This is a genomic window from Mycobacterium sp. (genome assembly GCF_032159565.1).
Lineage (GTDB): Bacteria > Actinomycetota > Actinomycetes > Mycobacteriales > Mycobacteriaceae > Mycobacterium.
The window spans coordinates 1-57345 of the sequence record NZ_JAVHWR010000004.1 but is presented as its reverse complement, the minus strand read 5'-3'; the positions used below and the strand labels follow the sequence as shown (position 1 = coordinate 57345).

The following is a 57345-nucleotide window of genomic DNA, read 5'->3' as shown; positions in this document are numbered from 1 at the left end:
ACTGCCGCGCGGCCGCATCCCACGGCGTGCCACCATTGCGCAGCGACGACGCCGGCACTCCGCCCAGCACCACCGCGCCGACGTCCCTGCTGACGCGCAGCAGTGCCGACAATCCCGGCAGGTGATCCGCCGTCGGTGTCGGCACAGAGTGATCGCGGCTCACCAGCAGACCCGAAAGCGACTCCGCCGGTTCGGGTTCCTCGAACGCCGACGATCCCTCTTCCGATCTCAGCCCGCGATGCGCCTCCAGCGCAGACTGCGCCCGCTCCAGCGCTGTCCGGCCCGACACCCGCGCGCCGCGCAGCTCGACGCCGAGCGGCATCGCTGTCACATAGCCCAGCCTCTTGAGCTCGAAATCGATCAGGCCCAGGGTCTCGTCCACTCCGGCGCCTACCGGTGTGCATCCCGCGAGCATCGGCGCTATCACCGCCCACGCCTCCCGCACAGTCGGCGCCAGCAGCACGTCGGAGACGCTGATACCGAACGCCTTCCGCGCATCCGCGAGATCCCGCTGCGGGTTGATCAGCGTCGTCACCGCCGTGTCGTCGTCGAACGCGACGGCCAGTTCGACCGGTCGCGGTCGCGACATCCGGCCCTCGTCGCCCACCGTCAACATTCCGATCGCGCAGTATCGGCGCGCGCCGGAGTCGACGACTGATGTTCGCAGGAACCGTGCGATGCGACGATCGGTCTTCAAATCCTTCGGCAGCACTGGACGTTTCAGGACGAGACCGGCCAACGAGGTGCAGCGGCTCAGCGCCACATAGAGCTGTCCCGTCGAGAACATACCGCCGGTCAGGTCGACCACCAGACGCTCCAGCGTCTGCCCCTGGCTTTTGTGGATCGTGATCGCCCACGCGAGCTTGAACGGCAGCTGCGTGTACGAGCCGATCACTTCCCGGCCCAATGAGCCGCCCCCGACCACGGGTCGCGTCGCCTCCCAGGAGTACGGCGTCACGTCCGCGCAGGACCCGTCGGCGAACTCGACTTCGACGACGGCACCGTAGCGGTCGTAGTCGACGCCCATCACCCGGCCGATGGTGCCGTTGACCCATCGGTCGCTCTGGTCGTTGTTGAGCAGCATCACCTGAGCGCCGACCTTGAACCGCAGCGTCTCCTCGACGGGTGGGTCGAACAGCGACAGGTCTCCGTAGACCCGTGCGTGGTGGACCAATTCGTCGCCCGGCAGTCGTTCGAGCTGCTGACGATTGCGGGCCGTCACCAGGCGGTTGGTCGGCGCCAACGTCAGCCAGAACTCGTCGTCGGGCGGAACGAAATCGGCATCGGCGCGGGCATTGAGCTGCTCCTGGGCGTGCCCTAGCAGGACACCTTCGCGAATCTCGTTCAGAATGGCCGTCATCCGGTCGTCGCCGAGCTGACGGAACACCGTCGTCAACGAGACGGTGGGGAAGTCGTCGCGGCGGAAACTGTGCGCCGAGAAGAAGTACGGCGTCTCGTACGTCGTCGAAAAGAAGTGCGCTTCGTCCTCGGTGACGACCGGCGGCAGTTGATAGAGGTCGCCGACCAACACCAGCTGGACGCCACCGAACGGCGTACCCGGGTCCGGACCGAAACGCGACAGTGCCGACGCCACCATGTCGAACACGTCGGCGCGCATCATCGACGCCTCGTCGATGATCAGGGTCTGCAGCGACGCGAGTGTCTTGGCGAAGCGGCCGGGCCGGTACTCGCCGCTGCGGACACCGTCCAGCGTCGTCGTCGTGCGGAAACCGAACAGCCGGTGGATGGTGTACCCGTCGACGTTCAAGGCCGCGATGCCCGTCGGCGCAACGACGACCACCTTGCGGTCGGTCTCGGCCATGAAATGGCGGATCAGCGTCGACTTGCCCGTGCCGGCCTTGCCGGTCAGGAAGACATGCCTGCCGCCGGCCAGCAATTCGAGCGCTTGGCGAAACTCGTCGGTGAGGACGAGCCCGTCGGTCAGCCCCGCCATGAGCACAGATTACTGGCCGCCGCCGGCGAACTCCGTGTCATCGCCGCAGCCGTCGCGCCAGACCCGACGCGCGTACCGCACGCCGCTCGACCGCCGCCCGCAACGCCTGCTCCGACGCGATGACGCGGACACGCTCCTTCGCGCGCGTCACCGCCGTGTAGAACAACTCCCGCACGAGCAGTCGCGAATCCTCCTGCGGCAACAGCACGGTGATCTCGTCGGCCTGACTGCCCTGACTTTTGTGGATCGTCATGGCGTGCATCGTGTCCACATCCGACAGCCGGCTCGTCGCGAACTCCAGCGGTTCGGCTCCCGCGATCGCCGCCCGCAACACACCGTCGCGCACCAGCGTGACACCCGTGTCGCCGTTGTACAGCTTCAGGCCGTAGTCGTTCGCCGTCACCAGCACCGGCCGCCCCGCATACCAGTCCGACCAGATCGGCTCACCGGTCTCCTCCGCCAGCCACCGCTCGACTTGACGGTTCCAGAACCGCACCCCGTACGGCCCCCGTCGATGCGCACACAACAGGCGGTGCTCATCCAGTGTCGCCAGCGCCGCCTCTGCATTCCCGAGGATCGCCGCTTCGCGCAGCTGGAGAGCCTGCGGCACAAGCACCCTGCGCAGATGCTCCGACGGCTGATCGGTGTCGATCCACTCGATGTGCTCACCACCCGCACGCAGCACCTCGATCGCGCCGTCGGTGTCACCTGCCCGGATCGACGACGCCAAAGCGCCGATCGACTCGCCGAAGCGGTGCGGCGTCTTCAGCGCCGCGAGCTTCGACGCGTCCAGCCCGTCGACCAGATCCGCCAGCACAGCGCCCGCTTCCACCGACGCCAACTGATCCGGATCGCCGACCAGGATCAGCCGCGCATCCGGTCGCACCGCCTCCAGCAGCCGCGCCATCATCGTCAACGAGACCATCGACGTCTCGTCCACGACGATCACGTCGTGCGGCAGTCGGTTACTGCGGTTGTGCCGGAATCTCGCCGACGTGTCCGGTCGGCTGCCCAGCAGACGGTGCAGCGTCGTCGCGTGCATTCCCGACAGCGCCTGCTGGTCTGTCTTGTCCAGCTTGCCGACCTCGAGTCGCACCGCCTCCTGCAATCGAGCCGCCGCCTTTCCCGTCGGCGCTGCAAGCGCGATCCGCAACCGCGTTCCGCCGGCGAGCAGCGCGAGCAGCCGCGCCACCGTCGTGGTCTTACCCGTGCCCGGGCCGCCCGTCAACACCGTCAAGCCCTGTGACAACGCAATTTTCGCGGCCAATCGCTGCTCTTCGAACCCGGCCGGAAACAATCGGTCGATGTCTGGCGACACCTTCTCGGGCTTCAGCCCGATCATCGTGTGCACGTCGTCGGCGACCTGCTGCTCTTCCAGCCAGTACCGGTCGAGGTACAGCAGATCACCCTCGACTCGCACTGCCGGCGGCGTGCCGGCGAGCGTGCTCGCCTCGATCGCGGTCAGCCACGCGTCGATCTCCGGCCACGGCAGCCCCTCGACGCCGACCTGCTGCTCGACCGACCGCAGGTCCACACACACCGAACCATTGCGCAGCGCCCTTACCGCCAATGCCACCGCCAGCGCGACCGTCTCGTCCGGCTCCTTCGCCAAGGCGGTGAGCCGCTGTGCCACATGGACATCCGACGCCTCCAGCACTTCCGCGTCGGTGAACGTCCGCAGAAGCCCCGTCGCACCAAGAGCCTGCCGCCATTCCATCGTTGTCATGCGGCCCTGCCCTCGTCGAGCAGGTCCGACACGGCGGTGATCAGCGACGCCGGCGGCTGCCAGCTGAACACCCCTGCCGGGTGCCCTTCGACCACCGGTGTGTCGGGGCCGCACATGCCGCGCAGGAACAGATACATCACGCCGCCCAGGTGCTTGCCGGGTGCATACCCAGCCAGCCGCCACCGCAGAAACCTATGCAGCACAACGCTGTACAACAGCGCCTGCAGCGGGTAATCAGAATGCAGCATTGCCTCGGCCAGCCGCGGCCTGCCGTAGTCGGCGGCCGTCAGCGGCTCCGCCGGGTCGCCGAGCCAGTTCGTCTTGTAGTCGACGACCACGTACCGGTCGCCGATACGCAGCACCGCGTCCACCGATCCCGACAGATACCCTTTCAACGGCTGACCGCCGAGCGCCGCTCCGGTCAATCGGTCGGCATAGGACGCCAGCGGGTCGTCCTTCGGCAGATGCGCACGCACCAACTCGCCGACGTGCGACAGCCGGATCTCCGGCACCACGACGCGTAAATCGCCTCCTGCCAAGGGGAATTCGAAGTCCATCTCGCGCATCCGGTCATGCAGCCCGATCTGCCGCAGCGTCAAGCCGTCCGCCAGTGGGCCAAGGGGAGTGTCGTGCATCGGCACCATCGCGGCCGCCAACTCGGGCGCCGGAACGTCGACCGGCCACCACGCCGCATGTTCCCGGATCCGCACCTCCAACTCGGCGGCGAGATCAGCCGCGAAGGGGTCGGCGGTCTCCAGCACAGCGTGTACCAGCGTGCCGAACTTCGCGCCCATCGGAAGATCCGCCATCGGCGACGGCACATCAGCACCGACCGCAGTCGTCGTCAGCGGAATCTCGGCGACCTCGTCGTCGAGCTCGATCACCTCCGGCTCGCTGCTGACCGGCGTCGCCTCCGCCGCCCGGATCAGCCCCGAGTACGACGTCCGTCGCCACGCGGCGTCGATCTGACGGTGGAAATGCCGCGCAGCCAGGTCGCCGCGCGGCTCGTCGGCCACCATCGCGGGCACAGGCCGCGCCACGGACTCCTCGATGACCAGACCGCCTGCCGCCTCCCACTCCTTGAACAGCAGCATTGCGTCGTCGTCGGAGATCTTGTCCGGCGAGCAGCGATCCGGCACCGCAGCCTCGCCCGGTCGGCGCCCGCGCAGCAGCCGCGACAGCCCGCCGTTGGGTTCGTCCCACGACGGCGCCCACCATGCGACGACCTGCGACTGCGCCCGCGTCATCGCCACGTACATCAGCCGGCTGTCGTCGCTCGCGTCCTCTTTCCGGCCCAGCGCCGAGACGACGTTGAAGTCGGGGCTGTCGATGCCGCCGACGTGCAGGCACCGCTGATCGCCGTCATGGAACAACACCAGCTCGGGGCGCGGGGCATAGCGGTTGAACGCGAACGGCAGGTACACCACCGGGAACTGCAGGCCCTTGGCCACCCACACCGTCATGATCTGCACGGCGGCCGCATCGTGATCGAGCCGACGCGCACGTTCCGTTGCGCCACTTCGCTCTTCGCGCTGCTCCCGCAGCCAGTCGCGCAGCGACGGCAGGCTGAAGTGCTCGCGATGGGCCGTCTCCTGCAGCAGCTGCGTCATGTGCGCAAGGTCGGTCATCTGTCGTTCGCCGCCATGCCACGACAGCACGCGGTCGCTCATGCCGCGCAGCTGTGCGGCCTCGAAAATGGCGGACACACCGCGTTCGCGCGCATGCCCCGCCCACTCCCGCAGCGTCTCCGCGATGTGGTCGGTCAGCTTGTCGCCGCCCTCGACGAGGTCCTCCGCGGTCTTGCCGAAGAACATGGTCGCCGCGGCCGCGCGCACCATGCCAGGGCGGTGGGGCTGGTCGAACGCCTCCAACAGGCAGAGCCAGTCCTCGGCGGCTTCGGAGGTGAAGATATCGGAGTCGCCCGTGTACACCGCCGGGATGCCGGCGTCGCAGAGTGCCCAGTAGCACGCACGGGCGTCCTTGTGGCTCTCGACGATCACCGCGACATCGCGCGCCGCCAACGGCCTGCCGTCGAACGTGGCACCGTTCGTCAGCAGCTCGCCGACGTCGGCGGCCAGATCTTTCGGAATGTGCTCGCGCAGATCGGGGATGCCGATGGTCCGAGTCCCTTTGCGGCCGAACGGCTCACGCTTCACGATGCGTAGCCGGAACGGGTCGTCGCACGGCGCGCCCGCCAGGCGCGAACCGTGATACTGCGCGTCGACCTCGTGGACGATGATCCGTGGGTCTCCGAGCTCTGCCCCGCCGAGCAGGGTCTGCAGCCGGTTCACCAGTGCGGCGTCGCTGCGCCAGTTCTTGCCGAGCGTCTTGCGCACACCGGCGGTTTCCGCGGCCTTCAGATAGGTGACGATGTCGCCGCCGCGGAACGCGTAGATGGCCTGTTTCGGGTCACCGATCAGGATCAGCGTGGAGCGGTCGGTGAACGCGCGGTCGATGACCTTCCACTGCACAGGGTCGGTGTCCTGGAACTCGTCGACCATCACGATCGGCCAGCGCCGGTGCATCCTGAGCTGGGCCGGCGAGTCGTCGGCTTCCAGCGCATCGGCCAACCGGGTGAGTAGGTCGTCGTAGCCGAGGATGCCGCGTCGCCGTTTGCGAATTTCCAGTTCGGCGAGAACGTCTTTCGCGAAGCCGACGCACACGGCGGCGCGGGAATCCGGTGGGGGGTTGTTCGGCCGCAGCTCCGTCGCGGGATGCTTGACCACCTCGCGCGCCAGCCGAAGCGCGTCAGTGTGGTTCAGCAGGGGATCGTCGCGCTCGAGGCCGAAGTGTCGGAGGTACAGGTCGTCGACGATTTCGGCGACCAACTCGTCGAGGCTCTCCACCAGCGTGACACCGGAGTCCGAGTCGCCGGCCACCCCGAGGGACTTGAGCACCATCTGACAGAACTGGTGCGTGGTCGCGATGGTCGCGGCGTCGAAGGACGCCAGTGCATCGCGGAGCCGCTGACGGCGGAAGGCTCGCTCGTCGTCGCTGCAGTCAAGGAGGCGGGCGATCACCTGATTGTCGCCGACAGCAGCCGGGTCGTCGAAAGCCATTACAGCGTCCACGATTTGGCGACGGACTCGGTCGCGGAGCTCCTGCGTCGCCGCCCGCCCGAAGGTGATCAGCAGCATCTGGTCCAGCGTCGCCTCATCCTCGGCGATGTATCGCGTGACCAGACCGGCCAGCGCGAACGTCTTGCCCGTTCCTGCGCTTGCCTCGAGGACCGTGGTCGACAGCGCAGCGGGCAGCGGGCCCAGCAGGTCGAAGTTGTCCATCGTCAGTCCATCGCTCGCAGCATCGGCAGCCACAGCCGGCAGGCGTACTCGTCGAGGCCCGCGTCGATGAGGACTTTCAGCCACGCGCCATGGCCCCACGTTCGGACATGCGCCGGTTCGGCATCCTCACCGGGATAGCGGTCGGACTTCCACCGGTAGCGCGCCACCCGCTCAGGGTCGCCGTGGGTGTGTATCGCTTCCGCCCAGGCATACGACGTTTTGGGTGGAAGCGGCAGGGGCTCGCGACGGCCCGCGTCGTACATCGCCACGAGGTCGGAGAGCAGCTCGACCGCGGGGACTGCGGGACGGCGCAGCGTGTCCACCTGCGGGGTGGTGCCTTTCTTGGCGCGCCCGATGCAGATCGCCGCCCAGTCGCGGCTCGGATCGTGAGCGAGCAACGCCAGCAGGGGAATCCACGCCTGCAGCAGATGGCGCCCGCCGAGTTTGGAATACGTCACCGAGACGAGCCTGTCGCCGAAGACGGGCGACACCGTGCCGGTCAGGCGCCGGCCGCCGACGTCGATGTCCACGTCCACCGCCTCGGCCTTCGTGTTGCGGTAGGCGCGGGCGGTGTCGGCGAGAAGGGTTGACTGGTCGCGGATCTCGGTGGCCTTGCGCCACCCCAGCCGGCCGGGCGGCAGGGTCCCGCGTCGCCACTCGGCGTCGCGCGCCTCGTCGGGTTCCATGCCGTGCAGCATGTCGGCGAGCATCCGGTCGCCGACCGTCCACTCCTCGAGCGCGTTGATGTCGACGGGCATCGCGTCCTCGACCCCGTCGACGTCCCACGGCAGCGTGTAGTCCAGTGCTCGGTAGAAGCCCTTCACCGGATCGCGGAAGAACGCGGCAAGATCGGCGAGCACGACGTCGTCGGGTGGAGGAGCGCGAAGCGGTCCGGAGATGAAGGCCGGCTTTCCGGCGCGATCGCCGGAGCGGGCACGTGCGGCGTTCAGCACGGTCGAATCGAAGGTGAACGGCTTGCCGGGGATCAGGTTACCGGGGATGACGTTGCGGGTGTCGAAGGGCTGCAACGGATGTTTGACGACGATCGTGTCGCGTACCTTCTTCTCGGTCGTCAGGTCGAGGGTGTCGAGCAATTCGGCCAGCGGTACCGCGGGCGGTCGCTCCTGGCCGGAGTATTCGTTGGCCCCGGTGTAGGTGATGACGAGCTTGTCGGTCGCGGCGCCGATCGCGTCGAGCAGCAGTTGCCGGTCCTCGGAACGGATGTCGCGTTCGCCGGTCATGGGGTCGCGGGCCAGCGCATCGTCGCCGTCGACCACGCCGATCCGCGGGAAGATGCCGTCATCGAGCCCGACGAGGCAGACCACCCGGTGGGGCACCGAACGCATCGGCACCATCGTGCACACCGTCAGCGTGCCGGTGCGGAAGTTGGCCCGGGTCGGGCGTCCCGCGAGGTGCCGGTCGAGGAGGGCGCGAATGTCGGCCAGACGCATCTTGGTGTTCGCGCGGCGGCCTGCGTCGCTGAGCACGTCTGCGAATTCGCGCTGTAACTGGCTGGTCTGCCAGGCGTCGTCGTCGTCGACGCGGGCCAACCGGTCTATGCCGTTCTCCAGGGCGGTCAGCCACTCCTGCAGGGGCTTTGCACCGGTGAGGGACTCGACGACTTTTTGTAGCCGGTAGACATACTCGGCGAGTTGACCAGCTAGCTCCACGCGGTTGGAGCTGACGTCGTCGAGTGGCAGCGTGGTGTCGATCCAGCCGCGAGAGTCGTCGGACATGGCCACGCCGGCAAGGACGCGGTCGATGCCGAATCGCCATGTGTTCTGCACGAAGTCGACGCCGTACGGCTTGCGGTGGTCGCGGTCGAAGCCCCAGCGGATGTTGGCCTGCCGCACCCAACGGGTGATGTCTTCGAGGTTGTCGTCGGTAAACCCGAAGCGCGCCCGCACCGGCGAGGCCTGCGCGAGGTTGAGAACCTCGCTGGAGGTGGCCCGGCCGCCGGCGAGCGCGAGCAGTTGTGAGGCGACGCCGAGCAACGGGTTGGTCTGCACGAGCGAGCGGTCCGCGAGGCGCACCCGTAGCCTGTGCGCGGGATGTACGCCCCTGATCATGTCGCCGAGGCCGAAGCCGGCGACGATCAGCGGCGCGTACGTCTCGATATCGGGGCACATGACGAGAATGTCGCGGGGTTCCAGCGTCTCGTCGTCGGCGAGTAAACCGAGCAAAACCTCTCGGAGAACATCGATTTGACGTGCCGGGCCGTGGCAGCTGTGTACCTGCACCGAACGGTCGTCGGGGTCCAGTGTCCGGCCGTCGCGTCGCACCTCGTTTGCCGTGATGTCGGACTGCAGCCAACCCAGAAGTGTGTCCGGCCGCCGGTGGCTGCCGAGGTATTCGTCGGTCTGTGAGTCGGTCGGCAGGCCGCGCTGCAGTTCGCGAAGGTCGCGGCCCAGGGTGGCCAGCAGAGGGTGGCCGACTTCGCGGTGGCTGGTGTCGTCGCGGCGGCGGATCTGCCCTTGGGTGTCGGTGAGGGACTGCCACAGGGAGTCGCTGGGGTGCGGCAGCCACAGGTGTATATCGTGGTGGGTGGACAGCGCTTCGAGCAGTTCGATCTCGGTGCCGGGAAGTCGGGTGTGGCCGAAGAGGGATAGGCGCTGAGGCAGGCCGGTCGGCGACTCATGCAGTGTGGCAACAGTTTTGGCGTGTCGGATGTGCGGCGGATCGGCATCGACGCGATTCAGCACCGCACGCCACAGGGGTGGCTGCCAGGCGAGATCGGGGTCGATGTCACCGGCATCGTCGTTCTCCCAGTCGATGAGCAATTGCGGCCGCTGCCGCGCGTAGGAGGCGAAGAGCCCGGCCAGGCGTCTCGCGACGGCGTAGCGGCGCCCCATGCGGAGTTCACGCTCCTCGCCGGCTTCGAAGTGGCCGAGGTGGGTGGCCAGTGGCTTGCACCAATTGTCGTCGCAGCTGGCGTCGATGACTTCCAGCAGCGGCCAGACGAGCGAATCGGGATGCCAGGGATCGTCGTCGGCGGTTCCGGTGATCTCGGCGATCAGCGAGCGGGGATTGCGGAAGGTGATACCGGCGCAGACGCCGTCCTGCCCGCTGCCGCGGCCGAGGATGTGCGACAGCCGCTGGCTGAGCCACCGCTCGACGCCCTTGGCCGGGACGACGACGAGCTCCTCGGCGAATGGATCGGGCAGCGGATCGGCGAGAAGGGCACCGAGTCCGTCGGCAAGCAGGTCGGTGCGTTCAGCACGATGGATGTGAAGCGCCATTGATGGCCACGATATGGGGTCGGTCCGACTGTCACAGCCAGATGCTCGACACCCGCGCCGCCGATATTGCAGCCATGGTCGTTGAAGCGGCGAAATCACGACCGTGGGCGCAATATTGCGCCTCGCTTGCCGAGCGGTCGGCCGCCGATCGGCCGATCATGGTCCCATGACCAGAGACGAGATCACCGAACAGATTGTCGCCGCCCGGCTGGCGAAGGGGCTGACCTGGCAACAGCTCGCCGACGCCGTCGACAGGCCCGTCGTCTGGACCACGTCCGCGCTGTTGGGTCAACATCCGATTCCGCCCGAGCTCGGCAAGAAACTGGCGGAGATGCTCGGCCTCGACGAGGCCGTGGTGCCGGTGCTTGCGGCCGTGCCCATGCGTGGTGGATTGCCGACTGCAGTTCCGACCGACCCAACCATCTACCGCTTCTACGAAGCCCTTCAGGTCTACGGCGGCGCGCTCAAGGAGCTGATCCACGAGCAGTTCGGCGACGGCATCATGAGCGCGATCAACTTCAGCGTCACCATGGACAAAAAGCCGCACCCCGCCGGCGAACGCGTCGTCGTCACCTTCGACGGCAAATTCCTGCCGTACGACTGGACTGTCGCCGAAAGCTAACTGGCTCAGCCCAACTGCGCGACGAGCGCATCGGTCACCTGCACCGTCGACGCGCTGCCGCCAAGGTCGCGCGTGCGGGTCTCCGGTTTCGCCAGCGTCGACTCCATCGCCGCCACCACATCGGCCGCCGCCGCCGAGTGCCCGAGGTGGTCGAGCATCAACGCCGCCGTCCACACCGCTCCGACCGGGTTGGCGATGCCCTGACCGGCGATGTCCGGCGCCGAGCCGTGCACCGGCTCGAACATCGACGGGTACTGCTTCGTCGGGTCCAGGTTCGCCGATGGTGCGATGCCGATCGAGCCCGCCACGGCCGCCGCAAGATCGGACAGTATGTCGCCGAACAGATTCGACCCGACGACGACGTCGAACCGCTCCGGCTGCAACACGAACTTCGCCGCCAGTGCATCGATGTGCTCGCTGTCGAACCGGACGTCCGGATGTTGCGACGCCCGCTCGGCGACCACCTCGTCCCAGAACGGCATGGTGTGCACGATGCCGTTGGACTTCGTCGCCGACGTCACGTACTTGCGGCGGCTCTGCGCCAGCTCGAACGCGAAGTCCGCGATCCGGCTCACCCCGACCCGCGTGAACACCGATTCCTGAACCGCCATCTCGTCGGGGAAGCCGCGGTTCACCCGGCCGCCGACTTCGCTGTATTCGCCCTCGACGTTCTCCCGGACCACGACGAAGTCGACGTCGCCCGCCGTCCGCAGCGGGCTCTGGACGCCGTCGAACACCCGGATCGGTCGCAGGTTGACGTACTGGCGAAACGCCCGCCGGATCGGGATCAGGAGGCCCCACAGCGAGACATGGTCGGGCACACCAGGCCAGCCGACGGCACCCAGGAAGACCGCGTCGAATTCCCGCAGCTGCTCGATGCCGTCGGGCGGCATCATCGCGCCCTCGCGCTCGTACCGCTGGCAGGACCAGTCGAACTCGGTGTAGGCAAGATCGATCCCGTGCCGGGCCGACACGGCGTCCAAGACCGCGCGGGCCGACGCGATCACCTCGGTGCCGATCCCGTCGCCCGGGATGACGGCGATGCGCTGCGGGCTCACCCGGCCGATCCTAGGCCGATCGCCACAGACCACCGTCACAGCTGATGCAAAGGAGTGCGAGGCATTGTGGACTCGTGCATGTCCTGTCCCGCCGCCGCGTCATCCAGCTGGCCGGCGTCGCCGGTGCTTCGACCTTGGTGGCGGCGTGCTCCGGTAAGGCCAACCCCAACAGGCAACCAGGCCGCGCCGAACACAGGGCCACTCCCACGGCCAAGCCGCCCGCGACGCCCAGTGCGGCCGATGGCGCCTGCCCGAAGACGACGCCGCCCGAGACCGCCGGACCGCATCCCGGTGACCGGTCGAACGGCCCCAACGTCCTCGGCGAGGAGGGCGTCGTCCGCAGCGACATCCGGTCGAGCTTCGGCGCCCTGTCCGGCTGGGCCGAGGGTGTTCAGACGACCATCGAGTTGACGGTGTTGGACGCGACAAGGGACTGCGCCAAGGGCGAGGGCATGGCCGTCTACGTCTGGCACTGCGACCGGGCAGGCGATTACTCGCTCTACAGCGGGGATGCCGCCGACAAGAACTACCTCCGCGGCGTTCAAGTGGCCGGGCAGGACGGCCGGGTGTCGTTCACTTCGGTCTTCCCCGCGTGCGACGCCGGGCGCTGGCCGCACATCCACTTCGAGGTGTTCGATTCGCTCGACGCGGCAGTCGCAGGCGAAAACGCCCGCCTCACTTCACAGGTCGCGTTGCCCGAAGGTGCGTGCAAGAAGGTGTTCGACTACGACAAGGGCTACTCGGCCAGCGTGCAGAACATGTCGAACGTAACGCTGGAGAAAGACAGTGTGTTCGGCGACGGCTGGGATGGCGAGCTTGCGACGGTGACCGGCGATCCGTCCAGCGCCATGTTGGTCACTCTGACGATCGGCGTCGGCGAGAAGCCAAGCCCCCCGCCGCCCTGATGGGATCACGTCGCCCGACGAATCCGTGCCACGATGAACGCATGCCGGACGACGACGTGGCCTCCGAGCGTGAGTTCAAAGAACGCAACATCGAGGAGTTCCGCCGCAACGGCGGCAAGGTGGGCGGGCAGTTGGGTTCCCGCTGCTGCTTCTGACCTCCAAGGGCGCCAACAGCGGCGCAGAGCGCCTCAACCTGGTCGGCTACTTCGACATCGACGACAAGATCTATATCGTCGGTTCCGCGGCTGGCCGCGACAGCAGCCCCGCCTGGGTCTTCAACATCAGAGCCCACCCCGACGTCCAGGTCGAGGTCGGCGACGACCCACCCAAGCGTGTCGCCGCCCGCGAACTACCGCGACGACCGCGACGACCGCGACCGGATCTTCGAGATCGTCAAAGAGCGCGCACCCGGGTTCGCCGACTACGAGAAGCGCACCGACCGCGTTATCCCCGTATTCGAACTCGATACCGACGCTTAACCCATTACCGGGGTCGGCGCGTTTCCGGACCCCTTATAGTGGGGATCCGGTCGGAATCAACCCGATCGATTATCCGGCTTACGCCGACCCACATTGGAGTACTTTTGCCCTGGTCTCGTCGCGTCCGAATCGGCTCCGTCGCCACCGTCGTGGCGGCGGTGGTGCTGCTTGCCGGAGATGTCGCCGACACCACCGCGCAGTGCTCCACCCAGTGCCAGGTCGCCAGCGCCGCGCAGGCCATCGCCAAGCCTGAACCGGCGCCTCCACAACCCGCTGCAATCGGTGTCTTCCCGCAGGCACAGGCCGACGACGTCAATCCCGCCGCACCGGTCTCCGTCGCCGCCTTCTCCGGAAGCATCGTCAACGTCGAGATGGTCAACGACAACGGCACCACGGTCCCGGGCGCGCTGACACCCGACAAGAAGGGCTGGCACCCGACTGAACAACTCGGCTACGGCCGGACCTACACCATGACCGTCGTCGCCCGCGGACCCGGCGGCATGCCGTCACGTCAGACGTCCAGCTTCACCACCTTGACGCCGGACTACGAAACCGCCGTCAACCTCAACACCATCGCCGGTGTTTCGCTCGTCGACGGCACTACCTACGGCGTCGGCACCGTCGTGGTCGCGCACTTCGACGAAGCCATCACCGACAAGGTCGCCGCCGAGAAGCGCCTGCACGTCACCACCAACCCGCCCGTCGCGGGAGCATGGAACTGGGTCGACGATAAAGAGGCCCACTGGCGGCCCGAGAAGTACTACGCACCAGGGACTTCGGTTGACGTCACCGCGGACATCTACGGCGCCGAGCTCGGCGACGGCATGTACGGCCAAGACGACCAGCACGTCGCCTTCAAGATCGGCAACGCGCACGTCTCCATCGCCGACGACACCACCAAGCAGGTCAGCGTGTTCGACAACGGCAAGCTGGTCCGCACCATGCCGACATCGATGGGCATGGGCGGCACCGAGACCATCGGCGGCACCACGCTGTCGTTCTGGACCCCGCCGGGCACCTACACCGTGCTGGACAAGGCCAACCCGGTGATCATGGACTCCTCGACCTTCGGGCTGCCGACGGGCTCGCGGCTCGGCTACCGCGAGACCATCCCGTACGCCACCCGCATCAGCATGGACGGCATCTATCTTCACCAGCTGAACGCCACCGTATGGGCGCAGGGCAACACGAACACGTCGCACGGCTGTCTGAACCTCAACGGCGAGAACGCCGCATGGTTTTTCGACTTCTCCGTCCCCGGCGACGTCGTCGAGGTCCACCACACCGGCGGGCCCTCGCTGACCATCAAGCAGGGCGGTGACTGGACCGTGCCGTGGAAGGAATGGCGTCAGGGCAGCGCGCTCAACGCGTGACGGCCATGCCTGGCTCCTCGACGGTGCGCTCTGCACGCGGCGGGGACGACGGACCGTCCAGCGGATCCCCCGTCGTCGGCTCGGGTGCGCCCGCGCGTACCGCCTCGAGCTGCGCGGCGAACGCGACACCGAGGAACAGCGCGACCGACGACAGGTTCGCCCACAACAGCAACGCGAAGATCCCCGTCAACGGCCCGTAGGTGCTGCCGAACGAGCCGCTCTTGACGACGTACAGCGCGAGCAGCCCCGTCAGCAACAGCCACAGCAGAAGCGACACCCCGGCCCCGAATGCCAACCACGAGTACCCCGGCTGCCGTCGTCGAGGCGCGCGCTGGATGACGACGGTGAACGACGCCAACACCAAAAGCACTCCGACAGGCCAACTTCCGATCGTACAAAGCGACTGGAACGTGTCGCCCCAGCCATATGCCGCCGCAAGCGCCTCGCCGAGTGCGTCACCGCCGATGATCACGAGGAATCCAAGCTGAAGCAGCAGTCCGGCCGTCATCGCCATCAGCAGTGCGCGGCCGTACTTCCGCAGCGCGGGCCTGTCGCGTTCGATGCCGTAGATGCGGTTCGCGCCCCGCTCGATCTGCCCCATCGCCGTGGTCAGCGCGACAACGGCGGCGAGCAGACCCAGCCATAACGCGAGATGGCCGCCCGTCACGCCCTGGTCATGCGTGCGCTGCGCGGCCTGCTGCACCATGTCGCTCTGATCTTTGCCGGGCAATACCCCTGCCACGGTCTGGATGATCACCTGCCCCACCTTCTGCTGATGAACCGCGCTGGCCAGCCCGACGACCGCGATGATCAACGGGATGAACGACAGACACAACTGCAGCGCCAGCGCCCGGGAGTGGGAGAAGCCGTCGGCATACCGGAACCGGATGAACGAGTTCTTCATCAGGTTCCATCGCCCGTACCGCCGCAGCGCGGTCACCGCGTCGTCGGCCGAGAGTTCGTCACCGGAGATGGTGACGGTCTCCGGCACGCGCGTCGAAGTGCCCATTCGGATCCTCCTAACCGGTCACGCGGCTGCCGCGGCCGACTGCGGCACGCGCACCACGAGCGCGCCGGGCTCGACATGGACGTCGATGCGGCGACCTTCGTCGATGACCTCGCCGTCGATCTGACGAGGCACCACCCGGTCGGCCTCGATCGAGATCGTTCGTCCCGTAAAGCGTTCCAGGTGCCGGTCGTGCCTGCGGTGGCGCGCGATCCGGTAGGCCACCCGAAGCCAGTCGCGAAGCGTGCGAGGCGCGACGACAGCCACGTCGAGCAGACCGTCGTCGGCCGCGGCGTCGGGGAGCAGCTCGATGCCGCCCTCGAGCTGCCCGACGTTTCCCACCAACACCGTGCGTGCAGACCGTCGCAACATCGGGCCGTCGTCGATGCATATCCGCACCTGCATCACCGGATCCCTCAGGTGGCGAAGGCCACTGACCACATAGGCCGGCCATCCCGCGAACCGCTTCATGCCTTCGCTGGTGTCGGCCATCATCGCCGCGTCGAAACCCATCCCGGCCATCACCGCGAACGGCTGGTCGCCGAGTCGACCCAGATCGATGCGACGGTCCATGCCGTCGACCGCGGTCGCCAGAGATTCGTCAAGCCCGAGCGGAATTCCGAGATTGCGGGCGAGCAGGTTGCCGCTGCCGACAGGAATGATCGCGACGGGCACACCGCTGTCGGCCAGCCCACTCAGGCATGCCATCACGGTGCCGTCGCCGCCGCAGATCACGATGAGTTGGACAGTCGCCGCGACAGCGGCCTCCGCCATTCCGCGGCCGGGATCCTCAGGCGTCGTCTCCAGCCACAGCGACGGCGACCAGCCTGCGGCGGTCAGGGTGCCGTCGATCTGCTCCCGCGCCCCCACCTCCGACTTAGCCGGATTGATGATGATCGCCGCGCGCATCAGCCACTCACCAGCCTCCTGTCGGCATCGACGGCCGCATGGCGGCGGCCACCGGCGTCATGACTCCGCACATAGAAGACGACGATGCTCAACCAGATCACCCCCAGCATGGCACCGGCGAACACATCGGTCGGGTAATGCATGCCCCGGTACACACGACTGGCCCCGATGGTCAGCGGGACTGCCGCACAGAGGATCACGGCCGCCACCGTCAGCCAACGCCGCCGGCTGTGCCAGACGGCGATCGCTGCGACCGAGCCGTAGAAGCAGATCGCCGCGGCCGTATGCCCCGAGGGGAACGACGACGTCGGCGGCGCCTGGTCCATATGCGGCACAGCGGGTCGCGGCCGCTCGATGAACAGCGTCGTCGCCATGAAGACGGCTGTCTCACCCGCCACCGCATAGATGACGACCAGGGATTCACGCCATCGGCCGAACATCCAGCGCAACACCACCGCCGCAAGCACCGTCGCCACGATGATCGTCGGCGTGGCCGACAGCATGGTGATGAACTTGCTTTCCGAAACACCACCCTGCTGGCGGTGCTCGACCAGCCGCCCCGGCATGCTCGCATCCCACCTGCCGAAGGCGCTAGCCGGCAATACGTGCGTGACGAGGTAACCCACTGCAACCATGAACGCGACAAGACAGACGGCCGGGACGACAAGCCACCCGACATCCCGTGCTACGCCCCCGACACTCTTCGAGCGCACGGATGAGAAGTACCCGGTCGCGCGCCGATTTACTCAACTGTCAAATTTTGACGGGTGAAGTCCCAGCTCAGCGCACCGGCTGCTCGGCGCTACCCACGTCAGCGGGCCGCTCTACCGGCTGCCCGGTCTCGCGTCGCCACGCCACATAGGCCCACGTCGTCACGGCGACCCAGCAGATGCCGAGCATGACGCCGGCCATCACATCGCTGGCGAAATGTACGCCGAGCACCACACGTGCCAGCGCGACGGCGCAGACGACCAGGACTGCTGCGGCAACGGCGGCGATGCGGCCGCGGCGGGACAGCAACCGCAGCCCGAGCAACAGGAAGAGACAGCACCCGATCGACGCGCCGAGCGCGTGACCAGAGGGAAACGATGGACCGGGCGCTGCCGAAACCGGATCAGAAAGAACGGGACGAGCCCGGCCCACGATCAATTTCAACCCGAGGCCGAGGCCTGCGCCGCCGAACACGGTGACGACCAGCCATGTCGCGTGGCGACGTTCGCCGCGTATGAGATAGATCAGCGCGATGACCGTCAGCGCGATCCGAAACACGTTCGGGTCGAAGACGCGACTGATGGTCTCGGCGGTGCGGACGAGTTCGGGATGAGATTCGTCGATCCGGCGAAATGCCTGTGCCGTGCCGACGTCAAAGCTGCGCAATGGCTTCCAGCCGGCCCGAACGAGCACCAGCAGTAGCGCGAAGCTCGCTGCGGCGACGAGCGTTCCGGCCAGTCCTGCGCCGAGCCGCACCCCGAACCGCTCGTCGGCGGCCGACATGTGCGGGTGCAGAGCCCTCAAGAGCCTATTCGGCATGACTGAGTAGTTCCCCCAACGGCGACTTGGTATGCCACCCGGGTGTGCCTGCGCTGATACTTCTGACAAGGGCCATTTCACACTGCGGAACATCGGCGTCACGGTTCGGAAACAAACCCGTTCTACGTTCGCCGAATGACCCAGGAGCTCAGCAACGAAGGCGTCGCCGAGGTTGTCGAGGCCGACCTCGACACGATGACGGCGACCAAAGAGACGCTCGAGGACTACACACTCCGCTTCGCTCCACGGAGCTACCGCAAGTGGTCAACGCGCGTCGTCGGCATCTCGGCGCTTGGCGGAATCGCCTACCTGGCGGACTTCGCCATCGGTGCCAACGTCGGGATCTCTTACGGCACAACCAACGCGCTCTGGGGCATTCTGATCTTCGCCGTAGTGATCTTCCTGACCGGCTTCCCGGTGGCGTACTACTCGGCGCGCTATAACATCGACCTCGACCTGGTGACCCGTGGCAGCGGCTTCGGCTACTACGGCTCCGTCGTCACCAACGTCATCTTCGCGACGTTCACGTTCATCTTCTTCGCGCTCGAGGGCTCGATCATGGCCCAGGGCCTCCAGCTCGGCCTCGGGATACCGCTGTGGCTGGGCTACGCGGCGTCCACGCTGATCATCTTCCCTCTGGTCATCTACGGCATGAAAGTCCTTTCGACACTCCAGGTATGGACGACTCCGCTGTGGCTGATCCTCATGGTCGCACCGTTCGTCTACCTGGTCATCAGCCATCCCGAGTCAGTCAGCCAGTTCTTCGCCTACCAGGGCGAGAACGGCAAGGGCGGTTTCGATCTCGGGTCGACTCTGTTGGCCGCCGGTGTGTGTCTGTCACTGATCGCCCAGATCGCCGAGCAGAACGACTATCTGCGCTTCATGCCGCCGCAGACCCCGGAGAACAAGCGCAGTTGGTGGACATGGTTGATCCTTGCCGGCCCCGGCTGGGTGTTCTTCGGCGCCATCAAGCAGGTCGTCGGTCTGTTCTTGGCCGTCTACCTGATCGCGAATGTGGCCGACAGCGCGGGCATCGCCAACCAGCCTGTGCACCAATTCCTTGAAATCTATGAGAACTTCCTGCCCGGCTGGCTCGCCATGACGCTGGCGGTGGTGCTCGTGGTCATCAGCCAGATCAAGATCAATGTGACCAATGCGTACTCCGGATCGCTGGCGTGGACCAACTCGTTCACCCGCGTCACCAAGCACTACCCCGGACGCATCGTCTTCCTGGGGGTCAACCTGCTGATCGCGCTGATCCTGATGGAAGCCAACATGTTCAGCTTCCTGAACACCATTCTCGGGTTCTACTCGAACTGCGGTATGGCATGGGTCGTCGTGGTGGCCAGCGATATCGTATTCAACAAATACCTGCTGAAGCTCTCACCCCAGAAGCCCGAGTTCCGTCGGGGCATGCTCTACGCGTTCAACCCCGTCGGGTTCGGCTCGATGCTCATCGCCGCGGGTCTGTCAGTCATCGCCTTCTTCGGCGGCCTCGGCGAAGCCATCCGGCCGTACTCGCCGCTGGTGGCCATCGGCCTCGGCCTGGTCCTGCCGCCGATCGTCGCGGTCGCCACGCGCGGCAAGTACTACCTGCGCCGGACCGACGACGGCATCGACCTACCGATGTACGACGACCTCGGCAACCCGTCCGGCGAGACGCTGAAATGCCATGTTTGCCACCATGATTACGAGCGTCCGGACATGATGAAGTCAGCCGTGCACGAGGGACACATCTGCTCGCTGTGCCTGAGCACCGACAAATCCGGTGAGCACGTGCTGCCTACGCAGACCTAGCGCCGGGCGAAATCCGGCGCGTGCTGGGGCAGCAAACCCACGCCGACGACGTAGGCAGGGATGGCCGTCAGCGCAGGGACACGCTCGACCAGTTGCGTCAACGCCGCGGGCGGTCGCACCTCGTGACCCTGCAGCGCCGGTAGCAGCAGACGGCTGTGCACGATGCGCTGCACGGTCTGCGTGGCCACGGTGGGCAGCATTCGACGCCGACGTACCTCGGCCAGCTTCTTGGTCGTAAGGCGATGTGTCCGAAGCGGTTCGGCCAGAATGCCCGCGGCTGCCACTGCGTCGGCGATCGCCAGGTTGATTCCGACCCCTCCTGCAGGCGACATGGCATGTGCGGCGTCTCCGATACACAGCACGCCCTTGTCATGCCAACGGCGCAGGCGATCGAGGCGCACATCGAGGACTTTCACGTCGTCCCACGACGTGATGCCCTCCGACGAAGTTTCGGGTATCAACTCGGCGAGCTCGCGGTGAAACGCACCGAGCCCCCGGGCCCGCAAGTCTGCGTCGCTTCCCTTGGGGATCAGGTAGGCGATCTGGAAGTAGTCGTGGCGCGGGATCATGATCAGCGCTCGCCCGGGCGCGGTGCGCGGAATGAGCGAATACTGCGCGTTCCCGCCACGCGGCAATCGGAACCACCACACGTCGAACGGGACAGCGTATTCGCGGACCGGCAGCCCCGCGTCCCGGCGGACGACAGACGTGCGCCCATCACAGCCGACGACGAGGTCGGCCCGCAGTTCGCCAGGGCCGTCCGGAGTTTCATAACGCACACCGGTGACGGTGTGCCCGTCGCGCAACAACCCGGTGGCTTCATGCCGCATTCGCAGTGTGAAGGTGGGTTCCGCTCGGCCGGCGTCGGCGATCAGGTCGAGCAGATCCCACTGCGGCACCATCGCCACATACGGGTGGGGTTGTGACCTGAGCCGGCCGAAGTCGACGAGGGTGACCAGACGTCCGCCGACGTCGAACTGCCCCTTCTCGACGTGGCTCTGCGGCAGGTGATCGAACTTCTCGAAGAGGCCCAGTTCGTCGAGCAGGCGCATGGTGACGGGGTGAACGGTGTCGCCGCGGAAGTCGCGCAGGAAGTCGGCGTGCTTCTCGAGCACGGTGACCTCGACACCGGCGCGCGCCAACAGCAATGCCAAAAACAGGCCGGCCGGCCCGCCCCCGACAATCGCGCATGTCGTCGTGTTGCTCACGCTGCCACCTTTACTTGACCGCCGTCGCCCGGAGACTCGCAGCGACATTGTCGCTCAGAGGCGCGCAGCGCCATGATCACGAATTGGCGGTCAAGTTGTGAGTCACGTCACGTTAGGCGATATATTGTGTCTGTCATCACAGTGAAAGGGCGGCACATGCTTGAAGCGCACAACGGTGCTGTGGTTGCGTCCCAGCTCAGCCGCTCGCGTGCCGCACGGCGCGGCGGCCATGCACACATGTGGTGGGCCATCCTGATGGCCGCCATTTTCGTGGTGGCGATCTCCGCCGTCGTGGTGACGGCAGTGATGGGCCTGACGACCGAAGCCCTCATCATCGCGATCTTCACCGGCGCCTTCATCTCGCGCTGCGCCTGCTGACGCGCCCTCGGGGCCGGCGGATCAGTCCCCGGTGCGCTCAAACCTGTCTCGGCGAACATCAACGTGACGACCTCGGGTCCGGGGTGGCCCGGGCTCATGCCCCGATCGCCGGTGCGAAGGCAGTACGTGTCGACCTGCAGAACTTTGGCTGGCAGGACGATGCCACGGAGCCGTACGCTGCGGTAATGGGCGTGCGACGTCGGCACCGGCGGCACTGGCCGCTCGCAGAGCCCTCTACCCACATCGGAGATCGGGCACAAGGGCAAGGATTCGAAACGCTTTCCGGCCCAAACGAAAGCAATGAGACAGCCCGGCCGTGATACCGTTGATGCGGATGTCCATCGACATCTGTTGAAAAGTGGAAGAAGAAAAAGGTATGACGCAGGGAACTGTGAAATGGTTCAACAGCGACAAGGGCTTCGGCTTCATCGCTCCGGACGACGGCGCAGCGGACGTGTTCGTTCACTACTCCGAAATTCAGGGGAACGGCTACAAGTCGCTTGAAGAGAACCAGCGAGTCGAATTCAGCGTCGAACAGGGCGCCAAGGGTCCTCAGGCGGTCGGCGTAACCGCCGTATAGCAAGGGGTTAACTCGTGTGGGCTGGTGGTTTTCCACCAGCCCACAATGCGTTTCAGGGCGCTTCAGGTTCCCGTCCGTTAACCGCGCCGAGGCGTATCCTCGAAGGACCGGGACCACCCAGGCTCCGCTATCTCGGGCCAGCAATGGTTGATCATCTCCCCGGCAATTCTTGACAGCAGAATCGCTGAAGCGCAACGCATCTCGTTAGACGCTGATTCTTTGGGCACATTTACTCCGGTGCGCGATACGTCGACCGTGATCTCCTGAACAGGCGCCTCCCAGATCCGAATATTCCGCCGTGTTCACGGTCAGGACGGGAAAGTCGTATGAGACAACGCGCAGGTCGCGCAGCCACCGGTGAGGACCACATGGGGCCCGAGCACACGCCTCGGCTGCGACTGAAACCCAAGGCGCCGTCGACGGGCCACGTTGATGGGGCATGGTGGCCGCGCAGCGACGACCTCACCCATGAGCTACCAGACCTGCTGGCCGTGCTGTCGGTACGGCTGGGGCCTATCGATCGCGTGCTCTACAACTTCGCCGAATGGGCGAAGGTGCCACAGCGCCTGGTAACCGGCGGGCGAACTATTCGACTCGACGGATATCGCCTCCAACCCGCCAATACGCTCCAAGTGCTCGGCCTCGGACGAGAGCAGATCTTCCTGCTTGTCGTTCCTCCACAGACCGACCCAGACGACGCACATCACACGATGATGACCGCGGCCGCACCGGGCAACGATTCGACGGTCGGCGACCTGCTGGCGACCGATGGGTCTGGAGGCTGAGCCGAGCGTCAGCTGCCCTGGCCGTCGGCTTCGACCAGCATGCTCTCGCGTGCCGGCGCCTTGGGCGGTACCGGTTGCTCCTCGTGTGAGCGCACCGTGCGCGCCTTGACCGCGATGCGCCGTCCAACCTCGGTGTAGGCCGCGAACTGCGCCTCGTTGAACCATTGGTCGGACGTCTTGTCGTTCGGGAAGCTCTCGCCGCTCTTGCCCGCGCCATACGTCAGTACCCAGTCGGGAAGGTCCTGCCACAACACGGCCTTGGCGACGATCAGTAGCCCGACGTTGTGGTTGTCCATGCCCGCAGCGGCCGGGTACTTGATGACTCCACGCACCACCGCGCCTGCGGTGACCCTGCTGTTGAGCGAGTGGAACGCGTGCCCGGCGCCGAACGGCTCCGCCGATCCGGGCGCCAGGTTGGGGACGCCGTAGTCGCCACGCTCGTCGAGTTCGATCTCCACGCCGAGCTCGAATCGGGCCAGCCGGATCGCGTCCGACAAACCGGACAGCAGCGGGGGAGTGTCACCTCCGCCGTCGATGACGTAGATCAGCCTGCACCGGCGCCGCAGCGCCTCGACGAGCCCCAGGTTCTCGTAGTGGCCGCCGTCGGTCACCTGCACCAGACGCGCCTGCTTGCGGTTGATCCCGAACAGCTCCCGGTAGAAGTAGCCCGCCCCGCGCACTGACGGCAACGCCTTTGGGTAGAGCGGTTGTGACGCATTGTCTTTCGCGTTCTTGACGAAAGCCGGGTTCGGCAACCACGTTCCCAGCCGTGCTCCCGACACCGCCAGCAGCGACTGAAAACCCTTGTTCATCCGCCCCATCGCCGACGCGAACGCCGCACCGCTGATCGCGACCGCGGCCTGGACGGTCAGGTCGCGTTTGATGCGCGACGACGAGATCGCGATCGTCTCGCTGGTGTCCAGCCATCCGAGCGCGGGGCCGCCGATGTAGTCCGCGCTCAACACAAACGAGACCGCGTTGAGCCCCGGCGCGGGCTTGGCATCACCGGAGAGCGCCGCCGCCGCGGCGAACACGAACTTCGGCCCACCGTCTCCGGCGCGACCGTAGCTGTCCAGCCACGTCCCCTCCTCGGCCTTGTAGCCCTGCGCCTCGCCACCGATCCGACGCACGGCGAAGGCTCGTGCCAACCGTCCGCGATAGAACGGGTGCAGGCTCAGCGATGTGACGTCGACGCAGCTGAGGATCGTGACGACAAACGCGATGGCGAGCAAGATCCACAGCCAGTGGGGGACCGGCCGAAGGCTGTCGCCGTTGCGGGTCAGCCAGCCGAAGACCTGTGCGGCCGCGATGCCCACCACCAGGAGCCACGCGATGACGAGCACAGTCAACGTCAGCAGCACGATCAGAAGCTGAACCACACCGGGCGGCAGCATCTTTCGAATGCGTGAGACGCGGCCTTCGCCGGACTCCTCCTTTTTCTTGGTAACCATCGAGATGATCGTCGCGCCGTACTGCAGGATCAACACAGCGGCGAAGCCGCCGAAGGCCGCGACGGGCGGGGCCTTGTTGTCCGCGCTCGGCGACAGCGGCGCGCACAGCCACATCAGCGCCGGCAGTGCCATCGTGACGGCGAACACTACGACCGCGAGCAGGGTGACGGCACTCGCGGCCAAGTTGAGTTGGTTTTTGAACACCGTGACCGACCGCCGCGTGGTGGCGTATTCGCAGAGCAGTGCGAGCCCGCCAAGCGCCAATGCGCACACCACCGGTATCGCGACGGCGGCCGCGGCCACCGTGAGGTGATGGTCCAGCGCGGGCAGATGCACGGCGTCCGGCGGTGTTCCGACCCGCGACGGCACGAACGCGGCCAAGGGCAGCCGTGCCACGAACCAGCCGAACACCCAGCCGAAGATCACCGCCACCAGCACCAGCATCAGCACCGACAGCACGAGGTTCTTGAAGACCTCGGCCAGTGCCCTGACCAATCCGATCGGTGAGTCGGCGATGTAACTGGATCTGCTGCGAAGAAAGGCGAATTCCGGTGAGCCCGGGCTGAACCGGTCGGCGAGGGTGAGCTGTCGGCCGTTCTCCACAGCGGGCCCGCCTTCATCGGCCTTCTGGATCGCCATCAGCCTGGCGCCCGAGGTGTAACCGCCGCCGGAGACCGAGATGACGTAGTCGAACCCGTCGAGCATCGGGGCGCCGCCCCACGGCGCCGGCTCGTCCCCTTCGGGCCGACGCGACAAGGTCTGCATCGCACCCATCGCCACGCAGCCCGATCGAATCCCCCCACCCGACAGGCACAAGGCGCTGGGTGTTCTCGGCACCTTCACGGCCGGACCGTCTATCACGGTGACGAGGTCGTCGGCTCCCGGTACGTAATACGCTTGGCGCCATGAGTTCTCGGCATCGTCCTGATCGGACCGGGGGGCCGGCTGCGGCACACTGAGCGCCCTGTCCCACCACTCCTTGCCGTTCTTGCGGCGCACCCGGCGAGATATGTAGGACACCATCAACCGCCAGACGGCGAATATCGCCGCGGGCACCGCGCACATCGCGACGATGAGCGCGCACCACTTCACCGTCGCGACCGCGGCGGGAACGACGATCCAGAATTCGTCGTGCAGCCGGTTGGGAAAGGCAGGCGGATTCGTCGCCATCAGAACCAGGACGTTCTCCGCGATGTCCATGACGGTCGCGACGATGACCGCTCCGAAGATCGCGAAGCTGAGGTTTCTCGCCGAATTCGAGAACGCGAGCATGATCAGGACGAAGATGAGCGAGCACGCGACGAGGATGAGGAAATACCCGGCGATGACGAACCAATCGCGCGAAATCACATCGTGAATGTCGGAGGCCAGATCGGCCTGCGGATCGGCGGCATTGGCCACGTCCCGCCCGCGCGTCAGCGGTTCCGTGTCGCGCTCGCCGAATACGTAGCGCAACAGGAATTCCGGACCGGCCGCGCGGAAGTTGGCTGCCAGCAGCCAGCTTCCGAAGCCGATTGCCAATAGCGGGATGCCCGCACTTACCAACCAGGTGACAACTACCGCAAGACGGGAGTGACGCGCGGGTTCGGCGGGCGCAGAACCGGTGTCAGACATTGTGGCCCCCAGCGACGAAATCCTCGTGTCGCCAGTCTGACAACTTCCGTTGCGATTATTGGCGCATTGCGCACAATCGCTACGGGCCGAGGATCACCGTCAGCTGTGCTCCACCACATTGGATCCGGCGGCGTCGATGTCCGGCGAACCGGAGCGAAAGGTGACCCGGTTGTCGAACCCCGACGCGCCGATCGCGTCCGCGGCATCGACGGTGACGATGTTGTTCATGCCGGAGACGCCGACCTTCACGCAGTGCCCGGTGATGTTCACGGTGTTGCGGATGCCGCTGACGATCACGTTCGCGTCGTTGCAGGTGATGGTCTTGTTCTCATCGATGCCCGAGACGGTGAGATCTTGCCCGGGCACGCCGATCAGCACGTTCGGATCGGTGTCCGGTGCCCCCGGCGCCGCCGGGATGCTCGGCATGTTCGGTATCTCGATCGACGGAAACGTCGGAATGTTGATGGATCCGTCGCTACTCGAGACGCTCGACCCACCACTGTTACTCATGGTGTAAACGACGGCGCCGGCAATGATCCCACCGATGAAGAGCACCGCGATCAGCCCGAACACCACCCAGGGAATGCCGCCGGAGGATTTCCGCGGCGGCTCACCGTACGGCGCGTTGTACGGCTGGTTCCCGTAGGGCTGCGTGCCGTATGGCGGCTGGTTGCCGTAGGCCGGAGTGTTGTAGTCGGGCGGGGTATATGGCGTCGTCGGCGGCGGCAGGTACGCCGTGCTGCCCGGCTGCCCGCCACCGAGTTCGCTCGCCTGCGCCTGATCGTTGAGCGGGCGCTCGAGTTCCCTGATCCGGGCCTCGGGGTCGTCCTCGGGATTCATGCGCAGATGGTCCCACAATCCGGACGCGGGACCGACTGCTTCGTCGAACGTGCAGAAGTTGTGCACACCTACCGAGAAGCGGCGGAAACAACTGCAGGTGACCGTTTGTGGATCCGGCAAGATGGCAACACCGACCCCATGATCGGAAATCTCCGCTCCGTGGTGCTCGACACCAAGGATCCCGCCAAGCTCGCGAAGTTCTACGGTGATGTTCTCGGCGGCACCATTCAAGACGTCGACGAGACCTGGTCGGTGGTTACCGACCCGCAGGGCAGGCGGCTGGCGTTTCAGCTGTCGCCCGAGCATGAGCCGCCACGATTTCCGGACCCCCGTGGCTCGCAGCAGTTTCACCTCGACATCGCGGTCGACGACATCGACTGCGCGCAGCGCGAGGTGCTGGCACTGGGCGCCACGCGAGTCACCGACGCCGAAGGCGAAGACCGGTTCCGGGTGTTTCGAGACCCGGCCGGGCACACGTTCTGCCTGGTGTGGGGCATCACGCCCACCGATGTCTGACCTGGTTGTGACCAAAGCCTGACCGTTTGGAGTAGCAAAGCCGCCGCGGTGGTACCCCTGAAGTGTGGTGGCACCAGGTTTCATCGCCATCGGCAGTGGTCCGGCAGGGTTGACCGCTGCCGAAACGTTCCGCCGCAAGCACCCCAAGATCCCGGTTCGCATCCTCGCCAGCGACCCCGCACTGCCCTACGCCAAGCCGCCGTTGAGCAAGGCCTACCTGTGTGGCCGCAACCCCGAGCTGGACCTGCACAGCCGTGCCTGGTTCGTGCAGAACGCCATCCAACTGCACCGCGGCATCACCGTCGACCACATCGATCTGAAGAACCGCGAAGTCGTCACCGCGGCGGGCCGGCGCTATGGCTACTGGCACCTGGTGCTGGCCTCCGGCGCGACACCGGTCCCGCTGGCGGTTCCCGGCGGCGAGGCGGCGTTGTCCCTGCGGTCGTTCGCCGACGCCGTCGTCCTTCGGATGGCCGCCAGAAATTCCGATTCGGCGGTCGTAGTCGGCGGCGGTCTGATCGGTTGCGAGGCGGCGTCCTGCCTCGCTGTCCGCGGCGTCGCGACCACGCTCGTCGCGCCCGAGCCGGTGCCCGTGCACCGCAGGTTCGGTTTCGACGCCGGTGAGCGCGTGGCGAAGATGTTGTCCAACATCGGTGTTCGATTCATCGGTGGGACGGCTGTGGCCGCAGTCGAGGACCGTGGAGTCACTCTGGACAGCGGTGCGACGGTGGAGGCCGACCTCGTCGTATCCGCCACCGGAGTACGACCCGACAGCAGGCTCGCCACCGCGGCTGGTCTCGTCACCGAAGGCGGCCGAGTCCTCGCCGATGAGCGCATGCACACCTCGGCGCCGAACGTCTACGCCGCAGGCGACGTCGCCCTTGCCTACAACGTCACCGCGGGACGGCGAGTGGCGTCTGAACACTGGCACGACGCCACAGAGCAAGGGCGTATCGCGGGCACCGTAGCCGCCGGTTATTCGGACTCCTGGAAGACAGTTCCCGAATTCTCCTGCCAGATAGGCGAATCCGTCCTCAAGTATCGGGGCTGGGGTGACGGATGTGACCTCACCAGGCTCGTCGACCGCCGCGACGGATTCACGGCTTGGTATGGATGCGGCGGTGAAATCGCCGGCGTCCTGAGCCTCAACTCAGACGATGACTACGAGACGGGCGGGCGACTGCTCCGGTCGCACGCACCCATCCCTGGTTGACCGCGTTCGCCTACGACGATCGTTCGTCGATGTGGAGAACGGCAACTCCGGCTTCAGATCGAAACGATCCGTCGACCAAAGGGGCAGACATGCGACATTCCGCCGGTGGGGCGCAGTTTATGTGCTTCTGCTGTTATTCGTCGGCTCCTGGCTCGGTCAATTCTTCTTCCAACTGAGTGAGTTCCGCAGTGATCAGGCGGCCCACGGTCAGTCGTTCGTCTGGTCTGAGTACTGGAGTGCATTCTTCGCCAGCACGCTCGAGAATTGGCAGAGCAAGTGGCTGCAGTTGGTATTCCAGGCCATCCTGCTGCTCGGCGCCAAGCATTGGCTGTTCAAAGCCGACGCCGAAGACATGGAGCGCCTGGAGGCGAAGATCGACGACATCAAGGACCACCTCGGTCTGCCCACGGCGCCACAGGGCTACAGCCAGTCGCGACGCTTGAACACCCAATAGAGCAGCAGCACAAGCACAACGATCACCGCCGTGCTCGTTATGAAGCCGCCGACCGTGTCAATGCCCGGGTACTCCACGTTCTGCCCGTAGAACCCGGTGACCGCCGTTGGCACCGCGATGATCGCCGCCCAACCCGTCAGTTTCTTCATCACCTGGTTCAGCCGGGCGTCCTGTAACGACAAATTCGTCTCGAACACCGTTGTCACCATGTCCCGCAAGGACTCCGTCCACTCCGACACCCGCAGCACGTGGTCGTACAGGTCGGCGTATAGCGGGTCGAGTTCAGGCGCTGTCTTCGCGTCCAGCCTGCGGTGCTGAATCGAGTTCACGACCTCGCGCATCGGCAGCACCACCCGGCGCAGCTCGACCAGGTCCTTGCGCAGCCGAAAAGTCTTGCGCTGCAGTCCACCCCGCGGCGTGTTGTTCTCGAACAGGTCGTCCTCGAGTCCCTCGATACCGTCGTCGAGCGCCTGCACCACCTCGAAATGGCCGTCGACGACGACGTCGAGCAGGCCATGCACGAGCGCGCCGACCCCGTACTCCTGCCCGCCGAGCTCGTCGAAGCGCCGCGACACCGTCTCGATGTCGTACCACGGTGACAACCGCACGGTGATGAGGCCCTGCGGCAGCACGAACCCGGAGATCCGGTGGGTTGCCAGTGTCGAGTCGGAGTCGTCGGCGGGTTCCTTGCTCGAGACCGCATACACCGTGAAGAAGGTGTGCGAACGGTACACGACGGCCTTTGTGCGCTCGGCTTCACCGACGGCGTCCTCGACGGCCCAGTTGTTCAACCCGAGTTCCTGTGCGAGATCCGACAGCGTCGACTCGTCCGAGTCGAAGATGTCACACCATACCAGGGTGTCGTCCTCGACGAGATAGTCGGAGATCGAGGAGAAGTCGAAGTCGTCCTGTGCCTTGCCGCCCCGCCACACCCGGCCCCGTACATCGGTCATGCCACCATCATCTCCCAGCGGGATGACGTGGTTGTTGTGGCTCCGTCCATCGCAGATGGCGATGGACGTCACCCGGTCGTTCGCCGGTCAGGGCAATCAGTCGACGAGCGCCAGTGCATGTGAGCGTCGCAGTTTTCCCGACGGCGTCTTGGGAATGATCCCCGGCTCGAGCACGACGACATTGCGCGGGCGGACATTGACCTCGGCAACCACCTCGTGCGCGACCTGGTGCTGGATGCGAAGCACCGCTTCGTGATCATCGTAAGAGTTGGATTCCACGGCCACTGCGAAGGATTCGCGTGAGCGTCCGGCGTCCAACCGCACCGCCACGGCACAGCCCGGCCGCACACCCTCGACTCGGCAGGCGGCCCGCTCGATGTCGGTGGGATAGATGTTGCGGCCCGCCATGATGATGACGTCCTTGAGGCGACCGCACACCACGACATCGCCCGCCTCGGTGAGGTAGCCGAGATCGCCCGTGTCGTACCAACCGTCGTCGTCCTGTGCCGACACGAATCCCGCCGCGGTGGTATATCCGAGCGTCACGGGTTCACCGCGCACCTCGATCACACCGACGCCGCGTGCCGGCAGCACGGCGCCGTCCACATCGACGACGCGAGCTTCGAGACCCTTCAACAGCTGGCCGAGTGAGGCGAACCGTCGGGTGCGGCCGTGCGTGGCCGGGACAGCCCGGCGTAACACCGCGAGCAGGTCGGCATCCACCTCGTCGACGGTAAGGCCTTTGCCGCACTGGGTGAACGACACCGCCACCGTCGTCTCCGCCATGCCGTAGGCGGGCAGAATGGCCTCAGGGCGCAACCCGAATGGCGCGCCCGCCTCGCACAGCTCGGCCACGTCGGCCGGGTCGACCTGTTCAGCCCCCGACAGCGCCCACCGCAATGAGGACAGGTCGAACTGCCCCGGGGACGCTTGATTGCGCAGTCGCTTGGCGAAGAGGATGTAGGCAAAGTTGGGGGCGGCGGTCATCGTGCCCTTGTATCGGTCGATCAACTTGGCCCACAACAAGGTGTCACGGAGAAAGTCCATCGGGGTGACCTTGACCAGTTCAACCCCGAAATACATTGGCACGGCCAGGAAACCGGTCATACCCATATCGTGGAAGCATGGCAGCCAGCTGACGATCACATCGGTATCCGGGTCGACTTCCGCCCCGGTGAACATCGCCTCCGCATTGGCCACGAAGTTGCGATGGCTGATCTGGACCGCCTTGGGAGAGCCCGTTGACCCGGACGTCAACTGCATCAGCGCCAGATCGTCGTCGTCGGTGTGAACGGGGTCGATCGGCATACTCGAGTGCAGTTCGTCGAAGGTGAGCACTCTCAGTCCGAGGCCGGCCAGCACAGGCGCCGCAGGCATGAAGGGGTCGGAGACGACGACGGCCTTCGCGCGGATCATGTCGATGATGCCTGTGGTCTCCGCTGCCCACCGAGTGAGGTCCGTTCGCGGAGTGGGTTGGTGCAGCATTGTCAAGCTCGCACCACGCATCCAAATACCCTGCGCGGCAGGCGCTATTTCCACCGGAGCACCGGCTAATACCGCCACCGCGTCTCCGTGACCAATGCCCGACCGGGCGAGTCCACCGGCAACGCGCCTGGCTCGCTGGTGTACCTGCGCCCACGTGTGCCGGACCGGCGCGTGGGGCTCACCCGTGACCATGCCCTTGAGGCTGCGACGGGCGTTGATGTACATGGTTTCGGTAAATGTGCTCACGACAATTCCTTTGGCTCCGGCGGTTCGACGCGCGGTGGTGCGCGTAGTGAACCGGCGTGCAGACGCTGACTGAGCCGCTGAGGTGCGACCATCGTCCATTCTTTTCGAGGTGGACGACTACTGCGGGAGGACTCCGCCCCTTCTTGTTAACCTCAGATGAATCTCTGCGCTCCGGCAGGAGCGCGGTGGGGCAGTGTTAAGGACTTCGGACGTCCTGATTGTACAGACCTACGCGTCAAAGGGCAGCGCACCTCGCCGAGACGAGTCTCAGCGCGCAAAGTCGTTCCGTCAACAGTGATCTCGTTCGGGGCACCCATTTCCGTCAATTCGCCCGGCCGAACCCGTCGAGGACTGACGTCACTCCGACCTTCCATCTGCGCTCGATCTCGGCCGACGTGCCCAGCCACCGGCCCGCCTCCTGCACCGCCAAACCCTGTGCGAGAGCGAGCAATACGTGCGCGATATCCGTCGGGTCGCCGCCCAGCAGGCCCTTGTCGACGCACCGCTGAATGCGGCCGACGAAGATCTCGCGGACGGCCGCACCTGCAGCAAGTTCGTCGGTGCCCGGCTCGAAGTCCGCGAACGGCCGCGAGAACATCACCTGCGCCAGTTTCGGATATGCGCGGCAGAACAGCCGGAACACCGGCACCAGCCGCTCGAGATCCCCGAGCGTGTCGTCTGTCTCGGGAATTCTGGCCAGCTCGGCGCCCAGCAGCCGGAAGCCTTCGAAGAACATCGCCCGCACCAGGCCGGCCTTGTCGTCGAACAGCTCGTATACCGCGGGCACCGACGTGCCGGCCCGCTCGGCCACCCGTCGTGTGGTGAACCGCGCGATGCCTTCCTCGCCGAGCGTGGTGATCGCCACGTCGAGCACCCGATTCCTGAGCTCGGGCGTGCGCTGCTTCGCCCTGGGCATCGCAGTGACCTAGCTGGCGGTGAATTCTGCAGGCAGGCCGTGGATTCCGGCGCGAATCGCCGTCAGCGCGGATTCGCGTGCCTTCAGCTTGGTCGCCAGATGCGCGCCTGCGTGCAGCGTCGCGGCGGCCCCGACCGCCACCTCCTGCGCGCGCGCCAGCACCTTGTCCGCGTCGACGATCTCGTCGAGCCAGCCGGCGGCGATCGCCTCGTCGCCGACGAATGTCGACGCCATCGACGTGCCGCGCTGAAACGCGGCAGGCGTCAGCCGCATCCGCATGATTTCGATCGCGGAGATCGGAATGGTCATTCCGATGGCCACCTCGATGGCCTGACAGCGCGACTTCGGGGCGCCGATGCGGTAATCGCCGCTCAGCAGCAGAAACGAGCCCATCGCGATGGCCGGGCCCGTCGCGGCCATGATGACCGGTTTCGGGAAGGTCAGGCATCGGATGGACAACTCGAAGCCGCCCGCCAGCATCGCCAGGGCAGCGTGCGCGTCGCCGGACTGAAAGACCGAAAGGTCGAATCCGCCGCTGAACACGCGCTGATTGCCTGCCAGCACAACGGCCTTTGCGTCGTCGTTCTCGGCGCGGTCCAGCGCCTCCTTGATGGCGGCCTGCATCGTCGGCCCGAGTACGTTGACCTTGCCGTCGTCGAGCGCGATCGTCGCGACGGACTCGTTGAGCTCGTAGTTCACCGGGTTGGTCATCGGGCCTCCCTTGACGTGGGCTTTCGTTTCAGATCGATGTTACGAAACGATGTTACGAAAGCCAAGCGCCGAATGTCGGCGCGTCAGCCGCCAAGGCCGCGGCGATGCCTGCCGTTGATCACCCGGGTCTGGGCATCGTCGTCGTCATAGGGGGGCTCATCGTCGTACGGGGGTGGCGGATCGTCGTACTCCGGCGGCAGGCCGTCATACCGTCGCTGCGGCGGCGCTACCTCATACCGTGGCTGCGGCTGCGACGGAAGTTCCTCGACCGCCACCGGAGCCGCAGGCGTCTTCGGCTGCTGGGCGTCCTGCGCGACGGCGAAGTGGCTGCGGTAGCGGTCACGCTGTTCGTTGGCGGCGGCGTTGATCTTGTTGATCTCGGCCTGGAGCACTTCGTGGCGGCTCTCGGTCGTCGCGTAGTGGTAGTAGGTCAGCAGACCGCGCAGCAGTTCGAGCTTCTGCTTCTCCTGACGCGCCAGGTCGTGGCTGGTCAACAGCTCCAGCCGCTCGACCGGGTGCAGCGTCGCCCAGTCCAGCACGGCGGGCGTGCGGTACTGATGCGGTTTCACTTTCGCCTTACCCTGCCGGGAGGACCTCGGCTGGTCGTAGAACGTGACCGCACCGGCGAACCGCGACCCGATCGATTCGCCCAGCTGCTTGCGATCCAGCGCCGAATCCCACACCGTGCGCCATTCCTGCGATGGAGCGAGATAGGGAATCTCCGCGGGCAGCTTCAGCGGAACGATGTCGACATAGTTGTCGGCATCGGCGCTCTCATAGCGAGGCACCGTCGGCGGCGATGCGAATTCCAATTGGATTCCATACGCCGGTCTCTGGCCGAAGTTCTTCACCACCAGCTCGACAAGATGCCAATCCGACGCGCACGGCTCCATGAACATCGCCACATTCGGCTGCGACAGGTCTTCGCTCTCGAGCTTGGACGACTGGAACTGCCGCCACGCATATACCAGCGCGGCAATGGTGACGCAGACGGCAAGCCAAGCCGCCATCGCCGTCCACGCGCCGGGGGATAAGCCCGCAATATCGCCGGCGCGGTCGTCGAACCATTCCGTAATTCCCACGCGTCGTCTATACCACGGTCTGCTGAGAGAACAGCATTCGAGAAGCGCACATTACAAGGATTTGCTGCAGTAGCAATTCTGGTGAGTTAATTGAGGCAGAAGTGCCTCACGGTCTCGTTCGCACAGATTGCCGACGTTACGACGCGACAGCGGCGAGTTCGTCGGGATCGGGCTGGGCTTTCGCCAGAGGCGTGGTGTCGGGAACGGGCAGTCGCTCGGCGCGTGCGGCCCAATCCAGATCGGTCCACAGAATGTGCCTCGGCAGCCGCCGCCAGTAGTCGGAGTGCGCCCGCACATACATGTCGACGCTGGCGTGCACGAGCGCGTGCTCAGGCATGTTGCGGAACCTCAGCGATGGCGCGCGCTCGGCGAGTGCATCCCGCTCGCTCGGCGCGGGAGCGCACGGCATCTCCCCGGCGCGGACGATGGCGCCCGCCTTGACGACACCGTCGAGCATCCAGTCGAGCGTGATGTCGGCCAGCGGCCAGTACGCGTTCGGGCCGCCGACCACGTCGCAGTGGGCGCCGCGGAACCAGACCTCTTCGATGGTGTCGTCGTCCCGCCCGATCCGGCATTCACCGAACGGCCCGGATCCGCCGTCGATGGCGACCGCGTGCCGGCCCGAAACGACGTTACCCAACCAGTCGTCGTCGCGAAGCGACGGCGTGCCAGGCACTTTAACGGTGTCCCACATTCCGAGGAAGTGCACAGGCACGGCGACGTCACTGCGCTCCTCGAGCGCGCACGCCAGCTGGTGAATCTGCCGCCATTCCGATGTCGTGCGGCTCTGAGCGGGCAAGGCGTATGCCGCAAGCGCGTACTGCACGAAGTGGTCCTCGCGGTCGGCCATCATCCCGACCGTGCCGAGCATTCTGGCCAGGGTCCGTGCGCAGTAGGCGCCGCGTCCGGCGCCGAGCAGGAAGATCCGGTCATCCGGTTCCCAGTTCTCGATCAGGAAGAAGTACGCCTCGACGACGGAGTCGCGGGCGGCCGCCGCGACATTGTCGCGCCAGCGGCGCGCGGCCGGGTTGAAGAGTCGCGGTGAGCTGAGCGCCGCCTCACCCGCGTCGTACCAGGTCAGCTGGCGGTCGTCGGCGCCGGCGTCGAGCAGCTGGAACAAGATTTCGGCGTTGGTCGCGTCACGAGAACCCGGACGATTGTTGGTGCTGTCGAAGCACAACACGATGTTCTTCATAGCAAACTCCCTGACCACACGTCCCACAGGCTGGAGACGTTGACAGTGAAAGTTTGCCAGGCCTGTCCGGTCGTGTCTTGCGTATTGCACTACTCGATGTCTGGGCTCTTCGATTTCCTTGGCGGATGGGCGCGATCAGCACGGATTCAGTTGTCGATGGCAGGACTTCAGCGTCATATCGCTGCAACCGCAGATTCATCTGCCCAGGTCACCATCGTGGGCCAACGCTACGGCGTTCGCCACACCATTGCGCGCGGGCCGCTCCGATCCGTTGCTGTACTCATTCAAGACTGGCCGAACGCGCCAGATTGTTCTGCTACATAGCAACCGCAGGGACGATCGTCGGCTAAGCGACGGGCAGCACGACCCCAGGGCTCGTCGGATCGGCGTGCAATTCGACCGACTCGGGCGAGGTGCCGGGCGGCACGTCGTAGGCGAGGCCGACCTGGACCTCACCGCCGGGCGGGATGTCCACAAATCCGCCGCCGACGTAGAACGTGGCCTCGTCGTCGATGGTGTACACCTGACCGGCCGCGTTCAGCTTCTGGAACGTGCCGAGGAACTGACCCGGATCGGTGCCGGTGTTCTGCACGTTGAGACGCACCACGACGAATTCGCCCTGCGCGTCCTTGGTGAGGAACTCGTTCTCGGAGTCGGTGATGGTGGTGCCGCGCTCGACACCGGTGACCGCGAATGTCAGCGGGCCGTCCGTCGCGCCTGCGGCAGGCGGGGGCGCCGGCGACTCGGCCGCGGTATTCTCCCCCGGCGTCGTCGCCTTTTCCCTTGTGACCGTTGTCGTTTCGGTAGTCGGTGACGTGACGTCCGCGGATTCGGGCTTGTGAATGACGAACGCGTACACGGCCGCGAGGACCAACACCAGCAGCAGCCCGGCGATGGCGCCGCCGAACCCCACGATCAGCTTGCGGTTGTCGACCGGCTCCCGCGGTTCGGTGCCCGCGGGGGGCTCGACCTCGGGCGGCTCGGGGGGCGTCGGCGTGGTTGCGTCGGCATAGGGCGCCGGTTCGGGCGTCGGCTCGGAAGTCCAATTGTCAAGCGGCACCTTCGTCGTCGGCTGCTCGGTCGGTGGAAGCGGCGGCGGTTCCGGGGTGAACTCCGGTACCGATACAGACTCCGGCGTCGACGCCGGCTCGTGTGCCCACGTCTGCTCTGGCGTCGCCTCCGGTTCGAGGGGTGGCGGCTCGAACGACCACTCCCGCAGTGGCACCCCGGTTGTCGGCTGCTCAGTCACCGACAACGGCTCGGGGCTGGGTTCCGGAGCGCGATGGGCACCTTCGGCGGCGGGCGGCGGCACCTGCTCGACGGGCGGCTCTTGCGCGGGGGACCGATGCTCGGTCCAGGCCGCGCCGTCCCAGTACCGGAGCTGATTGACCGCCTCGGGATCGGGATACCAGCCTGCGGGCGTGGGCGGTGTCGTCATCGAGTGGGTCCCCTCCCATTGGTCGCCCGCGGGCGTTCCGACACGGCGGCATCACCGTGGTCAGAACCCTACTGTGAGATCAGCCGCCCATCAGCATTCGCCACTGGTCCAAATTGCTGGCCCGGTAGACGTAGTTCGTGCGGCGGACGTCGGACAATGACGCGCTCGGCTCCGTCGAATACCAGTGCCCCGGATACACCGTCGGGTCGCCGGACAGTTGGGCCAGCTGCTGCAGGCTTCGGAACATCTCGTCGACATCCCCGCCGGGGAAGTCGGTGCGGCCGCAGCCCTCGAGGAACAGCGTGTCGCCCGCGACCAGCCGGCCGTCGAGCAGGAAGCACTGGCTGCCGGGAGTGTGGCCGGGAGTGTGCAGCAACTCGATCTCGATGTCGCCGACGTTGACCTTGTCGCCGTGCTCATGTGCGGTCAGATCGCTGCGAGCGATGCCGGTGACTCGGGAAACCCAGTCCGCTTCATGACTGTTCACGTGCACGGGCACACTCTGGCGCTCCAGCAGTTCGGCAAGGCCCTTGAGCTCGAAGCCCATCATCGAACCGCCGACGTGGTCGGGGTGGTGGTGGGTAACCAGTACGCCGGACAGTTTCATGCCGTCGGATTCGAGGATGTCGACCAGGTCGTTGGCCGCGTACGCCGGATCGACGACGACGGTGTCGCCGGTCTCGCGGTCGCCGATCAAATAGGCGAAGTTGCGCATCTGCGCGGCGATTGCGTCGGACTTCGCGAAGTCTTGGCCCGACAGCAGCTGCCGAAAGTACAGGCGATCGCTCACTTCTCGACTCCCGCTCGTCCCCTGCCCTGCGGACGTGGGCCCACCGGTCCTCGCTCGTGCCTCGCTGCGATCCTCACTCGCGCTCGTCTTCGGTCGCTCATGTGGTCAGCCTAGGGAGAGTTGATTCTCGCGGTGCAGGCGCACCATGCGGGTGGTGCTGCTCTCGTCGAGGTCGGCGACGTCGCTGCGGGAGCGCAGGAAGTCGCTGAACGATCGGAAGCCCAACGACTTCTCGGAGAACGACGGGTCCATCCGTTTCATCTGCGCCTTGACCGCGGAGTTGTGCAGCCAGTCGGCGTCGTCTTTCTCGTGGCCGATGCGCAGGGCCCGCTCCAGCAGGCCCGTGGCCGCGGCCTGCGGATCCGCGGCTTCCGGCTCGTCGTCGGGCGCCTTCGATTTCGTGCGCCGGGCGGCCTTCTTCGCGGGCGGAGCCATTGTGGGGATGCCCGGCAGTGCGTCGTAGGTGACGAACTCGTCGCAGGCCGACGCGAGCGATCGGCTGCTGGCGCCCGCCACGCCGATGCCAACCACATAGCGGCCCAACCGCTTACAGCGTTGTGCGAGCGCGATGTAGTCGGAGTCCCCGCCGACGATCACCACATGCGTCAGATCCGGCAGCCGGAACATGTCCTCGACCGCGTCGACGGCGAGCCGGATGTCTGCGCCGTTCTTGCCGTACGCGGCCGCCGGGAACAGCTGCACGAGATCGACGGCCCGGCCGACGAGCTGGCTTTGGTAGTCGGCGTTGATGTCGGTCGACCAGTCGGCGTACGCCCGCGTCAGCACCAGCGTCCCGAAGGAGGACGCGAAGTCGATGATGGCCCCGATGTCGACGGTGGCCGCGGTCAGCTTGTCCTTCTCCAGCCCACGCGCCTTGTCCTTCTGGAAGGAGCTGCGGCCGTGCACCTGGTCGTAGCGGGAGATAACGATGTTGTCGAAGTCGAGGTAGACCGCGACCCGAGGGGTTTCCGCGGCTAGAAGCGTCTCCGGCATGGGTCTGTCCTATCACAACCCGGACCGGCCGCTCGGCGCCGGCAAACCGGTTCGTTATTGCTTTGCGGCGCGCGGACCTGCATTAGTGTCCGGTGGGGGGCTGTGACTGATTAGCTCACCGAAAGGCCGCAAGTCGTGACCAGACCCGCTGGTTGGTATCCGGACCCCGACGGGTCGGGCGCCAAAGGGAAGGTCATCGGCGGCGTGATCGCCGCGGTCGTCGTTCTCGTCGTCGTAGGGGCCGCCGCCGTGGTGATGACGCTCAGGACCGACGTCGGCAAGGCGACGGTCACCCACAAGCCGTCCGACGCGTCGGCCGGCACGTCTGTCGCCGCGGAACCCGAGAAGGGACAAGAGGCGCCGACGCTGGAGGACCAGGCCCGAAGCGTGGGTGAGCCGGTGCGCGACGGCAACTTCGAGTTCGTCGTCGCCGGTATCGAGCGGGCGCCCGTCGTCGCCGACGCCGGGTTCCCCGACCTGCAGAAGGCCGCGCAGGGCGAGTACGTCCTCGTCAAGATGACGGTCACCAACGTCAGCACCGAACCGCAGACGTTCTTCGCGTCGTTCAACAAGCTCTCCGACGGCACCACAGAGTTTCGGTCCGACGACGAAGCCTGGATCTACCTCGGCAACACACTCGCCGACCTGAGCCCGGGGGATACGATCGACACGGCGGTGGTTTTCGATGTGCCGGTGGGCACCGACCCCGAGTCGATCGAGTTGCACGACGGCCCATTCTCGGAGGGCGTAACCGTCGGGCTCTAAGCGGTTTGGCGGCGCAAACCGCGAGAATGTACCCTCTTTAAGGCCCTCGGGGATTGACTCGTGGTGCAAGGCCCCCTTAGCTCAGTCGGTAGAGCGTTTCCATGGTAAGGAAAAGGTCAACGGTTCGATTCCGTTAGGGGGCTCGGTGGACACCGGGGCGAGCGGAGCGACGGGAGATGTTGCGCAACCTCTGGCGACGCAGGGCGATGTAGCTCAGTCGGTTAGAGCGAACGACTCATAATCGTTAGGTCGCCGGTTCGAGTCCGGCCATCGCTACAAGACAAGTACGAGAACGTGTGAAAGAGGGCAGCTGACATGGCGTCCAGTACCGACGTCCGGCCGAAGATCACTTTGGCCTGCGAGGTGTGCAAACACCGCAACTACATCACCAAGAAGAACCGGCGGAACGATCCCGACCGGCTCGAGCTCAAGAAGTTCTGTCCCAACTGTGGGAAGCATCAGCCTCACAAGGAATCGCGTTAACAACACAGCGCGCGAAGTTTGCCGACGGGTCGTTGACTTAGGTAGGTTGGCTAAGCATGTCGCTGTCTGAAGACTTGGTCGGGCTGCATTACAAGTACCCGGACCATTACGTAGTAGGGCGGGAAAAGATCCGGGAATACGCCGTGGCCGTCAAGAATGACGACCGGGCCTTCTTTGACGAGGAGGCCGCCGCCGACCTTGGCCATGACGCTCTGCTGGCGCCGCTGACCTTCATTTCGGTGTTCGGCTATCAGGCGCAACTCGCGATGTTCAAGAGCAACAACATCGCGATCGCAGATGAGAAGATCGTCCAGGTCGACCAGGAGCTACGGTTTGTCCAGCCGATCAAGGCGGGCGACAGTCTCTACTGTGATGTGTACGTCCACTCGATCAGGCAGGCGTTCGGCGCGGACATCATCGTGACCAAGATCATCGTCACCAACCAGGATGGCGAAGTCGTGCAGGAGACCTATACGACCCTCGCGGGTCGTTCGGACGGAGAAGAAAGTGGCTTTAGCGATGGCGCTGCGTGAGTTCGATTCGGTGAACGTGGGCGACCAGCTTCCCGAGAAGGTCATCCCGCTGACGCGGCAAGACCTGGTGAACTATGCGGGCGTGTCCGGAGACCTCAACCCGATCCACTGGGACGATGAGATCGCCAAGCAGGTCGGCCTGGACACCGCGATCGCACACGGCATGCTGACCATGGGTCTGGGGGGCGGATACGTCACCTCCTGGGTCGGCGACCCCGCCGCCGTGACCGAGTACAACGTCCGCTTCACCGCCGTCGTGCCCGTGCCCAATGACGGCGTCGGCGCCGAGATCGTATTCAACGGCCGGGTGAAGTCCGTTGAGCCCGAAACGAAATCAGTCACCATCGCGATTTCGGCCACCTCTGGTGGCAAGAAGATCTTCGGCCGCGCCATCGCATCCGCGAAGCTGGCGTAGCGGATGGCGATCAAGACCAACGTCCTGGGGATGGTCCACGAGTACCCCGACTACTTCGTGGTCGGCCGCGAGAAGATCCGCGAGTACGCCACCGCGATCAAGGCGGAAGACCCGGCGCACTTCGACGAGGCTGCCGCCGCCGACCTCGGCCACCAGGCGCTGGTCGCGCCGCCGACCTTCATCTCGACGCTGGCGCTGCTCATGCAACGCGATTTCTTCCGGAAGGTCGACACCGGCTTCGAAACCATGCAGATCGTGCAGGTCGACCAGAAGTTTCTGTACCACAAGCCGATGCTGGCCGGCGACAAGGTGTGGGGCCGGATGGAGGTCATCTCCGTCAACGAACGGTTCGGCGCGGACATCGTCCAGACCAGGAACCTGGCGCTCGACGAGAACGGGGACCTGTACCTGGAGGCGTACACGACGCTGATGGGCCACGAGGGCGACAACTCGATATCGCTGAAGTACGACCTCGAGACCGGTCAGGTCGTGCGGACGGCCGGTCCGCCGACGCCCGACGCGGAGCCGGCCACGGCGGGGTCGGACGTCGACGGCGAAGCAAAGCCGGATTAGTAACACAGACCTGGGCCGATGTACACTCGGACCTCGGGATTTACCCAGTCAAGCGCGCTGTCCGTCGGTTTGAAGATCGGCCGATCGGGGAGCGCGCGAATTGTGTGAGTCCCGGACGGGATTGATGGCCTGCCAGCAGTGCCGTCGCTGAAGGGGCGTAGCTCAACTGGCAGAGCAGCGGTCTCCAAAACCGCAGGTTGCAGGTTCAAGTCCTGTCGCCCCTGCTGAAGGCGAATACTCGACAAGTGTGGACACTGGAAGGTGACCTCCACACAACACAGACGAAAGGCATGCGGTGAGCGACGAGCCCGAAGGCACCGGCTCCGTGGTGACGCAGCCGACCCGACCCACCGGCAAGCGGTCGCGGCGCGGCAGTGCCGACGACGCCGACACCTCGACAGGCGCCCAGGAAGCGGTCGCGCTCGAGGATGTCGGCAAGAGCAAGAAGAAGACAAAGAAGGCCGTCAAGGGGCCGCGTCGAAACCCCATCGCGTATGTCATCAACTATCTGCGCGAGGTCATCGGCGAGCTCCGCAAGGTCATCTGGCCGAACCGCAAGCAGATGGCCACCTACACCATGGTCGTGCTGTTCTTCCTGGCGTTCATGGTGACGGTGATCGGTCTGGTCGACCTTGGCGTGGCCAAGCTCGTGATGATGGTGTTCGGCTGACCTGACTTGGATATTGAGAGGACTGACAAGTGACTAGCTTCGACGGCGATTCGGCCGCCAGCGTGTCCGACGCGCTCGCTGAAGCCGCGGACCCTGCGACGGTGATCGCAGACGAGGCCGCCGAGTCTCTTGAGGAGACCACCGCGGCAGAGGCCGTCGAGGACGCGCCGGTCGACTCCGACGACGCCCCGGCTCCGGCCGAACAGGCTGCTGAGGAGCAAGCTGAAGACGAAGACGAAGACCCGGCCGTCGCGCTGAAGAAAGAGCTGCGCCTCAAGCCAGGCGAGTGGTACGTCATCCACTCGTACGCCGGCTACGAGAACAAGGTGAAGGCCAACCTCGAGACCCGCGTGCAGAACCTGGATGTCGGCGACTACATCTTCCAGGTCGAGGTGCCCACCGAAGAGGTCACCGAGATCAAGAACGGCCAGCGCAAGCAGGTCAACCGCAAGGTGCTGCCGGGCTACATCCTGGTCCGCATGGAGCTCAACGACGAGTCGTGGGGCGCGGTGCGCAACACCCCCGGCGTCACCGGCTTCGTCGGTGCGACATCTCGGCCGTCCCCGCTGACTCTGGACGACGTCGTGAAGTTCCTGCTGCCGCAGGGGCAGCCCAAGAAGGCCGCCAAGAGCACTTCGGGTGCCGCCTCCTCCGAGGCGACCCTGGAGCGCGCGCCGATCGAGGTGGATTTCACTGTCGGCGAGTCGGTCACCGTCATGGACGGCCCGTTCGCGACGTTGCCCGCTTCCATCAGCGAGGTCAACGCCGAACAGCAGAAGCTCAAGGTGCTGGTGTCCATCTTCGGCCGCGAGACACCTGTCGAACTGACCTTCAACCAGGTCGCCAAGATCTAGCGATTTCGGCGCGGAAACGTGCGCTGAGCGCACGCGAGCGCGCCGAAATCACCGAGAACGAGAGAGGAACACCAACAACCATGGCCCCGAAGAAGAAAGTCGTCGGGCTGATCAAGCTGCAGATCCAGGCTGGGCAGGCCAACCCCGCCCCGCCGGTCGGTCCGGCGCTCGGCCAGCACGGCGTCAACATCATGGAGTTCTGCAAGGCGTACAACGCCGCGACGGAGAACCAGCGCGGCAACGTCATCCCCGTGGAGATCACCGTCTACGAGGACCGCAGCTTCACCTTCGCGCTGAAGACGCCGCCCGCGGCCAAGCTGCTGCTGAAGGCCGCAGGCGTGCCGAAGGGCTCGGGCGAGCCGCACAAGACCAAGGTCGCCAAGGTGACCTGGGACCAGGTGCGCGAGATCGCCGAGACGAAGAAGGAAGACCTGAACGCGAACGACATCGATCAGGCCGCCAAGATCATCGCCGGCACCGCCCGGTCGATGGGGATCACGGTCGAGTAGCCGAAGGCGGACCGACCCGACAACAGAAGTCGAGTAGTCCGCTGGATCCCCGTGGGAGGGCCAGCTTCGGCCCGCCAACCACACCTCTGAACCAGGAGAAACGAATGAGCAAGAACAGCAAGGCATATCGCGAAGCCGCCGAGAAGGTGGACCGGGAGCGGCTGTACACGCCGCTGGAGGCCGCCAAGCTGGCCAAGGAGACGTCGTCGAAGAAGCAGGACGCGACCGTCGAGGTCGCCATCCGGCTCGGCGTCGACCCGCGCAAGGCCGATCAGATGGTGCGCGGCACCGTCAATCTGCCGCACGGCACCGGTAAGACGGCCCGCGTCGCGGTGTTCGCCGTCGGCGACAAGGCCAATGAGGCCGAGGCCGCAGGCGCAGACGTGGTCGGCAGCGACGACCTGATCGAGAAGATCCAGGGCGGCTTCCTGGACTTCGACGCCGCGATCGCCACACCCGATCAGATGGCCAAGGTCGGCCGCATCGCGCGCATCCTCGGCCCGCGTGGCCTGATGCCGAACCCGAAGACCGGCACCGTCACCCCCGATGTGACGAAGGCCATCAACGACATCAAGGGCGGCAAGATCAACTTCCGCGTCGACAAGCAGGCCAACCTGCACTTCGTCATCGGCAAGGCGTCGTTCCAGGAGACGGCGCTGGCAGAGAACTACGGTGCCGCGATCGACGAGATCATGCGGGCCAAGCCGTCGTCGTCGAAGGGTCGCTACCTGAAGAAGATCGTCGTCTCGACGACCACCGGCCCTGGCATTCACGTCGACCCGTCGGTGACCCGTAACTTCGCCGAGGCCTAAGCTGTTCCGGCGAGCGTGCGTGTCTGCACGCGACACGCCGCGGAATTTCGTACAAACGTGCACGCTCGCGGTGCTGGTGGCGGCGGCTGTGACGGTGGCCCCCACGGCGCATGCGACGCCGGCGACTGCGGCGCAGGCCGGGTTCGTCGACATTCGCAGCGTCGTCCCCGACGCTGCCGTCGACCTGCGCTATGCGACGGCCGACAACTTCGTCGGCAAGCCGCTGTATCCGCCGGACGCACGATGCCTGGTGCACGAGTCGCTGGTGCCGGGGCTCGCGAAAGCCGCCGACGCATTCCGTGCCCACGGGGCGAAGCTGGTGTTCTGGGACTGCTATCGCCCGCACGCGGTGCAGGGCGAGTTGTTCGACGCCGTGCCGGACCAGAACTGGGTGGCGCGCCCCGGGACGTCGGCGCGCAGCCACGAGTCGGGCCGGTCGGTCGACGTGACGCTGGCCGACGGGCACTACGGGTGGCCGATCGACATGGGCACCGGATTCGACGACTTCTCAGCTAAGGCAAAAGCTTTCGCCACTGACGGCCTCACTGCCGAGCAGCAGGCCAACCGAAAGTGGCTGCGCGACGGGATGAGCGCAGGCGGGCTGTCGGTGTACTCGGGGGAGTGGTGGCACTTCGACGGCCCGGACGCCGACGTCGGCCAGCCCATCCTCGACGTTCCGCTTTCCTAGCACCGCGACGGTGCGTGTCTGCACACGACACGCCGCCAAGATTTCTGCGACTGCGCACGCTCGCGGGAAGGTCAGCGTGCAGGGTCGACGGGAAGCCGCTACCTGGAGCACTCGGTGATGCGGCGGGTCAGGAAGGCGCGCGCCGGGTCGGAGCCGGCAAGCGACACCGCCTTCTCGTACCAGAAGCGCGCATCGTCGGTGCGGCCCGCCCGCCGCAGAAGATCGGCACGGATGGAGGCCGCGGTGCTCGACCGCGCCAGCCGCGGATCGTCGGCCACCTGGTCCAGTGCGGCCAGGCCGGCAGGGAAGCCGTCTCGGAACCCGATCGCCAGTGCGCGGTTGGCGCGCACCACCGGTGAGTCGGTGATCGCCAGCAGCCGGTCGTAGGCCGCGCAGATCGTCGCCCAGTCCGTCTGATCCCAGGTGGGCGCCGTAGCGTGAATCGCGGTGATCACCGCCTGGGGCAGATACGGCCCCTCCGCACCCGCGGCCAGCTGCAGGCGCTGCAGTCCGGCGGCGATCCGCCCGCGATCCCACTTGCTGCGGTCCTGCTCGTCCAACGGAACCAGCGCACCGTCGGTAGTCACACGAGTGCGCCGCCTCGAATCATGCAGCAGGACAAGGGCGGCCAGCGCATGGGTGTCACGGGTCGCGGGCGCCAGCTCGCACAGCTCACCCGCGAGCCGGACTCCCTCGTCGCACAGCTCGTCGCGGATCGCCGAGGGCCCTGCGGTCGACCAGTAACCCTCGGTGAACACCGAGTAGATGCAGCTCAACACATGCGGGGTGCGCTCCGGCAGCAGCTCGGCGGGCGGAACCCGCAGTGGAATGTTCGCGTGCCGAATCTTGCTTTTGGCCCGAGTGATTCGCTGTCCTACCGCAGCTTCGGACTGCAGCAGCGCCCTCGCGATCTCGGCAACTGTCAGGCCGGAGATCAGCCGCAGGGTCAGCGCCAGCTGAGAAGCCCGGTCCAGCGCCGGGTGCGCACAGGTGAACATCATTCGCAGCTCGTCATCGCGAACCGGGTGCGGAATGCCTGCGCGATCGGTGCGGGCCACGATGTCGTCCACCACTGCGGCGAGTTCCTTTCCGGGCCGTGCGGACTCGCGCCGTAGCCGGTCCAACGCGCGATTACGTGCGACCGTCATGATCCATCCGCTGGGATTGTCCGGGACGCCGTCGCGAGGCCATGCACGCATTGCTTCCGCGAAAGCCTCCTGCACAGCGTCCTCGGCGACGGAAAGGTCACCAGACCAGCGCGCCAGCGCCGCCACAGTGGAACCCCATTCGCGCCGAAAGACGCTGTCCAGGTGTCTCATCCAGGGTTAAAGTCCGGAGACCCCGGCCAGCCGTCGCAGCTCGACCGTCGTCGCCGGAATCATCGACGCCACCTTGATCGCCTCGTCGCGGTCGGCTGCGTTGATGTAGTAGAACCCATTGGCCACCTCTGCGCCTTCGGCATACGGCCCGTCGGTCAACAGCACCTCGCCGTCGCGCACCCGCACCGTCGTCGCGGTCGTCGGCGGGTGAAGCGGCGCGCCACCCACCGCGCGATCGCCGGCGATCTTGCCGAATTCGGCATGCGCCTTGATGCCCTCGTCCCAGTCCTGACCGCCCGGCTCGACCACGTTGCCGGCCGGTTCCAGCAGCAGCGCCAGCCAGCTGTCGCTCGTCAGCGGAACACGTGCGGGCGAGAAATGTACCATCGGCCACACCTCGACGGCACCGTACTTCGCGGCGGGTATGTCACCGGCCAGCGCCAACGCCTCGTCGAGGTTGTCGGCCTCGAAAACGTAGTAGCCGCCGGCCACTTCGGCGCCCTCCGCGAACGGACCGTCGGTGACCGTCGGCGAATCCGGCCCACCGGTGATCCGCACACCGGTTACCGCCGGCCGCAGCGCATCGCCGGCACGGATGGCCGCGGCGGCCGTGGCATGGAAATCCTGATAAGCAGTCATTTCAGCCGCGCCGTCCTCTGGGGTGAGAGCGCGTTCGGGGCTGATCAGCAAGGCGAAGTAGTGCATCGTCGAGACCTTCCACATAGCGAGCGGAACCCTGTGTTCCACTCTCTACCCGTCCGACGAACGAGACGCCCGGAATCCGACAACAGCTCGCTCTGCGAGCGATCACTCACGCACCCTCGCGAGGCGCGAGCGTGCGCAGAACGAGAGAAATTGCGGCGTGTCGCGAAGCAGACACGCTCCCCCTTGCACGCGGGGAGGTGCCCCCAGCTCGCGGTGCGAGGCCCTCAGCTCGCGGTGCTACTTGGCCAGAGTGAACTGACACACGTCGGTCACGCCCCGTCGGAACAGGTCTGCGCAGCCCGTCAGGTACTTCATGTAGCGGTGGTAAACCTGGAGCGACTGGATCGTGATGGCTTCGTCCCGCTTGGACTCCAACGCCGCAGCCCAGATGTCCAGCGTTCTCGCATAGTGCATTTGCAGCGACTGCACGCGGGACACGTCGAACCCGGCGCGCACGGCGTGCTCCTCGACGACCGGGATCGTCGGCAGCCACCCGCCAGGGAAGATCTCGGTCAGGATGAAGCGGGAGAAGTGCACCAGCTCCGCGGTGGTTTCCACGCCTCGCCTCCTGCGCTCCGCCAGCGTGGCGCGAACGATCGTATGCAGCAGCATCACGCCGTCCTCAGGCAACAGGTCGTAGGCCTTGGCGAAGAACGCCTTGTAGCGGTCGCTGCCGAAGTGCTCGAACGCCCCGATCGACACGATGCGGTCGACGGGTTCGTCGAACCGCTCCCAGCCCTCGAGCAGCACCCGCCTCGAACGCGGGCTTTCCATCTCGTCGAAGGTGCGTTGCAGGTGCTTGGCTTGGTTTTCGGATAACGTGAGGCCGACTACGTCGACGTCGTACCGCTCAATTGCGCGCAGCAGGGTGGCGCCCCAACCGCAGCCGATGTCGAGCAACGTCATGCCGGGCTGAAGGTTCAACTTTCCGAGCGCAAGGTCGATCTTGGCCACCTGAGCCTCTTGCAACGTCATGTCGTCGCGTTCGAAGTATGCGCAGCTGTAGGTCTGGGTAGGGTCAAGGAACAGCCGATAGAAGTCGTCGGAAAGGTCGTAGTGTTGCTGCACCTCGCCGAAGTGCGGTGTGAGTTGCTTCGTCATGTAAGCGGCTTCCTCCCCGGAGATACGCAACCTAATAGCCAGGTCACGTGGTTTGAAACCCAGGTCGAGACGCGAAAGCGGCCGTTTCGCGGCCACCCCAAAAATATGGCAGAACGTCTCATCTTTTTGTCTGAAGCTGCCGCTTTGGTGCCGATGTGTCAGAAGTAAAGACAATTGTCATGTTTCCCCAGATCGGCTCGGCGAAGGGACACTTCAATCTCAACGATTCGACCGCGCCGATTCACGACTGACGCATCTCATCTCTTAGACTGCGCTTATGGAAAGTGCTCCTGTGCATAGCGCTGCCCGTCCAAGAGCGGGTCGGCCCAAAACCGACCCCTACTTGGATGAGAACGGTCGCATCGCGCTGCCAGACGGCATGAACCTCTCCGCGCTGCTCGACAGGAACATCGCAGACTTCGGCGACGTCCTCGCCTACCGCTTTCTCGACTACAGCCATCTGCCGGACGGGGGGAAGCCGCTCGAGCTCACCTGGAAGCAGGTGGGCACCCGCTCTAGAGCCATCGGGGCCCGGCTTCAGCAGGTGACCGCTCGCGGTGATCGGGTGGCTCTGCTGTGCCCGCAGGGTCTTGATTACGTGACGAGCTTCTTCGCCGCGATTCAGGCGGGCAGCATCGCGGTGCCGTTGTTCGCGCCAGAGCTTCCTGGCCACGCCGAGCGCCTGGATGCCGTGCTGACCGACGCTCTGCCTGCGGTCGTGCTGACGACAACCTCCGCCAGCGATGCAGTCCAGAGATTCGTTCGGCTGATGCCGCGCGAAAAGAGGCCCCGCATCATTGCCGTCGACGCCATCCCCGACTCAGTGGGATCGACGTTTGCGCCGGTGGAACTGGAATCCGACGACATCGCCTATCTGCAGTACACCTCCGGCTCCACACGCGTGCCGACCGGCGTGGAGATCAGTCACCGCGCCGCCGGAACGAACTTCCTGCAAATGGTCTTCGCCATTGGACTCGAGGGAGACTTCGAGATCAACGGCGCCAGTTGGTTGCCGCTCTACCACGACATGGGCCTGATGATGGTCGGCTTCCCGGTCCTCTACGGCGGAAACCTGACTTTCATGTCGCCGATGGCGTTCGTCCGCCGGCCGGGGCGCTGGATCCAGATGCTGCACGCCACGTCGCGGTACAGCCACATCGTCTCGCCTGCACCGAATTTCGCCTTCGAGCTGGTTGCCCAGCGCGGCCTTCCCAGGGACAACGAGATCGATTTGAGCAACGTCATCTTCATCAACGGCTCGGAGCCGGTGAGCCTCGACTCCATCACCAAGTTCACCGACGCGTTCCTGCCGCACGGCCTCTCCAAAACCGCCGTCCGGCCGTCCTACGGCATGGCGGAAGCGACGCTGTTCGTCTCGTCGATCCGTCCCTACACCGAGCCGACCGCGGTATATCTCGATCGCGAGCAGCTGGGCGCCGGACGGGCGGTGCAGGTCGAACCCGGCACGCCGAATGCCCTTCCACAGGTGTCGTGCGGCCAGGTCTCGGTGAGCCAGTGGGCGGCCGTCGTCGACCCGGAGTCCGGTGAGGAACTGCCGGACGACTGCGTCGGCGAAATCTGGTTGCACGGGAACAACATCGGGCGCGGATACTGGGCGCATCCAGAGGAAACCGAGTTCACCTTCGGCAATAAGCTGCAGGCCCGGCTCGACACCGGCAGCCATGCCGACGGCGCCGACGCCGACGCGACCTGGCTGCGCACCGGTGACCTGGGCGTCTACATCGACGGCGAACTGTATATCACCGGCCGCATCAAGGACATGGTCATCGTCGACGGCCGCAACCACTACCCGCAGGACATCGAGGCGACCGTGGCCGAGTCGTCCCACGCGATACGCGCCGGCTTCGTGGCGGCCTTCTCGGTCCCGGCACGAGAGCTACCCGGCGTATCCTCGACGGACACCAGCGAAAAACTGGTGATCGTGGCCGAACGGGGCCCTGGAGCGGGCCGGGCGGACCCACAACCCATTCTCGATGCCGTCCGTCGCGCGGTGTCGCGCAAACACAGCGTCAACGTTTACGACACCCTGCTCGTCGCAGCGGGCGTCATCCCGCGGACGACCAGCGGCAAGCTGGCTCGACGCGCATGTCGGGCGGAGTACCTCGACGGGAGCCTGGGCAGGCACTAGGCGCCTGCCACACGTCAGGCGGCGGCGCCGGGCTTGAGGTACGTGACCAGATTGCAGTCGAGCATCTCGTCGGCGAAGTAATTCTGGCAGCCGCGCAGGTACCTCATATACCTGTCGTAGACCTCTTCGGTCGTCACCTGCAGGACCGTGTCCTTCTTGGCTTCCAGAGTGTCCGCCCATGTACGCAGGGTTCTGACGTAATGCTCCTGCAGGGAGAGGCATTCGGGCACAACGAATCCGGCCTTCTCGCCGTGTTCGATCATCATCTTGGCGGTCGGGATGCGGCCGCCGGGGAAGATCTCGGTGATGATGAACTTGATGAACCGGGCCAGATCGAACGTCAGCTTCTTCCCGCGAGCATGATATTCCTCGGGCCGGAAGGCGGTGCTGCTCTGGATCGTCATCCGCCCGTCGTCGGGCAGGATGTTGAAGGCGTTCTTGAAGAAATCGTCGTAGCGCTCGAAACCGAAGTGCTCGAACGCCTCGATCGACACGATGCGGTCGACGGGTTCGGTGAACTGCTCCCATCCGCGCAGCAGCACCTTGTGCGTGCGGTCGGTGTCGACGGCGTCGAGCAGCTGCTCGCAATACGCATGCTGATTCTTGGACAGCGTCAAACCGACGACGTTGACGTCGTAGTGCTCCATCGCCCGCTTCATCGTCGCGCCCCAACCGCAGCCGATGTCGAGGAGCGTCATACCAGGCTTGAGGTCGAGCTTGTCCAGGTTGAGGTCGAGCTTCGCCACCTGGGCTTCCTCGAGCGTCATATCGTCGCGTTCGAAATATGCGCAGCTGTATGTGCGAGTCGGATCCTGAAACAGCCCGAAGAAATCGTCGGAAAGATCGTAATGAGCTTGGATTTCTTCGAAATGCGGCCGCATCGGGTCGGTCACCTTTACCGACATGTCCGTCAACTTGCCTCCCGGTAATTGATCAGAATCCTGACAGGCAGGGTTCCTGACTTGATCGGCACCATACTCGGCCCTACGGCCCCAGAGCCGTTCATAAGGTGCCTGTTGGCGGTTCTATTGAATTACTTCTCGAGCGTGAACTGATTGATGTCAACATATCCTGTCCGGAAACCGTCGGCGGTCCCCCTGAGGAACTTCATGTACCTCTCGTAAACCTCTTCGGACTGTATCGCGATCGCCTCGTCCTTGCGAGATTCCAGCACGTCGGCCCACATATCGAGCGTCTTGGCGAAATCGGGCTGCAGCGACTGGATGCGGGTCACCTTGAAGCCGGCCTTCGTCGAATGCTCCTCGACTTTTTCGACCGACGGCAAACGGCCGCCGGGGAAAATCTCGGTCAGAACGAACTTGATGAACCGGGCGAACGAGAACGTCAAAGGAATGCCACGCTCTGCCATCTGCGGCGGGGTGAGACCGGTGATCGAATGAACCATCATCACGCCGTCGTCGGGCATCAGATCGTAGGCAAACTTGAAGAAGTCGTCATAGCGCTCGAATCCAAAGTGCTCCAGCGCCTCGATCATGACGATCCGGTCGACGGGCTCCTTGACCTCCGCCCAGTCCTGTAGCAAAACCTTGTAGGAGCGGTTCGTCTCAACGTTGGCGAGCACGTTCTGGCAGTACTCGTGCTGGTTCTTGCTCAGCGTCACACCGACCACGTTGACGTCGTAGCGCTCCATCGCCCGCTTCATCATCGAGCCCCAGCCGCAGCCGACGTCGAGCAGCGTCATGCCCGGCTTCAGCCCCAGCTTGCCAAGGCTCAGATCGAGCTTGGCGATCTGCGCCTCTTCCATCGTCATGTCGTCACGAGGGAAGTACGCGCAGCTGTAGGTGACCGTCGGGTCGGTGAAAAGCTGGAAGAACTCGTTGGAGAGGTCATAGTGCGCGCGCACCTCGTCGACGCTCTGCCGCTTCTTCGTGGATGCGGCCGTTTTCTCGACCATCTTGGACTCCGTCCTGTTCGCAGGCACCATACACGGCGCCGGCGATGCTGCTTACTTCTCGAGGGTGAACTGGTTGACGTCGATATAGCCGACCCGGAAGCCGTCCGCGCAGCCCGTCAGGTACCTCATGTACCGCTCGTAGACCTCTTCGGACTGGATGGCGATCGCTTCGTCCTTCTTGGCCTCGAGGTTCGCGGCCCAGATGTCCAGCGTGCGGGCGTAGTGCGGCTGCAGCGACTGGCGGCGCGTCAGAGTGAAGCCCGCCTTGCTGCTGTGGTCGCTGACCTTCTCGACCGACGGCAGCCGGCCACCGGGGAAGATCTCGGTGATCATGAACTTGACGAAACGCGCGAAGTTGAAGGTCAGCGGCATACCTTGGTCGACCATCTGCTGGCCGGTCAGCGCCGTGATGGTGTGCAGCAGCATGACGCCGTCGTCGGGCAGCGCCTCGTAGGCGAACGTGAAGAAGTCGTCGTAGCGGTCGAAGCCGAAGTGCTCAAAGGCGCCGATCGACACGATGCGGTCGACGGGCTCGTCGAACTCCTCCCAGCCCTTCAGCAGGACACGCTTGGTCCTTGGGCTGTCCGACTCCGCGAAGACCTTCTCGACGCGGGCGGCCTGGTTCTTCGACAACGTCAGGCCGACAACGTTGACGTCGTAGCGCTCGATGGCCCGCATCATCGTGGAGCCCCAGCCGCAACCGACGTCGAGCAGCGTCATGCCCGGCTCGAGACCGAGCTTGCCCAGCGCCAGGTCGACCTTGGCCTGCTGCGCCTCCGCCAGCGTCATGTCGTCGCGCTCGAAGTATGCGCAGCTGTAGGTCCGCGACGGGTCCAGGAACAGCGCGAAGAAGTCGTCGGACAGGTCGTAGTGCGCCTGGACGTCCTCGAAGTGCGGTTTCAGGGTTGCTTTGCCCTTATCGGCCATGTCGATGTTGCCTCTCTATTGCGGAAGGCATCCCCCGAAAAGCCGTGGTGGAGGATCCGCCCCGGGGGACGCACCATAGATCAACCCCGGATGCCTCCCCGCATCGGAATGCTAGCCGATTTCGGGGTCAGCTCCGAATCGGCAAAACGTGACTGATCAGGGCGCTTCGGCGAAGTTCGTCTTGAGTTCGCCGACGATCTGGTCCCACAGCTCCTCGGGTAGATCGTGGGCCATGCCGTCGATGAGCACCAGCCGTGCACCCTTGATGGCGTGGGCGATGGCACGGCCGCCCAACGGGCGCATCAGCCTGTCGGCCTTGCCGTGGATGACCAGCGTCGGCGCGTTGATCTGGCGGTCGTAGTGCTGCAGGCTGCCGCTGCCGAGGACGGCGGCGAAGTGTCGTGCGATGCCCGCGGGGTAGTAGGCGCGCTCATAGCCCTCGATCGCGTCCGCCCGCAGCCGCTCCTGCGGCGTGGGATAGCCCGGACTGCCGATGATCCCGGCGACCCGGATCGCGTTGGCGATGATCGCCTCCTGCGTGGAGTCCGCCGGTCGCTGCAACAGCGCCCGCAGCTGTTGGTATCCCGGCGGCGGCAGGAACGCCTGGTTGTTGCTGGAGAACAAGATGCCGAGCGTCTTGGTGCGTTCGGGGAACCGGGCCGCGAAGATCTGGGCGATCATGCCGCCCATGGACCCGCCGACGATGTGCGCGCCGTCGATGCCGAGATGGTCCAGCAGGGCAGTGGCGTCGTCGGCCATGTCCTCGAGCGTGTAGACCGCCGGGCTTTGCATGCCGAGGAACGAGCGCACCATTCGGGGCAGCAGCTTTGCGCCGGTGCGGCGGCCGGTCAGCTTCGTCGACAGCCCGACGTCGCGGTTGTCGTACCGGATGACGCGCAGACCCTGGTCGACGAGCTTCTCGCAGAATCCCTTGCGCCACAACAACAATTGCGCGCCGAGGCCCATGATGAGCAACACCGGAGGATGGTTCGGGTCGCCCATGTCCTCGTAGTAGATGTCGATATCGCCGGAGTTGGCGGTGCCGGTGCGAACGTCCACTTAAGCCTCGACTCCATCTCTTTCGGGGGATTCCTCGGGCTCCTCGTATTCGCGGCTCACCTCGACGATGAAGTTGGCGAAGTAGCCCGTCAACTGCGGATCGCTCATCATCTGCCAGCGCGGTGCCAGCAGCTTCATGTAGCGCTCGACGTAGAGGAACTGCTTGCCGATCAGCACCAGCTCACGCGGCAGCTTGACGTCGTAGGCGTCGGCCAGCGTGGAGAGCTGCTTGCCGATCTCGGCATATGACATGTCGCCGAGATTCTGCATGGTCAGCGGCGTCGCGAATTTCTCCAGGTCCTTGGCGGCCTCGGCCTCCGGCCTGATGTTGCCGACCGCGCCCATCAGCACGACGATCTTGCCCGCCGCGGCATGGTCCTTCTTGACCAGCAGCGCGTAGACCAGCTCGCGGAGCAGCCAGCGGGTGCGCGGGTCGACGCGGCCCATGATGCCGAAGTCGAAGAACACGATCTTCCCGTCGTCGTCGACGTACAGGTTGCCCGCGTGCAGGTCGCCGTGGAACAGGCCGTGCCGCAGCCCACCCTCGAAGACGCTGAAAAGCAGCGCCTTGACGAGTTCGGTGCCGTCGAAGCCCTTCTTTCGGATGGCGGCGACGTCGTCGATGCGTACGCCCTGGATGCGTTCCATCGTCAGCACCCGCGCGCTGGTCAGATCCCAGTACACCTGCGGCACCCGGATGTTGCGGCCAAGCGGCGAGGCGTGCATGTGCGACACCCACGCGTCCATCGACTGCGCCTCGAGGCGGAAGTCCAGTTCTTCGGCGAGGTTGTCGGCGAAGTCGGCGACAACGTCCTGCGCGGACAGCCTGCGGCCCAACTTGGCCAGCTCGACCAGCTGCGCGCCGCGCTTGAGGATCTGCAGATCGGCGGCGACGCGGCGACGGATGCCGGGCCGCTGGATCTTGACGACGACCTCCTCGCCGGTGTGCAGGGTCGCATAGTGCACTTGAGCGATCGACGCCGACGCGAACGGCTCCTCGTCGAAGCTCTTGAACAGGTTCTCGGGCTTGTCGCCGAGTTCCTCCGCGAACAACTTGTGGATCTCGCCGGTGTCGGCGGGCGGTACCCGGTCGAGCAGGCTGCGGAATTCGCGGGAGAGCTGTTCGCCGAACGCGCCCGGGCTGGACGCGATGATCTGGCCGAACTTGACGTAGGTGGGCCCGAGGTCCGCGAATGTCTGCGGAATCTCCCGGATGACCTTCTGCTGCAGTGAGCCGCGGCCGGCGAGCTTGGTGACGACCCGTGCGCCGGTGCGGGTTACCTGCCAACCCGTCGCTCCGATGCGGGCGGCCTCGACGGGCAACGGGACCCGGTCAAGCTTGGCCACCTCGCGGTGCTTAGTCGGACTCATAGCTAGCAGTCTCTCAAAATCCGCCGTGACCCGCGAAAACCTGTGGAGCCGGTCACAGTGACCTGCGATTGTGGCGGCCGCGCTCCATTGAGCACAATGCGCACAACCGCAACATCGCTGGATACCGCGGGTAGTGAGCACAAGCGAGCCATTGCCGCTGCAGCTCCATAGCTTCGGATGAAACCGACCCGTCCGAGGAGCGAAGATGGCAGCGATACTGACCGAACCGCGGGGCAGCTCGATGAAGCGCGTCGCGATGGCGAGCTTCGTCGGGTCCGCGATCGAGTACTACGACTTCTACATCTACGGCACCGCGGCGGCGCTGGTGTTTCCCAGGGTGTTCTTCCCGCACCTCGGCACGACCATGGCGACCGTCGCGTCGATGGCCACGTTCGCCGCGGCGTTTCTGTCCCGGCCGATTGGTGCGGCGTTCTTCGGCCACTTCGGCGACCGGCTCGGTCGCAAGTCGACCCTGATCGCCACCCTGTTGATCATGGGCGCCTCCACGCTGGCGGTGGGGCTGGTGCCCGGTGCGGGGACGATCGGCATGGCCGCACCGCTGATCCTGCTGACGCTGCGCCTCGCGCAGGGGTTCGCGGTCGGCGGCGAATGGGCGGGCGCCGCATTGTTGTCCGCCGAGTACGCACCCGCCGAAGCCCGTGGCCGCTACGGGATGTTCACCCAGATGGGCGTCGGCAGCGGCCTCGTGACGAGCAGCCTGCTGTTCCTGGTGGTGAACCAGACGATCGGAGAAGGCAGTCGAGCCTTCGTCGACTGGGGCTGGCGGATTCCGTTCCTGTTCAGTGCCGTGCTGATCGCCATCGCGCTGTACGTGCGGCTGAGCGTGGCCGAGACGCCGGTGTTCGCCGCGCAGAAGGCCCGCCAGAGCGCGCCGGTCACACCGCTGACCGCGCTCTTCCGCAACCAGCGGCGCGAGGTGGTTCTCGCTGCGGGCAGCATGATCGGCTTCTTCACCCTCGGCTACCTGGCCAACGCTTACTTCATGAGTTATGCCCATAACCACGTCGGCTTTTCGCCGGATCTGATTCTGGCTGTGGGGCTGCTGGGCGGTGTGATCGTGGTGGTGTTCAACGCGCTGAGCGCGATGGCCAGCGACATCTTCGGTCGCCGCCGAGTCATCATCGCGGCGTTGGCGGTGGGCATTGCATGGTCGTTCGTCGTCATGCCGCTGATCGACACCGGCAATGCGGCGTGGTTCGCGCTGGCGATGTCAGGCACGTATGCCGTCGCCGCGAGCTCATACGGGCCGATGGCGGCGTTCATCCCCGAGATCTTCGGCACGCGGTACCGCTACAGCGGTGCGGGCCTGTCGCTCAACCTTGCGGGACTGGTCGGCGGCGCGGTGCCGACGATCATCGCCGCGCCACTGCTGGCGACATGGGGCGTGTCCGCGATCGGCGTGATGATGGCGGCCGTCGTGCTCGTCAGCCTGGTGTGTACCGTCGCATTGCCCGAGACAAAAGGCGTTGCGCTGCAACCTCAGTGAGCGGCAGGCGCGAACGTAAGCACCGCACGACGCCGCCGTCGACGCCGGAGGCGACCGAAGCGACGCCGTCGATCACCGGACCCGCTCCGCTGCCGTCCGAGGAGCAAGGTCTGCCCGGCTAGCAGTCAGTCGGCCTTGGCGAAGTTCTCGGTGAGTGCCTCGATGACGGGGCGCCACACCGGCTCCGGCAGGTCGTGGCCCATACCGTCCACGACGACGAACCTCGCGCCCGCGATCACCCTGGCCAGGGTGCGGCCGTTGCG

General features: G+C 65.7%; 52 protein-coding genes, 3 tRNA genes and 2 pseudogenes (1 of these 57 only partly in view). 27 read left to right on the top strand and 30 right to left on the bottom strand.

Translation table 11 applies throughout. The features are described 5' to 3' along the window. The 4 genes in view from QOC76_RS00560 to recC are tightly spaced (at most 37 nt apart) and all read right to left on the bottom strand, a layout consistent with a single transcriptional unit that may run on beyond the window. Window positions 1–1954 carry the 5' portion of an AAA family ATPase gene (locus QOC76_RS00560; RefSeq protein ID WP_526353067.1) on the bottom strand. The gene continues 413 nt to the left of window position 1, outside the view, so only the first 1954 of its 2367 coding nucleotides appear in the window; the start codon lies at window positions 1952–1954; the stop codon falls past the left edge of the window. Window positions 1955–1991: 37 nt separating this feature from the next. Beyond that, window positions 1992–3671: an exodeoxyribonuclease V subunit alpha gene (gene recD, locus QOC76_RS00555; RefSeq protein WP_526353083.1), complete on the bottom strand. Its 1680-nt coding sequence runs from the start codon at window positions 3669–3671 to the stop codon at window positions 1992–1994. 5 nt (window positions 3672–3676) lie between these two features. Continuing rightward, on the bottom strand, window positions 3677–6961 hold the full coding sequence (gene recB / locus QOC76_RS00550; protein ID WP_526353081.1) for an exodeoxyribonuclease V subunit beta: 3285 nt from the start codon (window positions 6959–6961) through the stop codon (window positions 3677–3679). A gap of 2 nt (window positions 6962–6963) precedes the next feature. Further along, window positions 6964–10200 carry an exodeoxyribonuclease V subunit gamma gene (gene recC, locus QOC76_RS00545; protein ID WP_526353065.1) on the bottom strand — a complete coding sequence of 1079 codons (3237 nt, stop codon included), beginning with the start codon at window positions 10198–10200 and terminating at the stop codon, window positions 6964–6966. Between the two features lie 166 nt (window positions 10201–10366). Between recC and cynS the strand changes: the two genes are divergently transcribed. Further along, window positions 10367–10822: a cyanase gene (gene cynS, locus QOC76_RS00540; protein ID WP_526353063.1), complete on the top strand. Its 456-nt coding sequence runs from the start codon at window positions 10367–10369 to the stop codon at window positions 10820–10822. Between the two features lie 5 nt (window positions 10823–10827). Here cynS and QOC76_RS00535 read toward each other — a convergent pair whose 3' ends face one another. Next, window positions 10828–11880, bottom strand: coding sequence for a tartrate dehydrogenase (locus QOC76_RS00535; RefSeq protein WP_526353061.1), 1053 nt, complete (start codon window positions 11878–11880; stop codon window positions 10828–10830). 74 nt (window positions 11881–11954) lie between these two features. Here QOC76_RS00535 and QOC76_RS00530 point away from each other — a divergent pair, with 74 nt between their 5' ends. The 3 genes and pseudogenes from QOC76_RS00530 to QOC76_RS00520 all read left to right on the top strand — a co-directional run bounded on the left by QOC76_RS00530 (window position 11955) and on the right by QOC76_RS00520 (window position 14637). Further along, entirely contained in the window at window positions 11955–12785 is an 831-nt protein-coding gene (locus tag QOC76_RS00530; RefSeq protein WP_526353059.1) for a peptidase associated/transthyretin-like domain-containing protein, read from the top strand. 41 nt (window positions 12786–12826) lie between these two features. After that, a pseudogene (locus QOC76_RS00525) lies at window positions 12827–13264 on the top strand (nitroreductase/quinone reductase family protein). Window positions 13265–13368: 104 nt separating this feature from the next. Beyond that, window positions 13369–14637, top strand: coding sequence for an Ig-like domain-containing protein (locus QOC76_RS00520; protein WP_526353057.1), 1269 nt, complete (start codon window positions 13369–13371; stop codon window positions 14635–14637). Here QOC76_RS00520 and QOC76_RS00515 read toward each other — a convergent pair. From QOC76_RS00515 to QOC76_RS00500, 4 genes are all read right to left on the bottom strand, one after another. Then, window positions 14627–15646: a YhjD/YihY/BrkB family envelope integrity protein gene (locus QOC76_RS00515; protein WP_526353055.1), complete on the bottom strand. Its 1020-nt coding sequence runs from the start codon at window positions 15644–15646 to the stop codon at window positions 14627–14629. The genes QOC76_RS00520 and QOC76_RS00515 overlap by 11 nt on opposite strands. Window positions 15647–15664: 18 nt before the next feature. Beyond that, window positions 15665–16552 carry a diacylglycerol/lipid kinase family protein gene (locus QOC76_RS00510; protein WP_526353053.1) on the bottom strand — a complete coding sequence of 296 codons (888 nt, stop codon included), beginning with the start codon at window positions 16550–16552 and terminating at the stop codon, window positions 15665–15667. After that, window positions 16552–17118: a phosphatase PAP2 family protein gene (locus QOC76_RS00505; RefSeq protein ID WP_526353051.1), complete on the bottom strand. Its 567-nt coding sequence runs from the start codon at window positions 17116–17118 to the stop codon at window positions 16552–16554. Before QOC76_RS00505 ends, QOC76_RS00510 begins: the two co-directional genes overlap by 1 nt. Before the next feature lie 214 nt (window positions 17119–17332). Next, window positions 17333–18082, bottom strand: a complete 750-nt coding sequence (locus QOC76_RS00500) for a phosphatase PAP2 family protein (RefSeq protein WP_526353049.1) — start codon at window positions 18080–18082, stop codon at window positions 17333–17335. A 135-nt stretch (window positions 18083–18217) separates the two neighbouring features. On the opposite strand from QOC76_RS00500, the gene QOC76_RS00495 reads away from it, so the two are divergent. After that, the gene (locus QOC76_RS00495; RefSeq protein ID WP_526353047.1) at window positions 18218–19879 is read left to right on the top strand and encodes a purine-cytosine permease family protein; all 1662 of its coding nucleotides are present in this window, start codon (window positions 18218–18220) and stop codon (window positions 19877–19879) included. Here the strand turns inward: QOC76_RS00495 and QOC76_RS00490 are convergent. Beyond that, window positions 19876–21087 carry an FAD-dependent oxidoreductase gene (locus QOC76_RS00490; protein WP_526353045.1) on the bottom strand — a complete coding sequence of 404 codons (1212 nt, stop codon included), beginning with the start codon at window positions 21085–21087 and terminating at the stop codon, window positions 19876–19878. The genes QOC76_RS00495 and QOC76_RS00490 overlap by 4 nt on opposite strands. A 156-nt stretch (window positions 21088–21243) precedes the next feature. On the opposite strand from QOC76_RS00490, the gene QOC76_RS00485 reads away from it, so the two are divergent. From QOC76_RS00485 to QOC76_RS00475, 3 genes are all read left to right on the top strand, one after another. Further along, complete coding sequence (locus QOC76_RS00485; RefSeq protein ID WP_526353043.1) at window positions 21244–21465, top strand: hypothetical protein; 222 nt, start codon at window positions 21244–21246, stop codon at window positions 21463–21465. Between the two features lie 376 nt (window positions 21466–21841). Next, entirely contained in the window at window positions 21842–22045 is a 204-nt protein-coding gene (gene cspE / locus QOC76_RS00480) for a transcription antiterminator/RNA stability regulator CspE (RefSeq protein WP_526353079.1), read from the top strand. A gap of 326 nt (window positions 22046–22371) precedes the next feature. Beyond that, window positions 22372–22830 (top strand): DUF5994 family protein, encoded by a 459-nt coding sequence (locus QOC76_RS00475; protein WP_526353041.1) that lies wholly within the window; start codon window positions 22372–22374, stop codon window positions 22828–22830. Window positions 22831–22838: 8 nt separating this feature from the next. Here the strand turns inward: QOC76_RS00475 and QOC76_RS00470 are convergent, their stop codons facing one another. Both QOC76_RS00470 and QOC76_RS00465 read right to left on the bottom strand, forming a co-directional pair. After that, window positions 22839–25895 carry a hypothetical protein gene (locus QOC76_RS00470; RefSeq protein ID WP_526353039.1) on the bottom strand — a complete coding sequence of 1019 codons (3057 nt, stop codon included), beginning with the start codon at window positions 25893–25895 and terminating at the stop codon, window positions 22839–22841. A 99-nt stretch (window positions 25896–25994) separates the two neighbouring features. Continuing rightward, window positions 25995–26735, bottom strand: coding sequence for a DUF3060 domain-containing protein (locus QOC76_RS00465; RefSeq protein WP_526353037.1), 741 nt, complete (start codon window positions 26733–26735; stop codon window positions 25995–25997). A 138-nt stretch (window positions 26736–26873) separates the two neighbouring features. Here QOC76_RS00465 and QOC76_RS00460 point away from each other — a divergent pair, with 138 nt between their 5' ends. The 3 genes from QOC76_RS00460 (at window position 26874) to QOC76_RS00450 (ending at window position 28918) form a co-directional block, all read left to right on the top strand. Beyond that, window positions 26874–27251: a VOC family protein gene (locus QOC76_RS00460; RefSeq protein WP_526353035.1), complete on the top strand. Its 378-nt coding sequence runs from the start codon at window positions 26874–26876 to the stop codon at window positions 27249–27251. Between the two features lie 64 nt (window positions 27252–27315). Beyond that, complete coding sequence (locus QOC76_RS00455; protein WP_526353033.1) at window positions 27316–28464, top strand: NAD(P)/FAD-dependent oxidoreductase; 1149 nt, start codon at window positions 27316–27318, stop codon at window positions 28462–28464. A gap of 121 nt (window positions 28465–28585) precedes the next feature. Further along, window positions 28586–28918, top strand: coding sequence for a DUF6766 family protein (locus QOC76_RS00450; RefSeq protein ID WP_526353031.1), 333 nt, complete (start codon window positions 28586–28588; stop codon window positions 28916–28918). Here QOC76_RS00450 and QOC76_RS00445 read toward each other — a convergent pair. From QOC76_RS00445 to QOC76_RS00405, 9 genes are all read right to left on the bottom strand, one after another. Further along, the gene (locus QOC76_RS00445) at window positions 28885–29871 is read right to left on the bottom strand and encodes a magnesium transporter CorA family protein (protein WP_526353029.1); all 987 of its coding nucleotides are present in this window, start codon (window positions 29869–29871) and stop codon (window positions 28885–28887) included. The two genes, QOC76_RS00450 and QOC76_RS00445, sit on opposite strands and share 34 nt — an antisense overlap. Window positions 29872–29967: 96 nt before the next feature. Then, window positions 29968–31602, bottom strand: coding sequence for a fatty acyl-AMP ligase (locus tag QOC76_RS00440; protein ID WP_526353027.1), 1635 nt, complete (start codon window positions 31600–31602; stop codon window positions 29968–29970). Between the two features lie 322 nt (window positions 31603–31924). Further along, window positions 31925–32518 (bottom strand): TetR/AcrR family transcriptional regulator, encoded by a 594-nt coding sequence (locus QOC76_RS00435; protein WP_526353025.1) that lies wholly within the window; start codon window positions 32516–32518, stop codon window positions 31925–31927. 9 nt (window positions 32519–32527) lie between these two features. Further along, window positions 32528–33229: a crotonase/enoyl-CoA hydratase family protein gene (locus QOC76_RS00430; RefSeq protein ID WP_526353023.1), complete on the bottom strand. Its 702-nt coding sequence runs from the start codon at window positions 33227–33229 to the stop codon at window positions 32528–32530. 83 nt (window positions 33230–33312) lie between these two features. Next, window positions 33313–34311, bottom strand: coding sequence for a DUF8453 domain-containing protein (locus QOC76_RS00425; RefSeq protein WP_526353021.1), 999 nt, complete (start codon window positions 34309–34311; stop codon window positions 33313–33315). A 136-nt stretch (window positions 34312–34447) separates the two neighbouring features. After that, the gene (locus QOC76_RS00420; RefSeq protein ID WP_526353019.1) at window positions 34448–35506 is read right to left on the bottom strand and encodes a phospholipase effector Tle1 domain-containing protein; all 1059 of its coding nucleotides are present in this window, start codon (window positions 35504–35506) and stop codon (window positions 34448–34450) included. Between the two features lie 346 nt (window positions 35507–35852). Continuing rightward, on the bottom strand, window positions 35853–36944 hold the full coding sequence (locus QOC76_RS00415) for a DUF4352 domain-containing protein (protein WP_526353017.1): 1092 nt from the start codon (window positions 36942–36944) through the stop codon (window positions 35853–35855). Window positions 36945–37023: 79 nt separating this feature from the next. Then, window positions 37024–37734 carry an MBL fold metallo-hydrolase gene (locus QOC76_RS00410; protein WP_526353015.1) on the bottom strand — a complete coding sequence of 237 codons (711 nt, stop codon included), beginning with the start codon at window positions 37732–37734 and terminating at the stop codon, window positions 37024–37026. A gap of 105 nt (window positions 37735–37839) precedes the next feature. Next, entirely contained in the window at window positions 37840–38727 is an 888-nt protein-coding gene (locus tag QOC76_RS00405; protein WP_526353013.1) for an NYN domain-containing protein, read from the bottom strand. Between the two features lie 135 nt (window positions 38728–38862). On the opposite strand from QOC76_RS00405, the gene QOC76_RS00400 reads away from it, so the two are divergent. The 13 genes from QOC76_RS00400 (at window position 38863) to QOC76_RS00340 (ending at window position 45029) form a co-directional block, all read left to right on the top strand. Continuing rightward, the gene (locus tag QOC76_RS00400) at window positions 38863–39492 is read left to right on the top strand and encodes a DUF4352 domain-containing protein (RefSeq protein ID WP_526353011.1); all 630 of its coding nucleotides are present in this window, start codon (window positions 38863–38865) and stop codon (window positions 39490–39492) included. A 70-nt stretch (window positions 39493–39562) separates the two neighbouring features. Then, window positions 39563–39635: transfer RNA gene (locus tag QOC76_RS00395), tRNA-Thr, on the top strand. A gap of 59 nt (window positions 39636–39694) precedes the next feature. Continuing rightward, a tRNA-Met gene (locus QOC76_RS00390) sits at window positions 39695–39768 on the top strand. Between the two features lie 39 nt (window positions 39769–39807). Continuing rightward, a complete protein-coding gene (rpmG, locus tag QOC76_RS00385; RefSeq protein WP_003887980.1) occupies window positions 39808–39975 on the top strand; it encodes a 50S ribosomal protein L33 in 168 nt (55 codons plus the stop codon). Between the two features lie 56 nt (window positions 39976–40031). Beyond that, entirely contained in the window at window positions 40032–40508 is a 477-nt protein-coding gene (gene hadA / locus QOC76_RS00380) for a (3R)-hydroxyacyl-ACP dehydratase subunit HadA (protein WP_526353009.1), read from the top strand. Then, complete coding sequence (gene hadB / locus QOC76_RS00375) at window positions 40495–40923, top strand: (3R)-hydroxyacyl-ACP dehydratase subunit HadB (RefSeq protein WP_526353077.1); 429 nt, start codon at window positions 40495–40497, stop codon at window positions 40921–40923. The genes hadA and hadB overlap by 14 nt, the downstream gene beginning before the upstream one ends. Before the next feature lie 3 nt (window positions 40924–40926). After that, window positions 40927–41496 (top strand): (3R)-hydroxyacyl-ACP dehydratase subunit HadC, encoded by a 570-nt coding sequence (hadC, locus tag QOC76_RS00370; RefSeq protein ID WP_526353007.1) that lies wholly within the window; start codon window positions 40927–40929, stop codon window positions 41494–41496. A 151-nt stretch (window positions 41497–41647) separates the two neighbouring features. Continuing rightward, a tRNA-Trp gene (locus QOC76_RS00365) sits at window positions 41648–41720 on the top strand. Between the two features lie 71 nt (window positions 41721–41791). Further along, window positions 41792–42166 carry a preprotein translocase subunit SecE gene (gene secE / locus QOC76_RS00360; RefSeq protein ID WP_526353005.1) on the top strand — a complete coding sequence of 125 codons (375 nt, stop codon included), beginning with the start codon at window positions 41792–41794 and terminating at the stop codon, window positions 42164–42166. Window positions 42167–42270: 104 nt separating this feature from the next. Continuing rightward, on the top strand, window positions 42271–43020 hold the full coding sequence (gene nusG / locus QOC76_RS00355; RefSeq protein WP_526353075.1) for a transcription termination/antitermination protein NusG: 750 nt from the start codon (window positions 42271–42273) through the stop codon (window positions 43018–43020). Window positions 43021–43100: 80 nt separating this feature from the next. Beyond that, window positions 43101–43529, top strand: coding sequence for a 50S ribosomal protein L11 (rplK, locus tag QOC76_RS00350; protein ID WP_526353003.1), 429 nt, complete (start codon window positions 43101–43103; stop codon window positions 43527–43529). A gap of 104 nt (window positions 43530–43633) precedes the next feature. Continuing rightward, window positions 43634–44341: a 50S ribosomal protein L1 gene (gene rplA, locus QOC76_RS00345; protein WP_526353001.1), complete on the top strand. Its 708-nt coding sequence runs from the start codon at window positions 43634–43636 to the stop codon at window positions 44339–44341. 19 nt (window positions 44342–44360) lie between these two features. Then, entirely contained in the window at window positions 44361–45029 is a 669-nt protein-coding gene (locus tag QOC76_RS00340; protein ID WP_526352999.1) for a M15 family metallopeptidase, read from the top strand. Window positions 45030–45127: 98 nt separating this feature from the next. Here the strand turns inward: QOC76_RS00340 and QOC76_RS00335 are convergent, their stop codons facing one another. The 3 genes from QOC76_RS00335 to QOC76_RS00325 all read right to left on the bottom strand — a co-directional run bounded on the left by QOC76_RS00335 (window position 45128) and on the right by QOC76_RS00325 (window position 48154). Beyond that, window positions 45128–46348, bottom strand: coding sequence for an RNA polymerase sigma factor (locus tag QOC76_RS00335; RefSeq protein WP_526352997.1), 1221 nt, complete (start codon window positions 46346–46348; stop codon window positions 45128–45130). A 6-nt stretch (window positions 46349–46354) separates the two neighbouring features. Further along, entirely contained in the window at window positions 46355–47053 is a 699-nt protein-coding gene (locus tag QOC76_RS00330; RefSeq protein ID WP_526352995.1) for a YciI family protein, read from the bottom strand. A gap of 237 nt (window positions 47054–47290) precedes the next feature. Next, window positions 47291–48154: a cyclopropane mycolic acid synthase family methyltransferase gene (locus tag QOC76_RS00325; RefSeq protein WP_526352993.1), complete on the bottom strand. Its 864-nt coding sequence runs from the start codon at window positions 48152–48154 to the stop codon at window positions 47291–47293. Between the two features lie 277 nt (window positions 48155–48431). Between QOC76_RS00325 and QOC76_RS00320 the strand changes: the two genes are divergently transcribed. Then, window positions 48432–50303 carry a fatty acyl-AMP ligase gene (locus QOC76_RS00320; RefSeq protein ID WP_526352991.1) on the top strand — a complete coding sequence of 624 codons (1872 nt, stop codon included), beginning with the start codon at window positions 48432–48434 and terminating at the stop codon, window positions 50301–50303. 14 nt (window positions 50304–50317) lie between these two features. Here the strand turns inward: QOC76_RS00320 and QOC76_RS00315 are convergent, their stop codons facing one another. The 5 genes from QOC76_RS00315 to QOC76_RS00295 all read right to left on the bottom strand — a co-directional run bounded on the left by QOC76_RS00315 (window position 50318) and on the right by QOC76_RS00295 (window position 55575). Then, window positions 50318–51208, bottom strand: a complete 891-nt coding sequence (locus QOC76_RS00315; RefSeq protein WP_526352989.1) for a cyclopropane mycolic acid synthase family methyltransferase — start codon at window positions 51206–51208, stop codon at window positions 50318–50320. A 128-nt stretch (window positions 51209–51336) separates the two neighbouring features. Continuing rightward, window positions 51337–52218 (bottom strand): cyclopropane mycolic acid synthase family methyltransferase, encoded by an 882-nt coding sequence (locus QOC76_RS00310; RefSeq protein ID WP_526352987.1) that lies wholly within the window; start codon window positions 52216–52218, stop codon window positions 51337–51339. Window positions 52219–52269: 51 nt separating this feature from the next. Next, on the bottom strand, window positions 52270–53145 hold the full coding sequence (locus tag QOC76_RS00305; protein ID WP_526352985.1) for a cyclopropane mycolic acid synthase family methyltransferase: 876 nt from the start codon (window positions 53143–53145) through the stop codon (window positions 52270–52272). A 156-nt stretch (window positions 53146–53301) separates the two neighbouring features. Continuing rightward, window positions 53302–54204 carry an alpha/beta fold hydrolase gene (locus QOC76_RS00300; RefSeq protein WP_526352983.1) on the bottom strand — a complete coding sequence of 301 codons (903 nt, stop codon included), beginning with the start codon at window positions 54202–54204 and terminating at the stop codon, window positions 53302–53304. Beyond that, window positions 54205–55575 carry an ABC1 kinase family protein gene (locus tag QOC76_RS00295; RefSeq protein WP_526352981.1) on the bottom strand — a complete coding sequence of 457 codons (1371 nt, stop codon included), beginning with the start codon at window positions 55573–55575 and terminating at the stop codon, window positions 54205–54207. It lies immediately after the preceding gene. Window positions 55576–55780: 205 nt separating this feature from the next. Here QOC76_RS00295 and QOC76_RS00290 point away from each other — a divergent pair, with 205 nt between their 5' ends. Both QOC76_RS00290 and QOC76_RS00285 read left to right on the top strand, forming a co-directional pair. Continuing rightward, the gene (locus tag QOC76_RS00290) at window positions 55781–57082 is read left to right on the top strand and encodes an MFS transporter (protein ID WP_526352979.1); all 1302 of its coding nucleotides are present in this window, start codon (window positions 55781–55783) and stop codon (window positions 57080–57082) included. Then, complete coding sequence (locus QOC76_RS00285) at window positions 57079–57204, top strand: hypothetical protein (protein ID WP_526352977.1); 126 nt, start codon at window positions 57079–57081, stop codon at window positions 57202–57204. The genes QOC76_RS00290 and QOC76_RS00285 overlap by 4 nt, the downstream gene beginning before the upstream one ends. Before the next feature lie 3 nt (window positions 57205–57207). Here QOC76_RS00285 and QOC76_RS00280 read toward each other — a convergent pair. Further along, window positions 57208–57345: pseudogene (locus tag QOC76_RS00280) on the bottom strand (alpha/beta hydrolase); the annotation flags it as partial.

Excerpts from the sequence above, each read along its gene's own strand:
- QOC76_RS00335 (WP_526352997.1), bottom strand. The coding sequence starts at position 46,348 with ATGAGACACCTGGACAGCGTCTTTCGGCGCGAATGGGGTTCCACTGTG.
- cspE (WP_526353079.1), top strand. The coding sequence starts at position 21,842 with ATGACGCAGGGAACTGTGAAATGGTTCAACAGCGACAAGGGCTTCGGC.
- QOC76_RS00430 (WP_526353023.1), bottom strand. The coding sequence starts at position 33,229 with ATGACCAACCCGGTGAACTACGAGCTCAACGAGTCCGTCGCGACGATC.
- QOC76_RS00420 (WP_526353019.1), bottom strand. The coding sequence starts at position 35,506 with ATGAAGAACATCGTGTTGTGCTTCGACAGCACCAACAATCGTCCGGGT.
- recD (WP_526353083.1), bottom strand. The coding sequence starts at position 3,671 with ATGGAATGGCGGCAGGCTCTTGGTGCGACGGGGCTTCTGCGGACGTTC.
- QOC76_RS00320 (WP_526352991.1), top strand. The coding sequence starts at position 48,432 with ATGGAAAGTGCTCCTGTGCATAGCGCTGCCCGTCCAAGAGCGGGTCGG.
- QOC76_RS00310 (WP_526352987.1), bottom strand. The coding sequence starts at position 52,218 with ATGGTCGAGAAAACGGCCGCATCCACGAAGAAGCGGCAGAGCGTCGAC.
- hadB (WP_526353077.1), top strand. The coding sequence starts at position 40,495 with ATGGCGCTGCGTGAGTTCGATTCGGTGAACGTGGGCGACCAGCTTCCC.
- rplA (WP_526353001.1), top strand. The coding sequence starts at position 43,634 with ATGAGCAAGAACAGCAAGGCATATCGCGAAGCCGCCGAGAAGGTGGAC.
- QOC76_RS00315 (WP_526352989.1), bottom strand. The coding sequence starts at position 51,208 with ATGTCGGTAAAGGTGACCGACCCGATGCGGCCGCATTTCGAAGAAATC.
- QOC76_RS00415 (WP_526353017.1), bottom strand. The coding sequence starts at position 36,944 with ATGACGACACCGCCCACGCCCGCAGGCTGGTATCCCGATCCCGAGGCG.
- hadA (WP_526353009.1), top strand. The coding sequence starts at position 40,032 with ATGTCGCTGTCTGAAGACTTGGTCGGGCTGCATTACAAGTACCCGGAC.
- QOC76_RS00485 (WP_526353043.1), top strand. The coding sequence starts at position 21,244 with ATGCTTGAAGCGCACAACGGTGCTGTGGTTGCGTCCCAGCTCAGCCGC.
- QOC76_RS00515 (WP_526353055.1), bottom strand. The coding sequence starts at position 15,646 with ATGGGCACTTCGACGCGCGTGCCGGAGACCGTCACCATCTCCGGTGAC.
- cynS (WP_526353063.1), top strand. The coding sequence starts at position 10,367 with ATGACCAGAGACGAGATCACCGAACAGATTGTCGCCGCCCGGCTGGCG.
- QOC76_RS00505 (WP_526353051.1), bottom strand. The coding sequence starts at position 17,118 with ATGCCGGGGCGGCTGGTCGAGCACCGCCAGCAGGGTGGTGTTTCGGAA.
- recB (WP_526353081.1), bottom strand. The coding sequence starts at position 6,961 with ATGGACAACTTCGACCTGCTGGGCCCGCTGCCCGCTGCGCTGTCGACC.
- rplK (WP_526353003.1), top strand. The coding sequence starts at position 43,101 with ATGGCCCCGAAGAAGAAAGTCGTCGGGCTGATCAAGCTGCAGATCCAG.
- QOC76_RS00435 (WP_526353025.1), bottom strand. The coding sequence starts at position 32,518 with ATGCCCAGGGCGAAGCAGCGCACGCCCGAGCTCAGGAATCGGGTGCTC.
- QOC76_RS00465 (WP_526353037.1), bottom strand. The coding sequence starts at position 26,735 with ATGAATCCCGAGGACGACCCCGAGGCCCGGATCAGGGAACTCGAGCGC.
- rpmG (WP_003887980.1), top strand. The coding sequence starts at position 39,808 with ATGGCGTCCAGTACCGACGTCCGGCCGAAGATCACTTTGGCCTGCGAG.
- QOC76_RS00290 (WP_526352979.1), top strand. The coding sequence starts at position 55,781 with ATGGCAGCGATACTGACCGAACCGCGGGGCAGCTCGATGAAGCGCGTC.
- QOC76_RS00295 (WP_526352981.1), bottom strand. The coding sequence starts at position 55,575 with ATGAGTCCGACTAAGCACCGCGAGGTGGCCAAGCTTGACCGGGTCCCG.
- QOC76_RS00510 (WP_526353053.1), bottom strand. The coding sequence starts at position 16,552 with ATGCGCGCGGCGATCATCATCAATCCGGCTAAGTCGGAGGTGGGGGCG.
- recC (WP_526353065.1), bottom strand. The coding sequence starts at position 10,200 with ATGGCGCTTCACATCCATCGTGCTGAACGCACCGACCTGCTTGCCGAC.
- QOC76_RS00470 (WP_526353039.1), bottom strand. The coding sequence starts at position 25,895 with ATGTCTGACACCGGTTCTGCGCCCGCCGAACCCGCGCGTCACTCCCGT.
- QOC76_RS00305 (WP_526352985.1), bottom strand. The coding sequence starts at position 53,145 with ATGGCCGATAAGGGCAAAGCAACCCTGAAACCGCACTTCGAGGACGTC.
- QOC76_RS00460 (WP_526353035.1), top strand. The coding sequence starts at position 26,874 with ATGATCGGAAATCTCCGCTCCGTGGTGCTCGACACCAAGGATCCCGCC.
- QOC76_RS00500 (WP_526353049.1), bottom strand. The coding sequence starts at position 18,082 with ATGCCGAATAGGCTCTTGAGGGCTCTGCACCCGCACATGTCGGCCGCC.
- QOC76_RS00325 (WP_526352993.1), bottom strand. The coding sequence starts at position 48,154 with ATGACGAAGCAACTCACACCGCACTTCGGCGAGGTGCAGCAACACTAC.
- QOC76_RS00445 (WP_526353029.1), bottom strand. The coding sequence starts at position 29,871 with ATGACCGATGTACGGGGCCGGGTGTGGCGGGGCGGCAAGGCACAGGAC.
- hadC (WP_526353007.1), top strand. The coding sequence starts at position 40,927 with ATGGCGATCAAGACCAACGTCCTGGGGATGGTCCACGAGTACCCCGAC.
- QOC76_RS00330 (WP_526352995.1), bottom strand. The coding sequence starts at position 47,053 with ATGCACTACTTCGCCTTGCTGATCAGCCCCGAACGCGCTCTCACCCCA.
- QOC76_RS00405 (WP_526353013.1), bottom strand. The coding sequence starts at position 38,727 with ATGCCGGAGACGCTTCTAGCCGCGGAAACCCCTCGGGTCGCGGTCTAC.
- QOC76_RS00475 (WP_526353041.1), top strand. The coding sequence starts at position 22,372 with ATGAGACAACGCGCAGGTCGCGCAGCCACCGGTGAGGACCACATGGGG.
- QOC76_RS00495 (WP_526353047.1), top strand. The coding sequence starts at position 18,218 with ATGACCCAGGAGCTCAGCAACGAAGGCGTCGCCGAGGTTGTCGAGGCC.